Source organism: Erythrobacter sanguineus (assembly GCF_900143235.1).
Classification (GTDB): domain Bacteria; phylum Pseudomonadota; class Alphaproteobacteria; order Sphingomonadales; family Sphingomonadaceae; genus Erythrobacter; species Erythrobacter sanguineus.
This window is the reverse complement of sequence record NZ_FRDF01000001.1, coordinates 169,233-224,044: the sequence shown is the minus strand read 5'-3', so window position 1 is coordinate 224,044 and position 54,812 is coordinate 169,233. Positions and strand designations below refer to the sequence as shown.

The 54,812-nt window shown below is 64.9% G+C and carries 61 protein-coding genes (2 of these 61 cut by a window edge); 31 read left to right on the top strand and 30 right to left on the bottom strand.

The window, feature by feature from the left end; translation table 11 throughout:
- Both BUA05_RS01075 and BUA05_RS01070 read right to left on the bottom strand, forming a co-directional pair.
- On the bottom strand, window positions 1-528 hold the 5' portion of the coding sequence (locus BUA05_RS01075; RefSeq protein WP_072672809.1) for a glycosyltransferase family 4 protein. 615 nt of this gene lie to the left of the window's left edge; only the first 528 of its 1,143 coding nucleotides appear in the window; its start codon is at window positions 526-528; its stop codon lies beyond the left edge, outside the window.
- Window positions 525-1,391 (bottom strand): alpha/beta fold hydrolase, encoded by an 867-nt coding sequence (locus BUA05_RS01070; RefSeq protein ID WP_072672808.1) that lies wholly within the window; start codon window positions 1,389-1,391, stop codon window positions 525-527. The genes BUA05_RS01075 and BUA05_RS01070 overlap by 4 nt, the downstream gene beginning before the upstream one ends.
- Window positions 1,392-1,482: 91 nt before the next feature.
- Here BUA05_RS01070 and BUA05_RS01065 point away from each other — a divergent pair, with 91 nt between their 5' ends.
- Both BUA05_RS01065 and astD read left to right on the top strand, forming a co-directional pair.
- On the top strand, window positions 1,483-2,904 hold the full coding sequence (locus BUA05_RS01065) for a protein adenylyltransferase SelO (RefSeq protein WP_072672807.1): 1,422 nt from the start codon (window positions 1,483-1,485) through the stop codon (window positions 2,902-2,904).
- Between the two features lie 112 nt (window positions 2,905-3,016).
- Window positions 3,017-4,429, top strand: coding sequence for a succinylglutamate-semialdehyde dehydrogenase (gene astD / locus BUA05_RS01060; RefSeq protein ID WP_072672806.1), 1,413 nt, complete (start codon window positions 3,017-3,019; stop codon window positions 4,427-4,429).
- Window positions 4,430-4,438: 9 nt separating this feature from the next.
- On the opposite strand, the gene BUA05_RS01055 is transcribed toward astD, so the two are convergent.
- On the bottom strand, window positions 4,439-5,197 hold the full coding sequence (locus tag BUA05_RS01055) for a hypothetical protein (protein WP_072672805.1): 759 nt from the start codon (window positions 5,195-5,197) through the stop codon (window positions 4,439-4,441).
- A 330-nt stretch (window positions 5,198-5,527) separates the two neighbouring features.
- Between BUA05_RS01055 and rarD the strand changes: the two genes are divergently transcribed.
- The gene (gene rarD, locus BUA05_RS01050; protein WP_072672804.1) at window positions 5,528-6,448 is read left to right on the top strand and encodes an EamA family transporter RarD; all 921 of its coding nucleotides are present in this window, start codon (window positions 5,528-5,530) and stop codon (window positions 6,446-6,448) included.
- Here the strand turns inward: rarD and pyrC are convergent.
- Window positions 6,445-7,482 carry a dihydroorotase gene (gene pyrC / locus BUA05_RS01045; protein ID WP_072672803.1) on the bottom strand — a complete coding sequence of 346 codons (1,038 nt, stop codon included), beginning with the start codon at window positions 7,480-7,482 and terminating at the stop codon, window positions 6,445-6,447. The two genes, rarD and pyrC, sit on opposite strands and share 4 nt — an antisense overlap.
- Before the next feature lie 38 nt (window positions 7,483-7,520).
- Here pyrC and ygfZ point away from each other — a divergent pair, with 38 nt between their 5' ends.
- A complete protein-coding gene (gene ygfZ / locus BUA05_RS01040; protein WP_072672802.1) occupies window positions 7,521-8,258 on the top strand; it encodes a CAF17-like 4Fe-4S cluster assembly/insertion protein YgfZ in 738 nt (245 codons plus the stop codon).
- On the opposite strand, the gene BUA05_RS01035 is transcribed toward ygfZ, so the two are convergent.
- From BUA05_RS01035 to rplU, 4 genes are all read right to left on the bottom strand, one after another.
- Window positions 8,255-8,851: a TetR/AcrR family transcriptional regulator gene (locus BUA05_RS01035; protein ID WP_072672801.1), complete on the bottom strand. Its 597-nt coding sequence runs from the start codon at window positions 8,849-8,851 to the stop codon at window positions 8,255-8,257. The two genes, ygfZ and BUA05_RS01035, sit on opposite strands and share 4 nt — an antisense overlap.
- A 55-nt stretch (window positions 8,852-8,906) precedes the next feature.
- Window positions 8,907-9,446, bottom strand: a complete 540-nt coding sequence (locus tag BUA05_RS01030; RefSeq protein WP_072672800.1) for a GNAT family N-acetyltransferase — start codon at window positions 9,444-9,446, stop codon at window positions 8,907-8,909.
- Window positions 9,447-9,659: 213 nt separating this feature from the next.
- Window positions 9,660-9,929 (bottom strand): 50S ribosomal protein L27, encoded by a 270-nt coding sequence (gene rpmA / locus BUA05_RS01025; protein ID WP_072672799.1) that lies wholly within the window; start codon window positions 9,927-9,929, stop codon window positions 9,660-9,662.
- A 14-nt stretch (window positions 9,930-9,943) separates the two neighbouring features.
- The gene (rplU, locus tag BUA05_RS01020) at window positions 9,944-10,321 is read right to left on the bottom strand and encodes a 50S ribosomal protein L21 (protein WP_072672798.1); all 378 of its coding nucleotides are present in this window, start codon (window positions 10,319-10,321) and stop codon (window positions 9,944-9,946) included.
- Window positions 10,322-10,593: 272 nt separating this feature from the next.
- Between rplU and BUA05_RS01015 the strand changes: the two genes are divergently transcribed.
- On the top strand, window positions 10,594-11,067 hold the full coding sequence (locus tag BUA05_RS01015) for a hypothetical protein (protein WP_084662393.1): 474 nt from the start codon (window positions 10,594-10,596) through the stop codon (window positions 11,065-11,067).
- Window positions 11,068-11,090: 23 nt separating this feature from the next.
- A complete protein-coding gene (locus BUA05_RS01010; protein WP_245790032.1) occupies window positions 11,091-11,753 on the top strand; it encodes a Crp/Fnr family transcriptional regulator in 663 nt (220 codons plus the stop codon).
- Between the two features lie 228 nt (window positions 11,754-11,981).
- Here the strand turns inward: BUA05_RS01010 and BUA05_RS01005 are convergent, their stop codons facing one another.
- The 15 genes from BUA05_RS01005 to coxB form a co-directional block, all read right to left on the bottom strand.
- Window positions 11,982-12,443 (bottom strand): molybdenum cofactor biosynthesis protein MoaE, encoded by a 462-nt coding sequence (locus BUA05_RS01005; protein ID WP_072672795.1) that lies wholly within the window; start codon window positions 12,441-12,443, stop codon window positions 11,982-11,984.
- A complete protein-coding gene (locus BUA05_RS01000) occupies window positions 12,443-12,694 on the bottom strand; it encodes a MoaD/ThiS family protein (RefSeq protein WP_072672794.1) in 252 nt (83 codons plus the stop codon). The genes BUA05_RS01005 and BUA05_RS01000 overlap by 1 nt, the downstream gene beginning before the upstream one ends.
- 1 nt (window position 12,695) lies before the next feature.
- Window positions 12,696-13,763, bottom strand: a complete 1,068-nt coding sequence (gene moaA, locus BUA05_RS00995) for a GTP 3',8-cyclase MoaA (RefSeq protein ID WP_084662392.1) — start codon at window positions 13,761-13,763, stop codon at window positions 12,696-12,698.
- Window positions 13,756-14,073 (bottom strand): Rossmann fold domain-containing protein, encoded by a 318-nt coding sequence (locus tag BUA05_RS00990; RefSeq protein WP_072672793.1) that lies wholly within the window; start codon window positions 14,071-14,073, stop codon window positions 13,756-13,758. Before BUA05_RS00990 ends, moaA begins: the two co-directional genes overlap by 8 nt.
- Window positions 14,073-14,471, bottom strand: coding sequence for a dihydroneopterin aldolase (locus BUA05_RS00985; protein ID WP_072672792.1), 399 nt, complete (start codon window positions 14,469-14,471; stop codon window positions 14,073-14,075). The genes BUA05_RS00990 and BUA05_RS00985 overlap by 1 nt, the downstream gene beginning before the upstream one ends.
- Window positions 14,472-14,482: 11 nt before the next feature.
- Complete coding sequence (locus BUA05_RS00980) at window positions 14,483-15,385, bottom strand: RsmD family RNA methyltransferase (RefSeq protein WP_072672791.1); 903 nt, start codon at window positions 15,383-15,385, stop codon at window positions 14,483-14,485.
- Window positions 15,385-16,803: a threonine synthase gene (thrC, locus tag BUA05_RS00975; protein ID WP_072672790.1), complete on the bottom strand. Its 1,419-nt coding sequence runs from the start codon at window positions 16,801-16,803 to the stop codon at window positions 15,385-15,387. The genes BUA05_RS00980 and thrC overlap by 1 nt, the downstream gene beginning before the upstream one ends.
- Before the next feature lie 12 nt (window positions 16,804-16,815).
- Window positions 16,816-17,385, bottom strand: a complete 570-nt coding sequence (locus BUA05_RS00970; RefSeq protein ID WP_072672789.1) for an SURF1 family protein — start codon at window positions 17,383-17,385, stop codon at window positions 16,816-16,818.
- Window positions 17,382-17,684, bottom strand: coding sequence for a DUF983 domain-containing protein (locus tag BUA05_RS00965; RefSeq protein ID WP_072672788.1), 303 nt, complete (start codon window positions 17,682-17,684; stop codon window positions 17,382-17,384). Before BUA05_RS00965 ends, BUA05_RS00970 begins: the two co-directional genes overlap by 4 nt.
- A gap of 80 nt (window positions 17,685-17,764) precedes the next feature.
- Window positions 17,765-18,637 (bottom strand): cytochrome c oxidase subunit 3, encoded by an 873-nt coding sequence (locus tag BUA05_RS00960; protein ID WP_072672787.1) that lies wholly within the window; start codon window positions 18,635-18,637, stop codon window positions 17,765-17,767.
- A 33-nt stretch (window positions 18,638-18,670) separates the two neighbouring features.
- Complete coding sequence (locus tag BUA05_RS00955) at window positions 18,671-19,276, bottom strand: cytochrome c oxidase assembly protein (RefSeq protein ID WP_072672786.1); 606 nt, start codon at window positions 19,274-19,276, stop codon at window positions 18,671-18,673.
- On the bottom strand, window positions 19,276-19,404 hold the full coding sequence (locus tag BUA05_RS14995; protein WP_281246996.1) for a hypothetical protein: 129 nt from the start codon (window positions 19,402-19,404) through the stop codon (window positions 19,276-19,278). The genes BUA05_RS00955 and BUA05_RS14995 overlap by 1 nt, the downstream gene beginning before the upstream one ends.
- On the bottom strand, window positions 19,401-20,351 hold the full coding sequence (locus BUA05_RS00950; RefSeq protein ID WP_072672785.1) for a heme o synthase: 951 nt from the start codon (window positions 20,349-20,351) through the stop codon (window positions 19,401-19,403). The genes BUA05_RS14995 and BUA05_RS00950 overlap by 4 nt, the downstream gene beginning before the upstream one ends.
- A 122-nt stretch (window positions 20,352-20,473) precedes the next feature.
- Complete coding sequence (ctaD, locus tag BUA05_RS00945) at window positions 20,474-22,186, bottom strand: cytochrome c oxidase subunit I (RefSeq protein ID WP_072672784.1); 1,713 nt, start codon at window positions 22,184-22,186, stop codon at window positions 20,474-20,476.
- A 37-nt stretch (window positions 22,187-22,223) separates the two neighbouring features.
- A complete protein-coding gene (gene coxB / locus BUA05_RS00940) occupies window positions 22,224-23,252 on the bottom strand; it encodes a cytochrome c oxidase subunit II (RefSeq protein ID WP_086616485.1) in 1,029 nt (342 codons plus the stop codon).
- Between the two features lie 248 nt (window positions 23,253-23,500).
- Between coxB and pyrE the strand changes: the two genes are divergently transcribed.
- The 9 genes from pyrE (at window position 23,501) to BUA05_RS00895 (ending at window position 29,164) form a co-directional block, all read left to right on the top strand.
- Complete coding sequence (gene pyrE / locus BUA05_RS00935; protein WP_072672783.1) at window positions 23,501-24,082, top strand: orotate phosphoribosyltransferase; 582 nt, start codon at window positions 23,501-23,503, stop codon at window positions 24,080-24,082.
- Window positions 24,079-24,834 carry a pyridoxine 5'-phosphate synthase gene (locus BUA05_RS00930; protein WP_072672782.1) on the top strand — a complete coding sequence of 252 codons (756 nt, stop codon included), beginning with the start codon at window positions 24,079-24,081 and terminating at the stop codon, window positions 24,832-24,834. The genes pyrE and BUA05_RS00930 overlap by 4 nt, the downstream gene beginning before the upstream one ends.
- 1 nt (window position 24,835) lies before the next feature.
- Window positions 24,836-25,120, top strand: a complete 285-nt coding sequence (locus BUA05_RS00925) for a pyridoxal phosphate biosynthetic protein (RefSeq protein ID WP_072672781.1) — start codon at window positions 24,836-24,838, stop codon at window positions 25,118-25,120.
- 124 nt (window positions 25,121-25,244) lie between these two features.
- The gene (acpS, locus tag BUA05_RS00920; RefSeq protein ID WP_072672780.1) at window positions 25,245-25,646 is read left to right on the top strand and encodes a holo-ACP synthase; all 402 of its coding nucleotides are present in this window, start codon (window positions 25,245-25,247) and stop codon (window positions 25,644-25,646) included.
- Between the two features lie 14 nt (window positions 25,647-25,660).
- Window positions 25,661-26,569, top strand: coding sequence for a signal peptidase I (lepB, locus tag BUA05_RS00915; protein ID WP_072672779.1), 909 nt, complete (start codon window positions 25,661-25,663; stop codon window positions 26,567-26,569).
- A gap of 18 nt (window positions 26,570-26,587) precedes the next feature.
- Window positions 26,588-27,742 carry a DUF3089 domain-containing protein gene (locus tag BUA05_RS00910; protein ID WP_072672778.1) on the top strand — a complete coding sequence of 385 codons (1,155 nt, stop codon included), beginning with the start codon at window positions 26,588-26,590 and terminating at the stop codon, window positions 27,740-27,742.
- The gene (ruvX, locus tag BUA05_RS00905; RefSeq protein WP_072672777.1) at window positions 27,718-28,209 is read left to right on the top strand and encodes a Holliday junction resolvase RuvX; all 492 of its coding nucleotides are present in this window, start codon (window positions 27,718-27,720) and stop codon (window positions 28,207-28,209) included. Before BUA05_RS00910 ends, ruvX begins: the two co-directional genes overlap by 25 nt.
- Before the next feature lie 78 nt (window positions 28,210-28,287).
- On the top strand, window positions 28,288-28,770 hold the full coding sequence (locus tag BUA05_RS00900; RefSeq protein ID WP_072672776.1) for a PaaI family thioesterase: 483 nt from the start codon (window positions 28,288-28,290) through the stop codon (window positions 28,768-28,770).
- Window positions 28,763-29,164 carry a PaaI family thioesterase gene (locus BUA05_RS00895; protein ID WP_072672775.1) on the top strand — a complete coding sequence of 134 codons (402 nt, stop codon included), beginning with the start codon at window positions 28,763-28,765 and terminating at the stop codon, window positions 29,162-29,164. The genes BUA05_RS00900 and BUA05_RS00895 overlap by 8 nt, the downstream gene beginning before the upstream one ends.
- Before the next feature lie 25 nt (window positions 29,165-29,189).
- Here the strand turns inward: BUA05_RS00895 and BUA05_RS00890 are convergent, their stop codons facing one another.
- Window positions 29,190-31,376: a transglycosylase domain-containing protein gene (locus BUA05_RS00890; protein ID WP_084662391.1), complete on the bottom strand. Its 2,187-nt coding sequence runs from the start codon at window positions 31,374-31,376 to the stop codon at window positions 29,190-29,192.
- 51 nt (window positions 31,377-31,427) lie between these two features.
- Window positions 31,428-32,417: a cobaltochelatase subunit CobS gene (cobS, locus tag BUA05_RS00885; protein WP_072672774.1), complete on the bottom strand. Its 990-nt coding sequence runs from the start codon at window positions 32,415-32,417 to the stop codon at window positions 31,428-31,430.
- A gap of 117 nt (window positions 32,418-32,534) precedes the next feature.
- Here cobS and BUA05_RS00880 point away from each other — a divergent pair, with 117 nt between their 5' ends.
- Together BUA05_RS00880 and BUA05_RS00875 are read left to right on the top strand one after the other, a co-directional pair.
- Entirely contained in the window at window positions 32,535-33,392 is an 858-nt protein-coding gene (locus BUA05_RS00880) for an oxygenase MpaB family protein (protein WP_072672773.1), read from the top strand.
- Window positions 33,393-33,411: 19 nt separating this feature from the next.
- Window positions 33,412-34,038, top strand: coding sequence for a glutathione S-transferase family protein (locus BUA05_RS00875; RefSeq protein WP_072672772.1), 627 nt, complete (start codon window positions 33,412-33,414; stop codon window positions 34,036-34,038).
- Window positions 34,039-34,047: 9 nt separating this feature from the next.
- Here BUA05_RS00875 and BUA05_RS00870 read toward each other — a convergent pair whose 3' ends face one another.
- Entirely contained in the window at window positions 34,048-34,641 is a 594-nt protein-coding gene (locus BUA05_RS00870) for a J domain-containing protein (RefSeq protein WP_072672771.1), read from the bottom strand.
- Between the two features lie 79 nt (window positions 34,642-34,720).
- Between BUA05_RS00870 and BUA05_RS00865 the strand changes: the two genes are divergently transcribed.
- From BUA05_RS00865 to BUA05_RS00850, 4 genes are read left to right on the top strand one after another with little or no spacing between them, the layout of a single operon-like run.
- Window positions 34,721-34,993, top strand: a complete 273-nt coding sequence (locus BUA05_RS00865) for a BolA family protein (RefSeq protein WP_072672770.1) — start codon at window positions 34,721-34,723, stop codon at window positions 34,991-34,993.
- The gene (locus BUA05_RS00860) at window positions 34,990-35,442 is read left to right on the top strand and encodes an NUDIX hydrolase (protein WP_072672769.1); all 453 of its coding nucleotides are present in this window, start codon (window positions 34,990-34,992) and stop codon (window positions 35,440-35,442) included. Before BUA05_RS00865 ends, BUA05_RS00860 begins: the two co-directional genes overlap by 4 nt.
- Window positions 35,443-35,495: 53 nt before the next feature.
- On the top strand, window positions 35,496-36,320 hold the full coding sequence (locus BUA05_RS00855; RefSeq protein ID WP_072672768.1) for an SDR family NAD(P)-dependent oxidoreductase: 825 nt from the start codon (window positions 35,496-35,498) through the stop codon (window positions 36,318-36,320).
- Window positions 36,317-37,213, top strand: coding sequence for an alpha/beta fold hydrolase (locus BUA05_RS00850; protein ID WP_072672767.1), 897 nt, complete (start codon window positions 36,317-36,319; stop codon window positions 37,211-37,213). The genes BUA05_RS00855 and BUA05_RS00850 overlap by 4 nt, the downstream gene beginning before the upstream one ends.
- A gap of 147 nt (window positions 37,214-37,360) precedes the next feature.
- Here BUA05_RS00850 and BUA05_RS00845 read toward each other — a convergent pair whose 3' ends face one another.
- Window positions 37,361-38,410, bottom strand: coding sequence for a DUF2332 domain-containing protein (locus BUA05_RS00845; protein WP_245790031.1), 1,050 nt, complete (start codon window positions 38,408-38,410; stop codon window positions 37,361-37,363).
- Window positions 38,411-38,497: 87 nt separating this feature from the next.
- Between BUA05_RS00845 and hisG the strand changes: the two genes are divergently transcribed.
- The 6 genes from hisG (at window position 38,498) to BUA05_RS00815 (ending at window position 45,254) form a co-directional block, all read left to right on the top strand.
- A complete protein-coding gene (gene hisG / locus BUA05_RS00840) occupies window positions 38,498-39,196 on the top strand; it encodes an ATP phosphoribosyltransferase (RefSeq protein WP_072672766.1) in 699 nt (232 codons plus the stop codon).
- Window positions 39,193-40,488: a histidinol dehydrogenase gene (hisD, locus tag BUA05_RS00835; RefSeq protein ID WP_072672765.1), complete on the top strand. Its 1,296-nt coding sequence runs from the start codon at window positions 39,193-39,195 to the stop codon at window positions 40,486-40,488. Before hisG ends, hisD begins: the two co-directional genes overlap by 4 nt.
- The gene (gene nusB, locus BUA05_RS00830; RefSeq protein ID WP_072672764.1) at window positions 40,485-40,967 is read left to right on the top strand and encodes a transcription antitermination factor NusB; all 483 of its coding nucleotides are present in this window, start codon (window positions 40,485-40,487) and stop codon (window positions 40,965-40,967) included. The genes hisD and nusB overlap by 4 nt, the downstream gene beginning before the upstream one ends.
- Window positions 40,968-40,983: 16 nt before the next feature.
- Window positions 40,984-41,841, top strand: a complete 858-nt coding sequence (thiL, locus tag BUA05_RS00825; protein ID WP_072672763.1) for a thiamine-phosphate kinase — start codon at window positions 40,984-40,986, stop codon at window positions 41,839-41,841.
- A gap of 183 nt (window positions 41,842-42,024) precedes the next feature.
- Window positions 42,025-44,169, top strand: a complete 2,145-nt coding sequence (locus BUA05_RS00820) for a sodium-translocating pyrophosphatase (protein WP_072672762.1) — start codon at window positions 42,025-42,027, stop codon at window positions 44,167-44,169.
- 149 nt (window positions 44,170-44,318) lie between these two features.
- On the top strand, window positions 44,319-45,254 hold the full coding sequence (locus BUA05_RS00815; RefSeq protein WP_072672761.1) for an acyl-CoA thioesterase: 936 nt from the start codon (window positions 44,319-44,321) through the stop codon (window positions 45,252-45,254).
- Window positions 45,255-45,395: 141 nt separating this feature from the next.
- Here the strand turns inward: BUA05_RS00815 and BUA05_RS00810 are convergent, their stop codons facing one another.
- On the bottom strand, window positions 45,396-46,211 hold the full coding sequence (locus tag BUA05_RS00810; RefSeq protein ID WP_072672864.1) for a universal stress protein: 816 nt from the start codon (window positions 46,209-46,211) through the stop codon (window positions 45,396-45,398).
- A 132-nt stretch (window positions 46,212-46,343) separates the two neighbouring features.
- Between BUA05_RS00810 and BUA05_RS00805 the strand changes: the two genes are divergently transcribed.
- Window positions 46,344-47,912: a carotenoid oxygenase family protein gene (locus BUA05_RS00805; protein WP_072672760.1), complete on the top strand. Its 1,569-nt coding sequence runs from the start codon at window positions 46,344-46,346 to the stop codon at window positions 47,910-47,912.
- Window positions 47,913-48,326: 414 nt separating this feature from the next.
- Window positions 48,327-49,223 carry an OmpA family protein gene (locus BUA05_RS00800; RefSeq protein ID WP_178139123.1) on the top strand — a complete coding sequence of 299 codons (897 nt, stop codon included), beginning with the start codon at window positions 48,327-48,329 and terminating at the stop codon, window positions 49,221-49,223.
- 39 nt (window positions 49,224-49,262) lie between these two features.
- On the opposite strand, the gene uvrC is transcribed toward BUA05_RS00800, so the two are convergent.
- Window positions 49,263-51,236: an excinuclease ABC subunit UvrC gene (uvrC, locus tag BUA05_RS00795; RefSeq protein ID WP_072672759.1), complete on the bottom strand. Its 1,974-nt coding sequence runs from the start codon at window positions 51,234-51,236 to the stop codon at window positions 49,263-49,265.
- A 95-nt stretch (window positions 51,237-51,331) separates the two neighbouring features.
- On the opposite strand from uvrC, the gene BUA05_RS00790 reads away from it, so the two are divergent.
- Both BUA05_RS00790 and BUA05_RS00785 read left to right on the top strand, forming a co-directional pair.
- Window positions 51,332-52,612: an APC family permease gene (locus tag BUA05_RS00790; protein ID WP_072672758.1), complete on the top strand. Its 1,281-nt coding sequence runs from the start codon at window positions 51,332-51,334 to the stop codon at window positions 52,610-52,612.
- Window positions 52,613-52,634: 22 nt separating this feature from the next.
- Entirely contained in the window at window positions 52,635-53,843 is a 1,209-nt protein-coding gene (locus BUA05_RS00785; RefSeq protein WP_072672757.1) for a BaiN/RdsA family NAD(P)/FAD-dependent oxidoreductase, read from the top strand.
- A gap of 28 nt (window positions 53,844-53,871) precedes the next feature.
- On the opposite strand, the gene BUA05_RS14650 is transcribed toward BUA05_RS00785, so the two are convergent.
- Window positions 53,872-54,812 carry the end of a TonB-dependent receptor gene (locus BUA05_RS14650; protein ID WP_158093673.1) on the bottom strand. Its footprint extends 2,206 nt past the window's final position, so 941 of the gene's 3,147 nt are visible here — the last part of the coding sequence; the start codon falls outside the window, past its right edge; the stop codon is at window positions 53,872-53,874.

Here is a 54,812-nt window from a genome sequence, read left to right as displayed (position 1 = left end):
CCGCAGCACCTTTTCGGGCGGCTGCGCCCATGGGCCGAGGGCGATTTTCTCCAGCCCCGTGCTCGGCACGATCACCCTGCCCGCACCTTTCAGCGCCGCCCGGCGATACAGATTGCGGCGGGTCTTCAACCCGCCCGCCTCGTCTTCGTTGAACCCGTCCTCGTGATGCACCAGCGGCGGCAGGCCAAAGCTTTTGGCAAACACCGTGTGCGCCATCACCACATCCATCGCGCCCCAGTTATAGGTGCAGATCAGGTCGTAGCCTTTGAGCGCCCCGGCCAGCGCCGCCAGCCGCCCCGGCGTGGGCCAGCCCTTGAGCGAGGGGAAATCCTGCGGGAAGGCGACCTTCACCTTGCGGCCGATCAACGCGCGCGCGCCCATTGATTCGGGCTCGGCAGAAATGATGGTGTGTTGAAGGGCGCCCGCAAAGGCGTTCATCAGGCGCACGCTGCGCACTTCCTTTCCGCCGGCAGAAAAGGTCGAATGGCAGTGGAGAACGCCCGGCGCGGCTCCGGCGCTGCCGTTCATGCAATGCCGCCCAGCAGATCATGGATCGCGGCCCGCACTTCCGGCTCGTCAAGCGTCGGGGCATGGCCGACCTGCGGCACGGTGATCGCCTTCATCGCCGGGTTCCTGACCGCCATCTGCCTGACCGTTTCGGCACTGAGCAGTTCAGACAGCCCACCGCGCACCAGCAGCATCGGCACATCGCGCAACGCCTCGAACGCGAGCCACAGGTTGGGCGGTGCGGCGTTGCCCGGCTTTGCAAAAGGCTCGGCAATGGCCATGTCATAATCGAACGTGATCCGCCCGTTCTGGCTCACCACCATGGTCCGCTTGGCCATTTCCAGCCACTGGTCGAGATCGTAATCGGGAAAGGCAGGCGAATGCACCGCCTCCAGCCCGCGCGCGGCATGAACCCATGTGGGATAGGATCGCCCCTGCCCGACATAGCCAGAAATCCGCTCCAGCCCCAACGGTTCGACCACCGGGCCGATATCATTCATCACTGCCGCCGCGATCCGTCCGGGCCGGGCCTGAGCCAGCAACATCGTCATCAGCCCGCCCATCGAGGTGCCGATCGCGATGAAGCGGGTGATGCCTTCATCGGCGAGCAGTTTTTCCACATCCGCGACATAGACCAGCGGCGAATAGGTGTCGGACACGGGCGCATAATCGCTCAGCCCCCGCCCGCGCATTTCGGGCACGATCACGCGGCGGCGCGCGCGCAGGTCTTCGGCCAGCCCTGCAAAATCGCGGGCATTGCGGGTCAGGCCATGCAGGCACAGCACCGGCAAAGCCTCCCCACCCTCGGGGCCGGGATAGTTGCGGTAATGCAGGTTCAATCCGTCGCTGCTGGTCCAGTAGCGATCTTCGTAATGTGCAGCCATGAACGGCGATATTCCCTCGGGTTATGTGGCGCCCAGCAAGCTCCGGCGAAGGCGGCTTGCGTAGCGGCGCGCTTGTCCCCACTATCGCGGGATGAGCGATGCTGTGCAACACCCGGATTTATCCGGCACCTATCGCGGCGATCCCGCGATCCTTGATCTTGCCGACTGGCTCGGCAGCGCGGTCGAGCCAGCCGCCTTTCCCCAAACCCGGATTCGCTTCCGCAATGATCGCGCGGCGGCCAGCGTGGGGCTGGACGGGCTGGGCGATGAGGCATGGGCGGCACATTTCGGACGGTTCGCGCCCCTGCCCGGCAACCTGCCGCAGCCGCTTGCGCTGAAATATCACGGCCACCAGTTCCGGGTCTATAATCCCGAGATCGGTGACGGGCGCGGGTTCCTGTTTGCGCAGCTGCGCGATGCGCGGGGGCGTTTGCTCGATCTCGGCACCAAAGGTTCGGGCGAGACCCCCTATAGCCGGGCCGGTGACGGGCGATTGACGCTGAAGGGCGCGGTGCGCGAAATCCTCGCCACCGAAATGCTGGAGGCGCTGGGGGTCAACACCTCGAAAACCTTCAGCGTGATTGAAACCGGCGAGAAGCTGTGGCGCAATGACGAGCCTTCGCCAACGCGCTCTGCCGTGCTGGTGCGCCTGTCGCATTCGCACATCCGCATCGGCACCTTCCAGCGGCTGCTGGCGCTGGAAGATGCCGACGAGATGGCGCAGCTGGTCGATTATTGCCTTGCCCGCTTCCCCGGCCTGCCCCCGCCTGCCGATGCGCCCGCGCGCGATGAACCCGCTGTCCGCCTGATGCATCAGGTGGTCGAGCGCATGGCCGATCTTGCCGCCAGCTACATGGTCGCAGGCTTCGTCCACGGGGTGCTCAACACCGATAACATGAACGTGACGGGCGAAAGTTTCGATTACGGCCCGTGGCGCTGGCTACCGGAATGGGACCCCGGCTTTACCGCAGCCTATTTCGACCATGCCGGGCTTTATGCCTTTGGCCGCCAGCCCGAGGCGCTGCACTGGAATTGCGGGCAGTTTGCGGTCGCGCTGCGGCTGCTGGCCGACAGCGCCCCGCTGATCGCCGCGCTGGAACGCTTCGGGCCGCTCTACATGCAGGCGGTCGCGCGGCGATGGTGCTGGCGGCTGGGTGTGGAACCACGGGGGGATGAAGAAGACACCCGCCTTGTCAGCCTGTGCGAAGCATTGATGCGCGAAGGCAGCATGCAGCCCGATGCCTTCTTCTTCCGCCACCGCGGCGGTCGCGGCGCGGCGGAGGGCGCACTGGGCGAGGCGCTGGCGGATTACCCGCCCCTGCCCTCCACCCATGAATACTGGTCGGACGCCGCGCCCCAATCGATGCTGACAAACGAGGTCGAAGCGATCTGGGCAGCAATCGACGAACGCGATGACTGGGCACCGCTCCACGCCAAGGTCGCCGCCCTGCGCCGCATGGGCGAGGCGCACGGATCAGCGCCCGTCCCCGCCGGCCATGCTACACCCGCTTAGCGGCCTGCCCGTGGCTTGTCCCCAAGCCGGTCTTCATCCTATCTTTTCTGCTTGAGGCGCATTACGTCTTGGCCATTGTTCCGGGTGGCACTGACAGGGGAATACAGGCGCGGTGACGGACAAGACCCTCGTTTCCTACGAACCGGCAAGCGGCGAGGAGCTGTGGCGCGGTCTGCATGGCGATGTGGATGCCGCGGTCAGCGTCGCCCGGCGTGGTTGGCCGGCCTGGGCAGCGCGCTCGATCGGGGACCGGATCGCGGTTCTGCGCGCCTTTTCCAACGAAGTCCGCCGCGAAAGCGAGCCGCTGGCCGAACTGATCGCGCGCGAGGCGGGAAAGCCCCTGTGGGAAGCTCGCAGCGAAGTTGATGCGGTGGTGAACAAGGTCGATATATCGGTGCAGGCCTATGCCGAGCGCACCGGCAAGAAGAAATTCGATTCCGGGATCAACGGCAGCGCCGCAGTGCGGCACAAGCCGCACGGGGTGATGGTGGTGCTGGGCCCCTATAACTTCCCCGCGCATCTGCCGGGCGGCCACATCATCCCGGCGCTGATTGCGGGCAATGCGGTGCTGTTCAAACCATCGGAAAAGACCCCGGCGGTGGGCGAGGCGCTGGTCGCCTGCTTCCACCGCGCCGGGGTGCCGGAGGATGTCGTGCAACTGGTGATCGGCGGGCCGGATGAAGGCAAGGCGCTGGTCGCGCACCCCGGCGTTGACGGCGTGCTGTTCACCGGATCGGCCAATGCGGGGATCGCGATCAACCGCAAGCTCGCCGCCAATCCCGGCAAGATCGTGGCGCTGGAGATGGGCGGCAACAATCCCATCGTGGTGATCGACACCCCGAAGCTGGCCGATGCCGCAACGCTGATCGTGCAGAGCGCCTTTACCACTGCCGGCCAGCGCTGCACCGCCGCCCGGCGGCTGATCGTGAAGGACAGCGTTTTCGATGATCTGATGGCCGAGCTGCTGCCGCTCACCCGCAAACTGATGGTCGGCGATCCGCTGGGTGAACCACAACCCTTCATGGGCCCGGTGATCGATAATGACACCGCCGACCGCTTGTCGGAAAGCTTCCTTGCGCTGATGACGGGCGGAGGCCGCGCACTGCTGCACATGCGTCGCACCGTACCCGACCTGCCATTCCTCACCCCCGGCATCATCGACGTGACCGACATTCCCGACCGGCCCGATATCGAACTGTTCGGACCCGTGCTGCAAGTCATCCGGGTGCCCGATCTTGATGCCGGCATCACCGAGGCGAACAACACCCGCTTCGGCCTGTCAGCATCATTGATCGGCGGCACGCCCGATGATTACGGGCGGTTCTGGGCCAATATCCGCGCCGGGATTATCAACTGGAACGGCCCCACCAATGGCGCTTCGTCCAAGGCGCCGTTCGGCGGGATCGGGCTGTCGGGCAATCACCGCCCGGCGGCCTATTATGCCGCAGATTACTGCGCCTATCCGGTCGCCAGCACTGAAATGGATCAGCCGCGCGCCACCATCGGCGTGGGTCTCAAACCCTGAAATATCAGCTCAGCGCGCGCGATAGAGCAGATCAACAGCGGTGTGGCCCGTAGCAGCCCGGCGCACGGCAACCACCAGCGCTGCACCATCCTTGCCGCGTGCCGCAATGCCGCTGCCCGGCCCGGCGTGGTGCGTCGGCTGAAGCCCGGCCCGGGCTGCACGGGTAAAGTGATATTCCAGCACATCCTCGGGCGCTGCGGGGGTATGGTAGCGGATGATCCGCAGCTTGCACGGCGCGGTATCCGCTCCGCCCGCCTGCACCACCATGCCGCGCGGCATGATCGCGGCGACCTGCGGCAGGTCGGCCGCCCAGACAAAGCCTTGTTCAAGCGCAGCGGCGCAGGATTCGGGCGCTTCGAGCGCGCCGAGCAGATCGCCCGCTGTCGCTGCGGCGTTCGGGATCGGCCCTGTGCTGGCGACAGGCGCAGGCAATGGCAGAATGTCTCCGTCCGCAAGCAGTTCAAGCCGCCCCGCCTCACGTGCCCCCCTCGCCGCCTCGGCCGTGGCGGGGAACAGCGGCAAGGCAGTCTCGTCAGCAAAGCCTAGCAGCGCATTGGCCGCGTTGCGGGCGGATAGATCGGGATCGCTCATCAAAGGATCGTGGAGCGCGCGGGCCACCACCGGATCGCTCGCCAGCGGATCAGCCTCTCCCCTGCCGTCGCCCCCGCCGTCGCCCCCGCCGTCGCCCCCGCCGTCGGGCGTGCCCGAGCAGGATGCCAGCAAGACGAAAAGGGCAAGGAAGCAGACATTGCGCATGGGCAAACCCATGCCACACGATGGTTAAGATTGGCTGTCCCGGCCACTTAATATCGGCCACATTATGCCGACCACATATCAAAAGCGCCTCCGGGCCGGAATGGCTCCGAAGGCGCTTCCCGCGAACCGGATGGCCCGCGCCGGCGACCGCCTGGTGGGAACGGCCGCAAGCTGTCGAGCCGCGCGCCTCAGGCTGGGGGGCGCTTGGCTCCGTTGATCTTTGTTCATGTATAGCCACCCCAAACTGAACGAATTGGCGTTCCGGATGAAAGCTGGCGTTCATCAAGCGCAGCGGTTTGCCTGCTTGCGCGCCGGAGCGGCGGAGCCTACCGGCACCCCACCATGTCCGCCTCCGCTCCTCCTGCCGAAGTCGGCCAGCACGCCCCGTCGGGCCTTGCCCCAGCGATCGGCGCCTATCTGATCTGGGGTTTCCTGCCGCTCTACCTGCTGCTGGTCACATCGGTCCCGCCGTTCGAATTCGTCGGCTGGCGGATCATCTGGACCCTGCCGCTGTGCCTGTTGATCGTGGCGTTCCGCCGCCAGTTTCCCGAACTTCTAGTCGCACTCAAGAGCCCGCGCGCGCTGCTGGCGCTGGTGGCGAGCGCGGCGCTGATCGCGATCAACTGGTTCATCTATGTCTGGGCGATCATGGAAGGACAGGTCTATGCCGCCAGCATCGGTTACTATCTCAACCCGCTGATCAACGTACTGCTGGGCACACTGTTTCTGGGTGAGAAATTGTCGCGGCGGCAATGGCTGGCGGTCGGCGTGGCTGGTCTCGCCGTGGCGCTGCTAGCGGCAGGGGCGATCACAAGCCTGTGGATCAGCCTCAGTCTTGCTTTCAGCTTTGCTTTCTATGGCCTTGTGCGCAAACAGGTTTCGGTTGGATCATTACCCGGCCTGACGATCGAGAGCGCGATTCTTCTGCTTCCCGCCAGTGCGATTGCGGCATGGTACGCGGGTGGGCCCGGGGGTTCGTCCTTTGGGCAGGACTGGTTCCTCAGCCTCGCGATTGTCTTTTCAGGCGTGGTGACTGCCGTGCCGCTGCTGCTGTTCGCGCTCGCCGCACGGCGGATGGATTATTCGGCGCTGGGCTTCATCCAGTATCTTGCACCGACGATTGTCTTCATACTCGGCCTCACAGTCTTTCGCCAACCGCTTGAACCAGCGAAACTTATGAGCTTTGTGCTGATATGGATCGCGGTCGCCATCTTCGTCTATGACCTGCTGGCAAAGCGGCGCAGCGCACAGCGCGCCAGCTAGCCGACGAAGCGCCAGCCGAGTGTGGTGCCTGCGTGGAAGGGCACGATCTCCTCGCCTGTCACTTGCAGCATCGGCGGCACGGCCAGCGCGGCGCGTTCCAGCGTCACGCTCTCCTGATTGACCGGCAGCTTGTAGAAGGCCGGACCGTGGAGCGAGGCAAAGCCTTCGAACTGCGCAAGCGCGGCTTCTTCGTCGAACACAGTGATATAGCTTTCCAGCGCATAGGGCGCGCCGAAGATGCCGGCGCAGCCACAGGCGCTTTCCTTGTCGCGGCGCAAGTGCGGGGCGCTGTCGGTGCCAAGGAAGAACTTGGGGCTGCCTGACGTTGCCGCCTTCCTCAAGGCCAGCCGGTGGGTTTCGCGCTTGGCGACGGGCAGGCAGTAATTGTGCGGCTGAATTCCGCCCACCAGCATCGCATTGCGGTTGATGTGGAGATGTTGCGGCGTGATCGTGGCGGCGACCTGCGGGCCGGATTCCAGCACGAAGTCGACCGCGTCGGAGGTGGTGATATGTTCAAACACCACGCGCAGCCCGGGGAAAGCCGCAACAATGCCGCGCAAGTGCCTGTCGATGAATTCCTTTTCGCGGTCGAACACGTCGACATGATGATCGGTCACTTCGCCGTGGATGCACAGCACGATATCCTCGGCCTCCATCCGCGCGAGCACCGGATAGAGTTTCTCGACATTGGTCACGCCAGCGGCCGAATTGGTGGTGGCGTTGGCCGGGTACATTTTGGCTGCGGTGAACACGCCTTGCGCTGCCCCGCGCGCCAGATCGTCGGCATCGGTGTTGTCGGTAAGGTAGCAGGTCATCAGCGGGGTGAAGCTGACGCCTTGCGGCACCGCGGCCATGATGCGTTCCCGATAGGCCGCGCCGAGCGCCGTGGTCGTCACCGGCGGGGTAAGATTGGGCATCACGATCGCGCGGGCAAACTGGCGCGCAGTGTAGGGCACCACTTCGCGCATGATCGCGTCATCGCGGAAATGCAGGTGCCAGTCATCGGGGCGGCGGATCGTGAGGCTGTCAGTCATGGCTTCCCCTTAGCGATATGCCATCCTATCTGTCACGCATGACTGCAACCAAGCTGACGACCCGAGCCATCATTCGCTTGTCCGCACTGGACGAGAACGAGGATATCGCCGCCTTCCTGCAAGGCCTTGTCACCAATGACGTGAAGGGGCCGCTGCCCTGCTATGCCGCGCTGCTGAGCGCGCAAGGCAAGCATCTGTTCGATTTTCTGGTGTGGGGTGGCGGCGCGGATACCCTCATCGATTGCGAGGCGGCGCTGGCAGATGATCTGGTCAGGCGGCTCACGCTTTACCGGCTGCGGCGCAAGATCGACATCGTGTGCGACGAATCGCTCAGCGTTCACTGGAGGCCGGAAGCGCAGGAGGGCGCCGTCCCTGATCCCCGCCTGCCTGACCTGGGCTGGCGCTGGCTGGCGCCATCAGGCAGCGGCGAAAGCGCAGATGAGGCATGGCGCGCACACCGCCTGTCGCTGGGCGTGCCCGAAGGGCGCGCGGAACTCGGCGATATCCTGTGGCTGGAAACCAACGCGGTCGAACTGAATGGCGTCAGCTTCACCAAGGGTTGCTATGTCGGGCAGGAAAACACCGCGCGGATGAACTGGCGGCAGAAGGTCAACCGCCGGCTGGTGGTGGTGCCGCTGGCCGAATCGGACGAGGCGCGGCGCGTGATCGCCTATCCCGACCTCGGCGTGGCAGTCGATCACCTGCGGGTGGACAAACTCGATCCTGAACGCCTGCCCGATTGGCAGCGCGCCGGGGTTACCGCCACCGAAGCCTAGCCGGTCTGATAATCGGCGAGGCTGGCTTCGAGCATCGCGGCTGCCCGTTCGCGCGCGGCATCACGCGGCAGGCCGAGCGATTTGGCCAGCGCCCCGCCGATCAGCGCATCGCCCAGCGCCATCAGCACGAGGCTCAGGGTTTCGCGATGGATCCGACGTTCGCCCGGATCGTGCGAGGCTTCCTCAGGCGCGATTTCATCGACCAGATCGTGAATCGTCGAGATGATCGGATCGAGCGCGTCCTCATTGCCGGTCAGCAGCATCCAGCTGGTGAGCGCGCCCGCGCCTTCACGGTCAAAAGCATCGAAAGCGAGATCCACCACCTCGCGCGGGGCGCCAAGACCGGCACGGCTGGCGCGCACGGCATCGATGATCGTCTCGCACACCGAGCGCGCAAGATGTTCGGCAAGTGCTTTCTGCAATCCTGACGCCGAACCGAAATGGTGCAGCAGGTTGGCATGGGTGCGCCCGATGCGGGTCGCCACCGCCTTCAGTGTCACCGATTGCGGCCCCGTCTCGATCAGCAGCCCGCGCGCCGCGGCGAGCGCGCTGCTGCGGGATTCTTCGGGCGTTAACCTTTTACGACTGGCCATGACCCATGCGACTAGAGGCTTTTGCCCCGATCGACAAGCCGCGCGGCCGGACGGATCAGGCGGCACGCTCCATCGGTCGCGGACCGGCGTTGGCATCGCAATCCAGCACATATTCGACCGAATCGACCACCCCGCCACGCGCGCAGCTATGACGCTTCACGATTCGCCCCGTCGGCTCAAACCCTAACTTTCTCAGAACCTTGCCCGAGGCGGGATTGTCGATGAAATGCCCCGCCATAAGCCGCTGGTGGCCAAGCGTGCGCGCGATCCGCAGCACCGCACCGGCCGCCTCGGTCGCATAGCCGTGCCCCCAGAACCTGCGCGCAATCCAGTAGCCAAGTTCGGGCTGCCCATCATTCTCGCCAAGTCCGGCGCTGCCGATCACGCCGGTGCCGGGCAGCGTGACAAGGAAATGCGGCAGGCCCATATCCTGCGGCAGCGCGGCAAATTCGCGTGCCTCTCGCTCGCCATAAGGCCAGGGCGCACGCGCCAGATTGCGCACCACGCCCAGGTCGCTGCCGATGCAGGCCAGCACCGCTTCCCAGTCTTCCGGAAAAGCGGGCCTCAGGAACAGTCTTTCACTGCGATGGAACACGAGTTCTCCCTTCCTCGCCCCACGCCGCTCCTATGGCAGACGCATGACAATTTTAAGGCCGCGAAACTTTGTGATTCCGCAGATCTGATGAGGGAGAACGCAAGAAGGGAGACGGACCCCTCGGTTCGAGGATGGTCCCATCTCCCTCTGCGTGATCGGTCTTTCACCGACCGGGACCATCCTTGCGGACGATCCCTTTATAGAATCGTCCGCTTATTCGGCGGCTTCGGCCATCGCGTCTACCGACACGTATTTGCGGCCCTGCTTCCCACCGTGGAATCGCACCACGCCCGCATCGAGCGCATACAGGGTGTGATCCTTGCCGATGCCGACATTCACGCCCGGATAGACGCGGGTGCCGCGCTGACGGATGATAATGTTGCCGCCGATCACTTCCTGACCGCCGAACTTCTTCACGCCAAGGCGACGACCGGCCGAATCACGACCGTTACGCGACGAACCGCCTGCTTTTTTATGTGCCATGGTTCGCTAGCTCCTTATTCGGCCGATGCCGCGGCTTCGGCCGGGGCTTCGCTCTTGGTCTTCTTGGCGGCGGCCTTCTTGGCAGCCGGCTTGGCTTCGCCCACGGCGGTGATCCGCAGCAAGGTCATCTGCTGGCGGTGGCCGTTCTTGCGGCGATAATTGTGACGGCGACGCTTCTTGAAGACGATCACCTTCTCGCTCTTGGCCTGGGCGATGATTTCCGCCGAGACGGTCACCTTTCCGGCATCGGCAAGGCTTTCACCTTCACCGGCCAGCAGGACATCGCCCAGCGTAATCGTGTCGCCGGCTTCGCCTGCGAGCTTTTCAACGGCAATCTTGTCTCCGGCGGCAACCCGATATTGCTTGCCGCCCGTGCGCACTACAGCGAACATGGCTTTATACTCTCAATCTTGTGCAGTGTCCGGATGGGCGTGGCATGCCAAGCCTACCGAACGGCAGTGCGAGGCGAGCGACAATGCTGCCCCGGAAAGATGCGTGCCGTTAGGGGAAAGGCGCGGTCAAGTCAACGGTTCCGCGCGGCAAAAAAGACCACGGGTCCATGTGACGGATGGCTTTGCCAACCGGAGGGGACATGGTAACGGGTCTTGGGGTCTTTATGCGTGTGCGACGGCAAATCCATGTCCTTTTTCCGCTGACGGCGGCTTTGTGCGCCTGTGCTGGCGATGATGGCCGCTATCCGTCGCTGGCGATGCGATCATTCGAGACGGAAACCCCTCGGCCCGCGCCCCCTCCTGCGCCTGCGCCTGATATCCCGGGCGAGGAGCCGACACAGCCCCTTGCCGATGCCGCGATGCTATCTGCGCTGGTGGCGCGTGCGGCCACCGCCAATACAAGCTTCACCGGTCAGGAACCTGCCGCCGGACGGCTTGCGCGCGCTGCTGCCGGCCAGCCGATCGAAAGCGAACCCCGTGCCGCGGCGCTGGTGGCGATGGCCGATCTTGCCGCCCAGCGCGGTGCAACCTCGGCGGTTCTGGCCGATCTCGACCAGCTCGCGGTCGAGGCATCAATCAGCTTCGCTCCGGGCGAGGGAATCGACGCTGCGCGCGCCGAGGTGCTGGCGCTGATCGCCCGGCAGGATGCGACTATCGCGCGTTTGTGGGAGACGATGGGACAATGAATCTGGCCTGCAGCACCTGCCCAGTGAACGAAACCGCGGCCTGCGCCGTGCTCACAACCGATGAACGCGACGCCATGGCCGCCGCCGGGCGCACGCGGGTGCTCAAGCGCGGCGAGATGCTGTTCGCGGCCGGAGATGAAGACGCCGCCTGCGCGACGCTGCTGACCGGTGCGCTCAAGGTTTCGGCAGTCGATGCCGACGGCAACGAACAGATCCTCGCGCTGGTCCACCCCGCGGGCTTCATCGGTGAATTGTTCGCGCCTTTCGCGCATCACGATGTCGTGGCGCTGACCGAAAGCCGGCTTTGCACCTTCGCCAGGCGTGATATCGAACGCGCGATCGAGGATTATCCCGCGCTCGCCCGCGCTTTGCTGCGCCGCAGCCAGGCCGATCTGCTGGCAACGCGCACGCTGCTCGAACTCACCGGCCATGCCAGCGCCGAGGCGCGGCTGGCAGCGCTGCTGCACGATTTCGCCGCCGCCGCCAGTGACAGTTCGTGCCACCTCGCCCAGCGGTTCGATCTGCCGCTGACCCGCGGCGAGATTGCCAACATGCTCGGCCTCACGATCGAGACCGTCAGCCGCAAGCTGGGCGAATTGGAAGACACCGGCGCGATCCAGCGCGAAGGCAAGCGCGGGATCATCATCCGCAATGCCGAATTGCTGCAGGACATTTCGGGGCGGTAGAGCCTCGCGGCGGCGCCCCGCAGGAGAGGGTGCCTCCGTCCCAAGGGGAGCGTGAAGGCGCGCTGCGGTGTCAGGCGATAGCAGCGCAGCAGCAGGCTTATCGACAATCCGCGCGTCACCGCTGGCAATCAGGTCGTGCAGGATACCTCATATCGAAAATCCCCGCCTGCTCGATCTTGTGCCGGATCGGGGATTATCTCTGGCAGCGTGCCTGTGCCTTGATGCCGATCACATCGCCTCCCAACGCGCAAGATCGTGGTGATCCTGCCCGCGTGGCTCGATCCAGTGCCACGCGCTCCCCTCGGGGCCGGCGCGCTTTTCGCGCTTCCAGAACCACGCGGCGCTTTTCAGGTGATCCATGCAGAAATCGACCGCATCGATCGCGTCGCGGCGGTGGCGTGCGGCGGCCGAGACGCAGACGATCGGTTCGCCCGGCACCATCAGGCCGACACGGTGCACCATCAGCAAGCCCATCAGATCGAAACGGCCAAACACGCGGTCGGCCAGATCATGCATGCCCGGCAAGGTCAGGGGTTCGTAATGGGTCAGTTCAAGCGCTTCGACGCCACTATCCGACCGCACCTCGCCCACGAAAGTGCACACGCCCCCCAGCCCCGGATTGGCCTGCGTGAACGGGTCGATCAGCGCGCTGGGGGTGAACATCGCGTCAAGCAGGCGGATATCGCGCATCAGCCACCTGAAACGGGCGGCAGCAGCGCGATTTCATCGCCGTCGCCTGCCTGCAATGCGATCTTGTCGGCAACCAGCGCGCCGTTGACCGCCACCCGGATGCGCGGGTCTTCGGCCTCGGCGGCAAGGGCTTCAGGCAGCGCAGCCTTCAGCCCCGCCCAGTCGAGCGGGCCGGAGCCGGTCAATTCGACCCAAAGCGTCGGCGCACCGCCGAGATCGGCCAGCTTGCCGAGCAGGACGACGGTGATCACCTTATCCCCCCGTCATCGACATATGCCGCGTGACCGCCGGATCGGCGCCGCGCGCATCCATGCGGAAATGGTGCTTTTCAGGCTTGATCCGCAGCGCCTCGTTCAGCGCAGTTTCGAGGTTTGCCTCGGGATTGTCGGAACGCAGCGCTGCGCGCAGATCGACCCGCTCTCCCCCGCCAAGGCAGGGGTAGAGCTGGCCAGTCGCGGTCACCCGCAAACGGTTGCAGCCGGCGCAGAAATTATTGGTGTGCGGGGTGATCAGACCCAGCCTGCCGCCGGTCTCCACCACCTCGACATAGCGCGCCGGGCCGCCGGTCGAAAAGGCAATGTCCTTGAGCGTCCAGCGGCTTTCCAGAGATTGCCTGACATCATTGAGCGGGAGATACTGGTCGAGCCGTTCCTCCTCGACATCGCCCAGCGGCATGACCTCGATCAGGGTGACATCGTGGCCTTGCCCATGCGCCCAGCCGATCAGATCGGGCAGTTCGCCTTCGTTGACGCCCTTCAGCGCAACCGCGTTCAGTTTCACCTTCAATCCCGCCGCCTTGGCCGCGGCGATCCCTTCAAGTACCTGCGGCAGCGCATCGCGCCGGGTCAGTTCGGCAAATTTCGCAGCGTCGAGCGTGTCGAGCGAGACATTGACCCGCTTCACGCCTGCTTTCGCCAGCGCCTCGGCATGGGTCGCCAGTTGTGTGCCGTTGGTCGTGAGCGTCAGTTCATCAAGATCGTGGCCAATGCGGCGGCCCAGCGCGGTGAACAGGTCGATAATGTCGCGCCGCACCAGCGGCTCGCCCCCGGTGATGCGGATCTTGGTCACCCCGCGCGCGATGAAGCCGGTCGCGAGTTCGTATAATTCCTCCAGCGTCAGGACTTCCTTCTTGGGCAGGAAGGTCATGCGCTCGGGCATGCAATAGGAGCAGCGCAGGTCACAGCGGTCGGTCACCGACAGGCGCAGATAGGTGATCCTGCGCTGGAACGCGTCCACCAGCGGCGGAAGGGCCTCGTCCGGCCCGCGCAGCAGGATCAGGTCGGGCTGTCGGGGAGCGATGGTCGGCACGTTGTCAGTCATGGCACGGGCAATACTGCCCTGTCACCCCCGGCGCATCTGACAAAAAGCGTAAAGTTTCATCGCGCGCGGCCCCGGGCGGGCCAGCGACGATATTGACCCGCTTGGGCGCTGCCTCGCGCGCAAGGTCGCGGGCCAGCGTGCGGCGCCAGTCATCGTGATCATGCGCGGCGGATGGCAGGATGATCGCCAGCGCGCTCACCTCGGACTGGTCAAGCAGGGCGCGGGCGGCTTCGAGATGGAAGGCCATGAAGGCGGTGGCCGCGTCGAGCGGGCTGTCGGGCAGATGCGCCGCTTCAAGCCGCCGCTGCATCAGTCCGCCCCGTGATTGGCCGGACGTTCGCGGTGGAGAGTAATGCCGATCTGCTCATCCGCCTCGGCAATCGCGAGCTTGACTATCTTGACCGTCACCGCCTGAACCCTGGCATCCTGCACGAACAGGGTTTCGCAGATGTGATCGGCCACCGCCTCGATCAGCTTGAAATGCACGCCCGCGGGCAGCCCCCCGCTGGCAGCGAATTTGAGGTCCATGTAGTTCTTGGACGCATCTAGCGGCGTGTCGGGATCATAGCGATCCGCGACTTCGTAACGCGCAGCGATCGAGATGCGCAGCGGCTGCGGCTTGCCCGTCTCCTCGGAATAGATGCCAGTGAGGACATCGACGACGAGATCATTGACTTCGAGGGTGAGCGAATCGGTGCGGGAGGTCATGCCGGCGGCCCTTAGCGCGGATTCGACCAGCGCGCGAAAATCGCGGTGGGCAGCAGGCGTCCACCCTCGCCCTCCTCGCGCACGGCAAGGTCGCCATGCTCGATCTCGCCGGGCAGGTGCGCCAGCGCCTCTTGCAGCAGCCCGGCAATCGCAAGGCTGCTCATCCGCACGGCATAGACGGTGAGGAACAGGAACCGGCTGTCGCTATCGAGCAGTCTGGCGCAATCCGCGACAAGGCCGGGCAGATGTTCTTCCAGCCGCCACACCTCGCCATCCGGCCCGCGCCCGAACTTGGGCGGATCAAGGATGATCCCGTCATAGCGCCGCCCGCGCCGCACTTCGCGCGCGGTGAATTTGCCTGCGTCATCCACCAGCCAGCGGATCGGGCGGTCGGTCATGCCGGAGAGAGCCGCATTCTCGCGCGCCTGCGCAACGGATTTCTTTGACGCATCGACATGGGCGACCTTGCCATGGCGCGACAGCGCGAGGCTGCCGAGGCCGGTATAACCGAACAGGTTGAGCGTCTCAGCCTCGGTCATGTCGCCAAGCTGCCCTCGCATCCAGTCCCACACCGGGGCCATGTCGGGGAAGAATTGCAGGTGGCGGAAGGGTGTGGGGCGGGCGGTGAAGCGCACATCGTCCCACGCCAGTTCCCAACCCTCTCCGGGCAGGTTTTCGATGAAATGCCCCGAAAACTGCCAACGCCCGCCGCCATCTTCGTCCGATCCGGGAATGAATTCACCCGCCGCGGGCCAATCTGCGTGCCGGGGTTGCCACATCGCCTGCGGTTCGGGGCGGATGAAGGCGTGGGGGCCAAACGCCTCCCATTTGCGCCCCGCCCCGCTGTCGAGCAGGCGGTAGCTGTCCCACCCGGTGCATTCCATCACCAGCGGCTGCTGGATAAGGCTCGCCATTACGCTTTCGAGCCTGCTGCGTACTCCAGCACATAATCGCGGGCGGTGGCGTAATCGCCAGCCAGCTCGACATAGCTTTCCTCGCGCCCGAACAGGTCGCCGACCCGTGATGGCAGGGAAGGCCGCACGCCGATGGCGCGTTCAACCGCATCGGGGAACTTGGCCGGGTGCGCGGTGGCGAGGGTAACGATGGGCACGGCCGGATCAATCGCGCCCGCCGCTGCCAGCGCATGGGCCGCGCCCAGCCCGACCGCGGTGTGCGGATCGATGATCTGCTGGGCGCCCTGATAGGCCTGCTGCACTGCGCGGGCGGTTTCGATCTGATCGACCGGACAGCTTGAAAACAGCGCCGCTGCCCCTTGCGCCTGCGCGTTGGTGAGCTGCATCGCCTTGCTCGCTTCAAACCCGCGCATCTGCGCCGCCATCGCCGCCCCGTCGCGCCCGCCCAGATCGAACAGCAGGCGTTCGAAATTGGAGGAGACCTGAATGTCCATCGACGGCGTGATCGTGGGCGTCACCCCGGCTGCCGAATAATCGCCGCTCGACAGCGCACGGTGGAGGATATCGTTGACATTGGTGGCCACGATCAGGCGTTCGATCGGCAGGCCCATGCGGGCAGCGACGTAGCCTGCGAAGACATCGCCGAAATTGCCGGTCGGCACCGAATAGGCGACTGCGCGATCCGGCGCGCCCAGTTGCAGCGCGCTGGTGAAGTAATAGACCACCTGCGCCATCAGCCGCGCCCAGTTGATCGAATTGACCGCGCCAAGGTTCAGCGTGGTGGTAACATCGCCATCATTGAACATCCGCTTCACATGCGCCTGCGCGTCATCAAAGCTGCCATCGATCGCAAGGTTGTGGACATTGGGCGCGCGCACCGTCGTCATCTGGCGGCGCTGCACATCGCTCACCCGGCCTTTGGGGTGGAGCATGAAAATTTCGGAGCGCTTGCGCCCCGCCACCGCATGGATCGCGGCAGAGCCTGTATCACCGCTGGTCGCGCCGACGATTGTCAGGCGCTGATCGCGGCGTTCGAGGAAGGTTTCGAACAGGCGGCCAAGCAGCTGGAGCGCCACATCCTTGAACGCCAGCGTGGGGCCGTGGAACAGTTCCAGCAGCCAGTGCTGCTGATCGAGCTGCACCAAGGGCGCGACCGCCGCATGATGAAACTGCCCGGCATAGACATCCTGGCAGATCACCGTCAGCTCCGCCTCCGTCAGGCTATCGCCAATGAAGGGCCGCATCACGGTGACCGCAACCTGCCAATAGGGCAGACCGCGCATCGCCCGGATCTCGGCCTCGCTGAAGCGCGGCCATTCGGACGGCAGGTAGAGGCCGCCGTCGCTGGCGAGGCCTGCCAGCGTCACCCCTTCGAAATCGAGCGCCGGTGCGCTGCCGCGTGTTGAGACATATTGCATATGCGAAGCGGCCTAGCGTTGACGCCTGCGGATTGCCAGCACGTAGATGACCAGCGCGGTCAGCGCGAAGAAGAACCACTGCCCGGCATAGGCGAGGTGATTGTTGGGCAGGTCGCCGGGATCGGGCGGCGCGAGCGGCGCAAGGCCCGCTTGCGGTGTTTCAGCGATAAGGCGGACGGCATCGCCATAGGTCGCGATGCGACCTGTCACCGGCCCTCCTGCCCATTGTGGGGATTCGGGCGAGCGCGACCAACCAATCGTCACGTCCGCCACGCCGCCGCCAGCATGGCTGCATCTTGCAATATGCACCCATCCCGAACGCCCGTTGGCAGATTTGCCTGAAATCGGGTCAATGCCGCGCACCTGCTCGCAATCGACGCTCGTGCGGCGAAACAGGGCGCGATCATGATCGGCAGGCATAGGCCATGGAACCTCGGCGGTTTCCTGCAAAGCCGCCTGATAGCGCGCAATCAGCGCCTCTTTCTCGGCCTTGCGCCCCAATTGCCACACGCCCAGCGCGATCATCGTCGCCACCGCCGCCAGCACGATGATCGTCGGGATAATCGGCACACGGGCGGTCATTTCTGGCATTCCTCATATTGGTGATAGACCCACATGGTCTTGTAGAACCTGAGGGCGAAGATCACCGCGCCCACCGTCACCGGCCCCCAGAACAGCAACGAGGCCCAGATCGGCGGGCGCAGCCATTCATCCACGCCCAGCGCGGCGAGGATCAGCACCAGTGCCAGCAGCATCGTGATAACACCCACGAACCGCCCACCGCGTTCAAGGCTCAGGACATCAAGCCCGCAGGCGGCACATTCATGCGCCAGTGCGGCAGGCGCGGCGAACAGCGTTTTCGCCCCGCAGCGGGGGCACAAACCGGAAAGGGCAGCCCGGGGGAGAGAGACTCCCAAACCCGGCTGCCCCTTCTGTTCACTCGGACCGTGGTCCGAACTCATCAATGGAATTCAGCGCCCCAGCCGCCCCAGACATAGACAGCGACGAAGAGGAACAGCCACACCACATCGACAAAGTGCCAATACCACGCCGCCGCCTCGAAACCGAAGTGCTGGCGCGGGGTGAAGTGGCCAAGATAGGCCCGGTACAGGCACACGCCGAGGAAGATCGTGCCAACCGCCACGTGGAAGCCGTGAAAGCCGGTCGCCATGTAGAAGGCAGAAGAATAGGTGTTCCCGCCAAAGCCGAACGGCGCGACTGCATATTCATAGGCCTGGATGCAGCTGAACAAGATGCCCAGCGCGATCGTCGCCCACAAGCCCTGCTTCAGGCCCACGCGATCGCCATGGATCAGTGAATGATGCGCCCAGGTCACGGTGGTGCCCGAACACAGCAGGATCAGCGTGTTGAGCAGCGGCAGCGCAAACGGGTCGAGCACTTCCATCCCTTTGGGGATGAAGGCGGCAATCGCGCCCGCTTCACCAAACAGGCTGGTGGTCGAATCCGCCGCTGCATCATAGACCAGCGGGGTCGGGAACAGCGCGAAATCGAAGAAGCTCCAGAACCAGCCGACAAAGAACATCACTTCGGACGCGATGAACAGGATCATGCCGTAACGCATGTGCAGCTGCACCACCGGCGTGTGATCGCCGCGCTGGGCCTCGATCACGATGTTGCGGAACCACATGAAGAAGGTCGCGATCAGGCCCGCAAGGCCTGCCCACAGCACCGTTGCCCCGGCGATAGGGCCGAGGATGTCGGGATGCCAGCTCAACACCATGCCGCTGGTGAAGGTCAACGCCGAAATCGAGCCGACCAGCGGCCAGATATCGGGTTCAAGAATATGGTAATCGTGGTTTGCGGTGCCAGCCATGTGGTCGTTCCCGTCCCTGGGTTGCTTGGATGGTCAGTTGATGCCCGCCGGTGCGGCCATGTCCGGCCCCGACGTGCGGTGGAAAGTGTAGCTCAGCGTGATCTGCTCAACGCCCTTCATGTTATCATCTTCCAGCATCGCCGGATCGACATAATAGAGCACCGGCATGACGACCTCCTGCCCGGGGGCAAGCGTCTGTTCGGTGAAGCAGAAGCACTGGATCTTGTTGAAATACTTGCCCGCCTGTGCCGGCTCGACATTGAAGGTCGCCGTTCCGGTGATCGCACGCGAGCTTTCGTTGCGCGCGACATAGGTGGCGATATCGCGCTGGCCGATGGTGATGGTGTCGGTCGGCGCGCTCGGACGGAAGGTCCACGGCATGTCGCTTGCGGTCGAAGCGTCAAACCGGATCGAGATCTGCTGGCCCGACGCCAATGCCGCCGCACGCGCCGCATCGCCCTCGCTGGCGACCTGCGTTGTCCCGCCAAAACCGGTGACGCGGCAGAACATTTCGTAAAGCGGCACGGCGGCGTAACCCAGACCAAGCATGAAGACCGCGCCCGCAAACGCCATCAACCCGACGCGCAGATTGCGGCGGGCTATATCGGCATCGTGGATGACGGGCGGAGCCGTGGCCATCAGGCGTCCCCGATCCGCACGATGGTGATGGCATAGAACAAGATCACGAAGAACAGCAGCGCCCCGGCCACAACCCAGTTGCGGCTCTTGCGGCGGCGGCGATATTCGGTTTCCTCTTCAGGGGTCATGCAATCCACCCCTGATAGGCGGCGACCCGGTCTGCCACCAGCGCGGCGAACAGCGCGAACAGGTAGTAGATGCTGAACTTGAACAGCTTTTTCTCAGGCAGCATCTTGTCGTCATCAGTCCGTGACCTGCGTCCGACCGGCCAGGCCAGCAGCAGGAACAGCGCCGACAGGGTCGCCGCAGTCATGCCGTAGATCCAGCTTGTCCCGCCAATCACCCAGGGCGCAATCGCGATCGGGGCCAGCGCCACGGTGTACCACCAGATCTGGCGGCGGGTGACTTTCTCGCCCGCGACCACCGGCAGCATCGGGATGCCGACCTTGGCGTAATCGGATTGCACGAACAGCGCCAGCGCCCAGAAATGCGGCGGGGTCCAGAAGAAGATGATCGCGAACAGCAGCACCGGCATGGCGGTAATCTCGCCCGTCACCGCGACCCAGCCGATCAGCGGCGGGAACGCGCCGGCGCCGCCGCCGATGACAATGTTCTGCGGGGTGCGCGGCTTCAGCCACATGGTGTAGATCACGGCGTAGTAAATCACCGCCACCAGCAGCAACGCGGCCGCCAGCCAGTCGATGGCAACGCCCATCAGCACGATCGACACGCCCGACAGGAAAATACCGAAATCGCGCGCATCCTCGCGCCGCATCCGCCCGCCGGGCAGCGGGCGGTTCATGGTGCGCTTCATGCCGGCGTCCAGATCGGCTTCCCACCAGTGATTGAGCGCCGCCGAACCGCCTGCGCCCATCGAAATGGCGAGAATCGCGGTGAAGCCCAGCACCGGGTGGATGCTGCCCGGCGCAGCCAGCACGCCGCAAATCGCGGTGAAGATCACCAGCGTCATCACGCGCGGCTTGGTCAGCGTGAAAAAGTCACGCCATTCCGTCGGGAGCATCGCCGCGCTGGCGGCCGTGCCCGTCTGGCTGGTGGGAGAAGCGGCTGTTTCCATAATCTCGTTCGTTCTATCGGCGAAGAGCGCAGCCGATAAGCCGCGCCCCTCCCCTTTGCCTTGTTCCGGTCAGTGCGGCGCGCGGCCTATGCCAGCACCGCCTGCCCGCAATCACGCCCCGGTTACGCTGTTGCCGGGCGGTGATCGTGATAATCCATGCTGTCGGTAATCACCGGCAGGGTTTCGAACTGGTGGTAGGGCGGCGGGCTCGGCAGAGTCCATTCGAGCGTCGTCGCACCTTCGCCCCACGGATTGGCTGCGGCCTTCTTGCCCGCGAACAGTGCGTAAGCAATGTTGACGAAGAAGAAGATCATCGAACCGGCCATGATGTAATAGCCGTAAGTGCTGATCTCGTGCCAGAAGGTGTAGGCCTCCGGATAGTCGGGATAGCGGCGCGGCATCCCCTGCATCCCGAGGAAGTGCTGCGGGAAGAAGATCACGTTCACGCCGACGAAGAAGGTCCAGAAGTGGATGTGGCTGAGCAGTTCGGAATGCATCCGCCCGCTCATCTTCGGGAACCAGTAATAGAAGCCCGCGAACAGCGAGAACACCGCACCCATCGACAGCACGTAGTGGAAATGCGCCACCACATAATAGGTGTCGTGCAGGTTATCGTCGATCCCGCCATTGGCCAGCACCACGCCGGTCACGCCGCCGACGGTGAACAGGAAGATGAAGCCCAGTGCCCAGACCATCGGCGACTTGAATTCGAGGCTCCCGCCCCACATCGTCGCCACCCAGCTGAAGATCTTCACGCCGGTCGGCACCGCGATCACCATGGTCGCCGCGGTGAAATACATCTTCGTGTTCACATCAAGGCCCACGGTGTACATGTGGTGCGCCCAGACGATGAAGCCGACCACGCCGATCGCGACCATGGCATAGGCCATGCCGAGATAGCCGAACACCGGCTTGCGGCTGAAGGTCGCCACGATCTGGCTGATCATGCCGAAGCCCGGCAGGATCATGATGTAGACTTCGGGGTGACCGAAGAACCAGAACAGGTGCTGATACAGCACCGGATCGCCGCCGCCGGCCGGATCAAAGAAGGTCGTGCCGAAGTTGCGATCGGTCAGCAGCATGGTGATGGCGGCCGCCAGAACGGGCAGCGCCAGCAGCAGCAGGAAGGCGGTAACCAGCACCGACCACACGAACAGCGGCATCTTGTGCAGGGTCATGCCCGGCGCGCGCATGTTGAAGATGGTGGTGATGAAGTTGGTCGCCCCCAGGATCGAACCCGCGCCCGCAAGGTGCAGCGAGAAGATCGCGAAATCGACCGCCGGGCCCACCGAACCGCTGGTCGACAGCGGGGCATAGACCGTCCAGCCGGTGCCCGCGCCGGGGCCGGAACCGCCCGGAACGAACAGCGAGAAAAGCAGGCTGAAGAAGCCCGCCACCGTCAGCCAGAACGACACATTGTTCATCCGCGGGAAGGCCATGTCAGGCGCACCGATCATCAGTGGCACGAACCAGTTGCCGAACCCGCCGATCATCGCGGGCATCACCATGAAGAACACCATGATCAGACCGTGCGCCGTGATGAACACGTTCCACATGTGCAGCGCTGTGTTGAGATCATTGGCGCCGCCCATGAACTGCGCCCACCATTGCAGGTATTGAATACCCGGCTCGGCCAGTTCCAGCCGCATGATGCCCGAAATCGCACCCCCGATGATCCCCGCGATGATCGCGAAGATCAGGTACATCGTGCCGATGTCCTTGTGGTTGGTCGACATGAACCAACGGACGAAGAAGCCCGGCTTGTGGTCCGCGTGATCATGGGCGTCATGCGCGTGATCGTCGTGGATGTCGAAACCTTCAGCGGTGGTTGCCATCTTCAGATACTCTTTCGCGATTATTCGTTCATTATTCTCAGCGGGTGGTCAGCAGCGCGACCTGTTCGGCGGCTGGCGCTTCTTCTGCGGCAGGGGCAGCCGGAGCCGCCTCTTCGCCGGGCATCGTGCCGCCCTGCGCCTTGACCCACGCCGCAAACTGCTCGGGCGGGAGCGCCTCGACCGCGATCGGCATATAGGCATGGCGCGAACCGCACAATTCGGAGCACTGGCCGTAATAGACGCCCGGCTCCTTGATGGTGAGCAGCTTTTCATTCAGCCGCCCCGGCACCGCGTCCATCTTGAACCACAGCGACGGCACAGCGAAAGCGTGGATCACATCCGACGCAGTGGTCTGGATGCGCAGCGGCACGCCAGCGGGCACGACCATGCGGTTATCCACCGCCAGCTGGCCCGGTTCGCCGCGGCGCACGGCCTCATCCTCGGGCAGCATGTTGGACACGATCTCGATCTCGCCATGGTCGGGATAGGTGTACCCCCAATACCACTGATAACCGGTCGCCTTGATGGTGACGGCTTCGGCGGGCGGGGTTTCATACTGGCGGGCCAGCAGCGTGATCGAAGGCACCGCGATCACCACCAGGATGATCACCGGAACAATCGTCCACACCACTTCGATCATGGTGTTGTGCGTGGTGCGCGAGGCCTCCGGATTGGCACCCCGGTTGAAACGCACGATCACGTAAAGCAGCAGGCCGAGCACGAACAGGCTGATGATGGTGATGACCGGTAGCAGGATGTAATCATGCATGCCCAGCGCATAATTGCCATTATCGGTGTACTGATCCTGAAAAGTCAGCGACTTCATCATCGCATTCGGTTCATCCGAAAGCGGATCGGTCGGCATGCCCTTGCCCCTGGTCGGGGCCATCGGGGTATAGGCGCTGGCGGCGTCGGCCGCGCTTTCGACCACACCAGCATTAGGCGCGACAACCTGTTCGGCGCCCATCTGTTCGACAATGGGCGCGGCTGCATCCTGCGCAAGCACGCTGACCGGCGCGAACAGCGCGGCGACAGCAGCAAGCGCTGCAAGGGTAGCCAATTTCATACGGGTATGCATCTGACCCATCTCGATGTGTCCAAGTTGCTTCGAAATTTCGTTTTCGAACTCTGATCCCATACTGCCCACCAACGGATCGGAAGGGCAGCGTTCTGCTGACACCTCAGCCAGCTTCACCGATGCCCTTAGCCCCGCTTGCCGAGGGCCTCAAGCGCTTCTAGGGAGAAATTTATGCAAGCCTCCATGATTGCCGCGCAAGTCGCCGCGGCGCAGACGTTTTTTCCCGGAGTTCTCCCATGACCGAAGATGAAGTTCTGGCAGAGTTTCGTGGCTGCGGTGCCTTACTCGAAGGGCACTTCAAACTGTCTTCGGGCAAGCATAGCGGACACTACCTGCAATGCGCCCGCGTGCTGATGAACCCCGCGCGCGCTGCCCGACTTGCCGAAGCGGTTGTGGCGGGCATCCCCGCCGATCTGCGCGAAAGCGTGGACGTGGTGGTATCCCCCGCGATGGGCGGGATCATCATCGGCCACGAAGTCGGCCGTGCGCTGGGCAAGGACGCGATCTTCCTCGAACGGCCTGAAGGCATATTCCACCTGCGCCGCGGTTTTGCGCTCGAACCAGGGGCGAAGGTGTTGATGGTTGAGGATGTCGTGACCACCGGCCTCTCCAGCCGCGAAGCCATCGCCGCCGTCGCGCGCGAAGGGGCTGAGGTGATTGCCGAATGCGCCATCATCGACCGGTCTTGCGGGTCGGCCCAACTCGGCGTGCCGCTCTACCCGCTGCTCGCCATTGATTTTCCCACCTATGCACCCGATTCCATTCCCGCGGCGTTGGCACGCGTAGAAGTGACCAAGCCCGGAAGCCGGAAAGAATGACTCAGACCCTCCATCCCCGCCCCTTGCGCCTCGGCGTCAACATCGATCACGTGGCCACCCTCCGCAATGCGCGCGGCGGGGATCATCCCGATCCGGTGCGCGCGGCGGAGATTGTCGCGGCTGTGGGCGGCGACGGGATCACCGCGCACCTGCGCGAAGACCGCCGCCATATCCGCGACGAGGATCTGGCGCGCATCCAGCAGGCGACCAACCTGCCGCTCAACCTCGAAATGGCCGCGACCCGCGAGATGCTCGCCATCGCGCTGCGCCACAAGCCGCATGCCGCCTGCATCGTCCCGGAAAAGCGCGAGGAACGCACCACGGAGGGAGGATTGGATGCGGCGGGGCTCGACAACACACTCGCCCCGATTGTCGAGGAATTGCGCGGAGCCGGCATCCGCGTCTCGCTGTTCATCGAGGCGAACGAACGCCAGCTTGACGCTGCGCTACGGCTGGGCGCGCCGGTGGTCGAATTCCATACCGGCGAATATGCCCACGCCTTCCTCGATGGCGACCGCGACAAGGTGGAGCGCGAAGTGCGGCGCATTTCGGACATGGCCGCGCTCGCCGCCAAGAACGGGATCGAGCCGCATGCGGGCCACGGCCTCACCTTCGAGAACGTCCAGCCGATCGCCGCCATTCCGCAGATCGCGGAACTCAATATCGGCCACTACCTGATCGGCGAGGCGGTGTTTGTTGGGCTGGAGAACGCGATCCGCCGAATGCGCGATCTGATGGATGAAGTAAGGTAATATGGCAGGAGGCGACCTCCCCCCGTTGGCGCGTGAGCAGAAACTGTGGGCCGCCGTCGCCGCCGCGCTGTTCCTGATCGCCATCGGATTTCTCGGCTTTGCGCTCAGCACGCGGGTGATGGTGGTGTTCGCGGTCGGCTGGGTGGCCTTGCAGATCTTCGGCTTCGGCGGCGCATTGAAAGTCGCGAAGGGCGATTTCGCCCACCCGCTGTTCAAGGCGCAGGTTATGCTCCACGTGGTGGCGCTGGGGTTGCTGGCGGCGGTTATCATCAGGGCGTTTTCTTGATTACGCTCGCCCTCCGGCGAGCGATATCCTCGCTCACGCAGCCTGAAGGCCCCGTCGCTGCGGACGCCCGGTCGGGCTTGCGAGCGCTGCGCGCTCGTTCCAGCTTGCATATCGGAGGTTTGTCTTGATCATCGGCCTCGGCTCCGACCTCTGCAATATCGAGCGGATCGGCAATTCGCTGGCGCGCTTTGGCGAGCGGTTTGAAAACCGCGTCTTCACCGAGATAGAAATCGCCAAGGCCCGCCGCCGCCCCTTCACCATCGCCGGCACCTATGCCAAACGCTTCGCCGCCAAGGAGGCGTTTTCCAAGGCGGTCGGCACCGGGTTCAAACGCGGCGTGTTCATGAAGGATATCGGCGTGGTCAACACAAACTCGGGCGCGCCGACGCTGGCGCTGACGGGCGGTGCGGCTTTGCGGCTTGAAGAAATGATCCCGGCAGGCCATGAGGCGCGCATTCATCTTACCCTCACCGATGATCATCCATGGGCGCAAGCCTTCGTGATCATCGAAGCCATCCCCCTCTGACCGGCACCCCACACATGGCAACCACCGAAAGCCCAGAAGTGACCGACACCAGCGCCCCCGAACAGCCGCACAAGGTCGATTGGCTTGCCGAAATCCGGGGCCTTGCGCTGATGCTGCTGGCGGTGCTCGCCTTCCACAGCCTTGTCGCCAAGCCGTTCTACATCCCCTCAACATCCATGATGCCGAGCCTGTGGGTGGGTGACCGGCTGGTGGTGAGCAAATATCCCTATGGCTGGTCGTGGGCCTCGGCCAGCTTCCACCTGCTGCCGCGCGGCGACTGGCGCATTCTGCCCTCGACCCCGGAATATGGCGATATCGTCATCCCCGTCCACCCGACCCGCAACGAGGATTATATCAAGCGCGTGGTCGCCCTGCCCGGTGATATGATCGAGGTGCGGGCTGGGCAGATCATCCTCAACGGCACCCCGATCAAGCGCGAGGTGGTGCCGCCGGTGCGCCTGCCGTTCGAACCTTACCTGCTGTGCCGGAGCATGCCGTGCCTCGACGCTTTCGAGCAATATCGGGTCAAGGGCGCAGACGGGCGCGATTTCTTCGAGCCGCCGACATGGCGCGAAACTCTGCCCAATGGTGCGACCTATCTTGCCATCGATTACCGCGACCAGCGGCTTGATAATTACGGGCCCTATACCGTGCCTGCGGACAGCGTGTTCGTGATGGGCGACAACCGCGATGAAAGCGCCGACAGCCGCGCCGAGGCGATCGAAAGCGGACTGGGCGGCGCGGTGCCGCTGGCCAATATCGGCGGGCGGGCAGAATTCATCACCTTCAGCCTCGACGGGACAACCACCTGGAACCCGGCGTCGTGGTTTTCGAGCCTGCGTCCCGACCGGGCGTGGACCACGCTGCGCCCGCCGCTGGCTGAAGGCCCGGCCACTGCGTCTGTTGCGCCTGCCGCCGAATAATCAGAAACCCTTTCAGCCATGGCTCGCAAGTTTCTCTATTTCATCGCCTTCTGCATCACCTTGGTGATCGGTGGGCGGATCGCCTACGAGCTGTTTCAGGAAGATCTGGCGGCCATTGCGCTGGTGCCATCGGCGGAATTTTCGCCGGCCAAACCGCTGGAAGCCAATGCCTATGAAGACCCTGCCCTGTGGTATTCGCGCCCCGGTATCGGGGTGACAGACCCGGCCCGCTGGCAGCCGGCCTATGCCAGTGATCGCGGGCTTCTTCCCACCCCGGCCGAACCATCCGCGCCAAGCTTTGCGGTGTTCTTCGTCCACCCCACCAGCTATCTCAACCGCGCCAGCTGGAACGCCCCGCTCGACAATGGCGGCGATCCGGAGGCCGAGCGGATCGCCCGCGTCTATCTGCGCGGCATGGCCAGCCCGTTCAACGCCGCATCCGAAATCTGGGCGCCGCGTTACCGGCAAGCGACGATGGGCGCCTTCCTGACCGATGCCGAGGAAGGCCGCAAGGCGATCGACGCCGCCTATGCCGATGTGCGTCAGGCCTATCGTTATTTCCTGTCCAGTATCGATCCCGATACGCCGATCGTACTGGCGGGCCATTCACAAGGTGCGCTGCATCTGAAACGCCTGATTGCAGAGGACGTGCGCGGATCGCCCGTGGCTGACCGGCTGGCGGCGGCCTATGTGATCGGCTGGCCGGTTTCGCTCCGGCACGATTTGCCCGGTCTCGGCTTTCCGCCCTGCGCCGCCGCTGATCAGGCGGGCTGCATCCTGTCATGGTCAAGCTTTGCCGAGCCTGCCGATCCGGCAATGGTGCTCAAGGCCTATGGCACCACCCCTGCGCTCGATGGCGAGGCACCCGGCACCAGCCCGATGCTGTGCACCAATCCGCTGACCGGCAGCTATGGCGGCAGCGCGGCCGCAAGCGCCAATCTGGGCACGCTGGTGCCCGAAGACAGCATGGCAAAAGGTGCGCTGTTTCCCGGTCTCGTTCCGGCGCGCTGCGACAGCCGCGGCTTGCTGCTGATCGGCCCGCCGCCCGAGATGGGAAGCTACGTGCTGCCCGGGAACAATTACCACGTCTATGACCTGCCGCTGTTCTGGGCGAACACCAGGGCCGACGTGATCCGCAGGGTCGAGGCATGGACGCGGCAGGCCGCCAATTGATCTTCGAGGACGCACGGGCCTTTGCCGAGGCGCTGCCGACAGGCGGCGTGCTGCTGGGCCTTGATCTGGGCACCAGGACGCTGGGCACGGCGACCTGCGATGCGGGCTGGCGCTTTGCCACCAACGGATCGACCATCCAGCGCGGCAAGTGGGGCCGCGACCGCGAGACCCTTGCCGCCCTCATAAAATCGCGCAGCGTGCACGGGCTGGTGCTTGGCCTGCCGCGCAACATGGACGGTTCCGAAGGCCCGCGCGCGCAGGCCAGCCGCGCCTATGCCCGCAACATGGCCGAAGCCTTTGCCCTCCCCATCCTGCTGTGGGACGAACGCTGGTCAACCCAGGCCGCCGAAGCTGCAATGATCGGGCAGGACATGAGCCGCGCCAAACGAGCCGCTGCGATTGACGCCCATGCCGCGGCGATCATTCTGCAAGGCGCGATCGATCGGCTGGCGGGCGGCGTGCTGTAGGCGGGCCGGGCGATCTGCCGATAATCCTGACAATAAGGTGATTGCCACCCCCGCGCCCACACCCCTATGCACCCCCGCATGAACACGCCCCCTGCCCGGTTCGATGCGCGCGAAGCATCGAAATGGTTCTTCCGTCACGGCCATACCGGCTGGCTTGGCCTGCGATTCGCCGATCAGGGCGACAACTGGGTGGAACTGGAATTGCCCTGGCGCGAGGATCTGCTGGGCGATTCCAACCGACCGGTGCTCGCTTCCGGCCCGATCATCAGCCTGATGGACATGGCCAGCGGGATGGCGATCTGGCAGACGAGCGGCTCCTTCAATCCCGTGGCCACGCTTGATCTCAGGGTCGATTACCAGCGTCCGGCGCGCGACCGGGCGAGCGTGCGCGGACGGGTGGAATGCTATCGCCGCACGCGCTCTGCCGCCTTTGTGCGCGGGATTGCCCATGATGGCGATCACGATGATCCGGTCGCCCATGTGGCGGGCGTGTTCATGACCATCGGCGCCGATCTGAGGGCCGAAAACCCGGCCTTCAATCGGAACAACGGCAATGACTGACCCGGCAAGCCCGCATGAATTGACCGCCTATGCCCTCTCGTTGGGGATTGCGGTCTGCGGCGAGGACAATGGCATGCCGCTGCTGACGGTGGAGTTCGGCCCGACGGTCGAAGGCCGCCCGGGGCATTTCCACGGCGGCGCCACTGCTGGCCTGCTGGAAACGGCGGGCTATGCCGCCTTGCGCACCGCGCTGCTGGCGGCGGGGCGCGATCCGCAATTGAAGCCGATCAACATCACCGTGCAATATCTCGCCGCGGGCAAATCCAGACCGACTTTCGCGCTGGGACGGATTACCCGCCTTGGGCGGCGCAACGCCAATATCGCGGTCGAAGCGTGGCAGGATGACCGCGAGCGGCCCATCGCCACCGCGGTGATGAATATATTGATGGTCTAAGGATCAAACCACCCGCGACAAAACGCTAGGGCGGCGTCGCGCTTGGCGATGGCGCGGGCTGCACCACCAGCCCTTCCTCGCCAAGCCTGACTTCGACCGGAACGCCTTCCTGCGACAGCGTGACCCCGCCGCCGTCGATCCTCAGCCTTGCGCCGTTCTCGCCGACCGGGATTTCGGCCCCTTGCGCGATATCAAGCGGCTGCACCGGGCCTTGCGGATCGGGTGATGCGGTGACCTTGGGCCGGGGCGCAGCTTCAAGCTTGAGCGCACCGGCCATGAAATCCCGCCAGATCCGCGCAGGCGTGCTGCCGCCGGTCACGCGCTGCATCGGCGCATTGTCATCATTGCCGATCCACACGCCCACCACCAGATCTCCGGCATAGCCCACGAACAGCGCGTCGCGGTAATCCTGCGTGGTGCCGGTCTTGCCGTAATTGGCAATCGGCAGGACCGCACCGCGCCCCGTCCCGCGGTTGATTGCGGCGCGCAGCATGGTCTCGATATCCTCATGCTCACCGCGCGAAAAACTGTCCTTGCGGGTGGTGAGCCATTCCCACCATCCCTGCTCGCCGCGCGCAAAGGCGTGGGGTTCGACCGGGAACTGGTTGGCGGCAATCCCGGCATAGGCGGCGGTCAGTTCGATCAGCGTCATCGCCGAGGTGCCGAGCGCGAGACTGGGATCGCCTTCCGCCATTTCGGCGGTGATGCCGAGCGCGCGCGCCTTGGCAATCACCTTGTCGCTGCCCACCGCCTGAAACAGGCGCACGGCGGCGACATTGCTTGAGCTCGCAAAGGCATCCTCCAGCGTGATCTGGTCGGAATAGCGCCCGGCGGCGTTTTTCGGGCGGTAACTGCCTTGCGTGATTTCGGTGTTGGGAATGGTGTCATCCGGCTCCCACCCGGCTTCCAGCGCGGCGAGGTAGACGAAGGTCTTGAAGGTCGATCCAGGCTGGCGGCGTGCCTGCGTCGCCCGGTTGAACGAGGATGTCGCATAATCCCTGCCCCCCACCATCGCCACCACTTCGCCATTGCGGCGCATCGCGACAAGCGCAACCTGTGCACCCCTGAGCGGCGCACGCGCGACCACCCGGCTGGCGAGCGCCTGAAGCCGCGAATCGAGCGTCGTGGTCAGGACGGCACGCGAATAGCTCGCATCCATCCCCTCACGCGCCAACGGCAGCGCCCAGTCGGCGAAATAGGTGCCGGTCGGCAGATTGTCGTCACGCCGGCGCACGTCGAGACGCGGATCAGGCAAAGCGCGCGCGGCGGCTTCGGTGAGATAGCCCTCCTCCACCATCGCGCCGATCACGAGGTCCATGCGCTTCTTCGCCCGGTCATAATGCCGGGTCGGCGCATAGCGCGAGGGCGCCTGCAACAATCCGGCCAGCATCGCCGCCTGTTCGGGCTTCAGGTTTTCCGGCTGGCGGTAGAAATAATGCAAGGACGCGGCGCGCAGCCCATATTGGTTATCGCCGAAATAAGCGTTCGACAGATAGCGTTCGAGGATCTCATCCTTGGTCAGCCACGCCTCCAGCCAGAAGGCAATCAGCGCCTCGCGCGCCTTGCGCGACAGGCTTTGTTCGGGGGTAAGGAAGGTGAACTTGGCGAGTTGCTGGGTGATCGTCGATCCGCCGCCATATCCGGTCCACACCGCGCGGGCGATGCCGCGCGGATCGATCCCCCAATGGGTGTAGAACCGCCGATCCTCGATCGCGATGAAGGCTTGGCTGACGTGCGGCGGCAGGTCGGCAAGCTTGACCGGCGCCTCGACCACCGCGCCTTGCCGGGCAATCGGCGTGCCATCACGGCTGAGCAGCGTGACCTGCGGCGGGGCAATGGGTTCGAGGCTTTTGGAAAGCGGCGCGGTGACGGTGAGCCAGCCGATCAGCACCACGAATAAGGCGAGGCCCGCGATGATGCCGCGCCCCGCCCACCACAGCTTGCTGCGATCACGCCAGTAACCCTGCTGCCACCAGCGCAGGCGGCGGCGTTCCTCGACTTCGAGCGCTTCGTCGATGCCAGCGAGTTTGGCATCCCATGCGTCAAAATCGGGCGTGGCCGACGCGCGCGGGCGCGGCGCGTCGTCCTCATCATCGGGATCGATGGGGCGCATTGATTCATAAAGCGGATAGTATCCGGCAGGCGCATCGCCCCCGTCATCGCTATCGGCGCTGCCCTTTGAGCCTTTCCAGAATCGGTCGAACAGCGCCATGGCAGGGGCTGTGTTATCAGCCTATGACACCAGGGAGCAAGCGGCTTCCCGTCAGCGCTTTGTCGTCGCGCCTTCGGGCAGGTCCTCACCGAACACGCGCTGGTAATATTCGGCCACCAGCGTCCGCTCTGCCTCGTCACATTTGTTGAGGAACGAAAGCCGGAAGGAAAAGCCAACCGATCCGAAGATCGCGGTGTTCTGCGCCCAGGTGATGACGGTGCGCGGGCTCATCACGGTGGAAATATCACCATTGATGAAGCCCTGCCGGGTCAATTCGGCCACCTTGACCATGTCGGCGATCAGCTTGTCATCGGCGTCAGGCGTCTTGGACTTGACGATCTGCTGCTCCACCTCGGGCTTGAGGTAGTTCAGCGCCACGACAATGTTCCAGCGGTCCATCTGCGCCTGATTGATCGCCTGCGTGCCGTGATAGAGGCCCGAGGTATCGCCAAGGCCCACGGTGTTGGTGGTGGCGAACAGCCGGAACCACGGGTTGGGCGTGATCACGCGGTTCTGATCGAGCAGGGTCAACCGGCCATCAAATTCCAGAATGCGCTGGATCACGAACATCACGTCCGGGCGGCCAGCGTCATATTCGTCAAAGGTCAGCGCGACCGGGTGCTGCAGCGCCCAGGGCAGGATGCCTTCCTTGAACTCGGTGACCTGCAAGCCGTCCTTGAGCACGATCGCATCGCGCCCGACCAGATCGATGCGGCTGATATGCGCATCAAGGTTCACCCGGATGCTCGGCCAGTTAAGGCGCGCGGCGACCTGTTCGATATGGGTGGATTTGCCGGTGCCGTGATAGCCCTGCACCATCACCCGGCGGTTGTGCGCAAAGCCCGCGAGGATCGCCAGCGTCGTGTCCGGATCGAAGACATAGGCCGGGTCGATTTCCGGCACATGTTCGTCCTTGTGGGTAAAGGCCGGCACCTGCCAATCGACATCGATGCCGAACATATCACGCACATCGACAGTCGTGTCGGGCTGGGTGGGCATGGCGTTTTCGCCGGCGACATTGGTTCGAGAGGATGAAGTCATTGCCCGGCCCGGTTAGAACGCATGGGCGCAGCCTGCAAGCGGTGGTTTGGCCCGAAAGGCTGGCATTTTTGGCGAGTTCGTTTCCTTGTGCGCTGATCCGCGCCTATATTGCCGGGCATGGCCGACCCCGTCGAATCGCTGCGTCTGAAGCTGGTGGGCCAGGTGCGAGGGGTGTTTCACGATGCCGCGCAGGGTCAGCAGCCCACCACGCCCTCTGATGATGCGCTGTTTGCGCGCGACACGCCGATCCGGCTGGTCCACGCCGATATCGTCGGAATGATGACCGGCGGAATCCGCGCGCTACTGCTCCAGATGCTCCACCCCCACGCGCTGCAAGGCGTGCTCGACCATTCCAATTTCCGCGAGGACATGCACGGGCGGCTGCGGCGCACCGCGCGCTTTATCGCGGTCACCAGCTTTGGCCACCGCGACGAGGCGTTGAACGCGATTGCCCGCGTGAATCGCATCCATGCGCGGGTCGGCGGAACGCTGCCCGATGGCACCGCCTATACCGCCACCAATCCGCGCACGCTGGCCTGGGTGCACGTGACCGAGGCGCAAAGCTTCCTTGCGGGTTATCTGCGCCATGTCCGGCCCAATATGCCGGGAGCCGAGCAGGACGAATATTACCGCCAGTTCGCCGTCATCGCTCGCGCATTGGGGGCCGATCCGGTGCCCGAAACCCGCGCCGAGGCGGAGCGGATCTTCCGCGAACTGCGCCATGATCTTGCCACTTCGCCCGCCGCGCGCGAAGTCGCGCAGCTGGTGCTGAGCCAGCGCCCGCAAGGCACCCCGCGCGGCGTGCAGACCATGATCACCGCCGATGCCGTGGCGATGCTGCCCGACTGGGCGCGCACCATGCTGCGGTTGCAGCGCCCGATGCTGACCGCGCTGCCCGCGCGCGCCGCCACATGGGGCATGGGCCGCACCTTGCGCTGGGCGTTCCGGCAAAGCCCGACCCAGCCCCGCCCGTAAACGTCCGAGGAAAAGACCAATGGCCGCATTCACCTTCTACACCGTCGCCATGAGCCGCGGACAGATTGCGCGCTGGGCGCTGCACGAGGCTGGCGCGGATTACGACCATGTCATGATGGAATGGGACAGCCGGCCCGAAAGCTTCACGGCGATCAACCCGATGAACAAGGTGCCCGCGCTGGTGCATCACCATCAGGGTCACGATCACGTCATCACTGAATGTGCGGCGATCAACCACTACCTTGCCGAAACTCACCCTGCCGCAGGCCTGCTGCCCGATGCCCACGAAAAGGCCGCCTATTTCCGCTGGCTGTTCTTTGCCGCCGGGCCGCTGGAGCAGGCGATCATGGCAAAGATGATGGGCTGGCAGCTGGCCGAGGGCAAGGACAGCACGGCAGGCTTCGGCACGCTCGAACGCACATTGGATGCGCTGGATGGCTGGCTTTCGGCCCATGATTTTGCCGCGGGCCCGCGCTTCACCATGGCCGATACCTATATCGGCAGCCAGTTCGTGTGGGGCCTGCGCTTCGGTTCGATCCCTGAACGGCCCGCGTTCAAGGCCTATGTCGAGCGGATCACCCAGCGGCCCGCCTATGCCCAAGCAAACGCCGTCGATGCGGCAATTATCAAGGCGGCGCAGGCTTAGGCCCCGCGCTCACGCCAGCGCGGCGCTTTTCCTGAGCAATTGATAGGCTTCGACCACCGCGTTCAGGCGCGCTTCGTGCCTCCGGTCACCGCCATTGCGATCAGGGTGGTAGCGCCGCACCAGTTCGGAATAACGCCGCCTGAGCCGCGTCTTGTCGGTGTCGGACCCCAGGCCCATCGTCTCCAGCGCCTGCGCTTCCTCGCGCGAAAAGCGCCCGCTTGCCGCCATGCGCGCTTCGCGTTCGGCGCGGCTGCGAATGCCGTTGGCGCGGGCAGAAATGGCATCGAGCGGATCGGCATAATCGGCCCAGCGCGGCATCCCGTCCACATGGGTTTCCGGGCGGAAGGCGCGGCTTGTCGTCCGCCATCCGGCAATCGGCGATTGCGCATCGAGAATTTCCTCGGCGCTCATGCCTTCGAACCAGTCATACCCGGCGTTGAATTCACGCACATGCTGCAGGCAGAACCAGCGCCAGTCGCCCGGCCCGTCAAACCCGCCCGGACGCGGGCCGGGCGCGCGGAATTCGCCCGCCTCGCGGCAGCCCGGCGCATCGCATTCGCGCCCGGGGCACTCGACGCGGCCATGAAATCGTGGTGAAGGCATAGGTCTTGAGAATGGCGACAAGCCTCCCAAGTTCCAAGCCTCAATTGCCCTCACCCCGTTGCAAAGAAGGAAAGTCCCGATGAGCGGAACCGTCACCGACGAAATGCATGATCTTCTGACCGGGGCCTTTGCGCCCACCCGGCTGGCGATCATCAATGACAGCGCCAAGCACCATGGCCACATGGGCGACGATGGATCGGGCGAATCGCACTTTACCATCGAGATCGAGGCCGCAGCTTTTGCCAGCATGAACCGCCTTGCCCGGCAGCGCGCGGTGATTGCGGCGCTGGGTGATATTGTCGGCCAGCGGGTGCACGCGGTGGCGATCAAGGCGGGCGTGCCAGCCGAATGAACCGCAAGCCTGCGCTGCGCCTGCGCCGCGCGGCGCGGCTGATCGTGCTCGATCCGCAAGGCCGCGCCTTGATGTTCCGCTATGATGTGACAGGGCGCCCTCCGTTCTGGGTGACGACCGGCGGCGAGTGCGATCCGGACGAAAGTTTTGAAGATGCAGCGCGGCGCGAATTGCTGGAGGAAACCGGGATTATCGCCGATCCGGGGCCGCAGATCGCGCAGATGACGCCCGAATTCATCACCGTCGAAGGCGAGCCGGTGCAGGCGGATGAACGCTTTTACCTCGTTCAGGTATCCGAAGCGGCAATCGACACCAGCGGCCATACCGCGCTGGAACAGGCATTGATGACGCAGCACCGCTGGTTCACGCTCGATGAACTCGCCGACTGGCCCGAAGCGGTGTTTCCGGCCGATCTGGCCGCCATGATCCGGTCTCGAACAGCAACCTGATTGCCCTTGGCGGATGCGCTCGCTAGTCCTCTCGCAAAAGGGGAGAGAGAGCGATGGATTACTCCGCCAATTTTGCGGGCAAGGTGGCATGGATCACCGGGGCATCATCAGGCATCGGCGCAGCGCTGGCACGCGAACTGGCGGCGCGCGGTGCGCTTGTGGTGCTGTCAGGGCGTGACGAGGCGCGGCTGGCCAAGGTCGCAGGCGACTGCGGCGAAGCGCTGATCCTGCCCTTCGATGTGCGCGATGAAGCCGCGCTGGCTGAGGCGACCGCCAAGGCCATCGGGTGGAAGGGCGGCGTTGACATCGCCTTCGCCAATGCCGGGATTTCGCAGCGCAGCCGCGCGCTCAACACCGCGATGCAGGTCTATCGCGACATCATCGACATTGATCTCACCGCTCAGATCGCCTTTTCCCAAGGGCTGATCGGTCACATGGCGGAGCGCGGTTCCGGCGCGCTCGGGTTCATTTCCTCTGTCGCAGGCAAGGTCGGCGTGCCGATGCGCACGGCCTATTCCGCCGCGAAATTCGGGCTGGCGGGCTATGCCGACGCGTTGCGCGGCGAATTGTCGCAGACCGGGGTGAGCGTTCACACGATCTACCCCGGATCGGTCGCCACCGGCGTTGCGCGCAATGCGCTGACGGCCGACGGCACAAAGCGCGGGCGCAGCGACAAGGCGATCGAGGAAGGCATCCCCGCCGATGTAGCAGCGCGCGAAATGCTTGATGCCATCGCTGCCGGCACCCGCGAAATCATCGTTGCGCAAGGCGGCGAAAAGGCGATGGGGGAACTGCGCCGCACCCCCGATGCGCTGTTCGATCAGGTGGCGAACATGGTCGCCAAAGGCTACATGGAAAAGCTGGAGGCGGCCGAATGACCGGGTTTGAACTGAAGCGCGTGGCGCTGCCAAACGGTATCCACCTCAACGTGGTGGACGAAGGCCCGGTGGATGCGCCGGTGCTGATCTTCCTCCACGGCTTTCCCGAAAGCCACCGCACATGGCGCCACCAGATCGCGCATTTCAAGGATCGTTACCGCTGCATCGCGCCCGACCAGCGCGGCTATCGCGGATCGTCCAAGCCGCAGGATGTGGCCGCCTACACGCCGGACCAGCTGATCGGCGACATCTTCCTGCTGGCCGATGCACTGGGGATCGGCAGCTTCACCATTGTCGGCCATGACTGGGGCGGCGCGATTGCCTGGGGCGTGGCATTGGCCGGGCAGCACGCGCGGGTGAACCGCGCGATCATCGCCAACGCGCCGCATCCCGCGATCTTCCAGCGCCTGCTCTACACCCACCCCGGCCAGCGCGAGGCGAGCCAGTATATCCGCGGTTTCCGCGACCCCGCCAATGATGCGCTGGTCAAGGAACACGGCCTCACCGGCCTCTTGCTGAAGGAGGTGAAGTGGGACCGCCCATCCGCAATGGAACCGGAAGAACGTGACCAATTGCTGCGCGACTGGCAGAACCGCGATGCCGCCTTCGGGATGCTCAATTACTACCGCGCCAGCCCGATCGACGTGCCGACGATGGATGCGCCGTTCGAAGTCCCCGCAGACTATACCCCGCCCGCCCTGCCGAAGCTGACCATCCCGACGCTGGTGATCTGGGCCTTGGACGATCTCGCCCTGCCGCCCGAAAACCTCGAAGGGCTGGAGGATATTGTCGATCCGCTCACCATCGTGCGCGTGCCGGATTGCGGGCATTTCGTGCCGTGGGAAGCGCCGGACGCGGTCAACGCGGCGATGGAGGCGTTTCTGGCGGACTAGATGGGTTCGCGCCAAGCCGCCAAGCGCCGCCAAGAGGGCGATCCTGTGCCGCAGGCCTTGGTCTTTGTGGCGCAGGGATCACCGAGATGCGCGGCTTTGCCGCAAGTGCTTCATTTTGGCGGCCCTTGGCGGCTTGGCGCGAAAAAACTAGAGCCACTCCACATCCGCCCCATGCGGGTGCGACCAGGCGAGTTGCACCTCCTCGCCGCTCCCCGGCCAGTATCGCACGGTCAGCTTGTGCCGATGGATGGTGCGATCAGCCTCGACCATCACCCATGCCAGCGGCGCATCGGGTGACGCCTTCGCGCCTGCCGCTTCCATCGCGGCGGTGACGCGGGCTTGCTGGTCGGCGGGGACATATTGCCAGACAATCGAATGCATAAGGATGCGGGTGGTGCCGGGTGCTTGCGACCGTGCCAGTTCGGCCTCGACGAAATCGGCAGCGCTCGCCTGCACCAGATCGGGCTTGCGCTCGCTTGCGGCGCGGATTGCGGCGTCCATCCGTTCGAAGCGCACTGTGTGTTCGGGCCAGATATAGGCCTTCAATCGGAGCGCCTGCGCGGGATCGGTCAGGTCGACCGGGGCGATATCGCAACCTTTGGTCGAAAGGATGGCAATGTCGTGCCCGGGCGGCGGCGTGCCCTGCCATGCAGGCGCGAAATGCATCACCGCGTCGGCTGGCCCCACCCTCACCCCGCCCAGATCATAGGCATAGCGATCCAGCATCAGATTGATCCCAGCGCTCGATCCGATTTCAAGGCAGTCGAACCGCGCGGGCACACCTTGATCCGCCAGCCACAGCATTGCGGCAATGAAATTGGCCGAGCGACCCGCCTCGTTGGTCTGCGGTGGGCCATCGAGCCAAGGTAGCAATGCCGCCTCATGCACCGCCATGACCTCGGCGATGATCGCTTCATCCTGAGCGGACTCATCGTGATAGATCGGCGCGAGCGCGGGCGCGGTGCCCGACAGGTGCAGCGCGTGCAGCCCACCCGCCACGCGCAAGGGCAGCGCATCGGCCAGCGGCGCGCCCGGCCAGTCGCGGACGCGCGCCAGCAGCTTGCCTTGCGCCCCGGACCCCAGCACCGCCGCAATCCCCGCCACCACCCGCGCTGTGATGTGCGCGCCTGCATGGGCACAATAGGCGACCTGATTGGCAAAGGCCGTCGCCACCGCGCCCGCGCCGGTCTTATTCATGTCGACCAATTCATACGCCGGACGATCACCCGTCATGCCCATTCCCATTGCCCTTTTCCTGCACCGCCCTTAAGTGCGCGCTCGATCATGACCACCAATGCTATCCACGACAACAGCCTTTTCCGGCCCGGACAGCTGACCTTCGCTGTCCCCAAGGGGCGCATTCTTGATGAGGCGCTGCCGGTGATGGCGCGCGCCGGGGTCGAGCCGGAGGCGGCGTTTCACGATCCCAAAAACCGCGCATTGGCGTTCGGCACCAACCGCGATGACATGCGCCTCATCCGCGTGCGCGCCTTCGATGTCGCGACCTTCGTTGCCCACGGCGCGGCGCAGGTGGGCATCGTCGGCTCCGACGTGATCGAGGAATTCGACTACGCCGATCTTTATGCTCCGGTTGATCTCGGCATCGGGCTGTGCCGCCTGTCGGTCGCGCGCCTCGCCGCCGACACGGACGAAGCTGCTGGCGCAAGCCATCTGCGCGTGGCGACCAAATATCCCAGCCTCACCCGCCGCCATTTCGAGGCTGCAGGCGTGCAGGCCGAATGCGTCAAGCTGAACGGCGCGATGGAGCTGGCCCCCTCGCTCGGGCTGGCGCGGCAGATCGTCGATCTGGTGTCGACCGGCAAGACGCTGAAGGAAAACGGGTTGGTCGAAACCAGCACCATCCTCGAAATATCGGCGCGACTGATCGTCAACCGCACGGCATTGAAGACCGACGCCCGCGTCGCGGCGCTGGTCGATGCCTTCCGCCGCGATGCCGAAAGCGACGGGGCGCGAGCGGCATGATCAACATCCTTTCCACCCTCCAGCCCGACTTCGCCCAGAAGTTCGAACGGATCGTGGAAGCCCGCCGCGAAACCGACAATGATGTTGCCGGGCAGGTGACCGACATTCTTCAGACGGTGAAGCTGCGCGGCGATGCGGCGCTGGCGGAGTTTACCCACCGCTTCGACGGTTACACGCTGGCAGAAGACGCCGACTGGTCGATCCCGCCTGAGGCGTGCGAGCAGGCCTACAAGGACCTGCCCGGCGATCTGCGCGACGCGCTCGACCTCGCGGCGGCGCGGATCCGTTCCTATCACGAGGCGCAGCTGCCCGAGAACCGCGATTATGTCGACGCGGCAGGCGTGCGGCTGGGCGCGATCTGGCGTGCCGTGGATGCGGCGGGCCTGTATGTTCCGGGCGGGCGCGCGGCCTATCCTTCATCGCTTCTGATGAACGCCATCCCGGCGCGGGTCGCCGGGGTGGAACGGATTGCCATCGTCACGCCGACACCCAAGGGGGTATCCAATCCGCTGGTGCTGGCCGCCGCGCATATCGCAGGCGTGGACGAGATCTGGCGCGTCGGCGGGGCGCAGGCGGTGGGCGCGCTGGCCTATGGCACCCAACGCATTCGCCCGGTCGATGTCATCACCGGCCCCGGCAATGCCTGGGTGGCCGAGGCCAAGCGCCAGCTTTACGGCGTGGTCGGGATCGACATGGTCGCCGGGCCTTCCGAAATCCTCGTCATCGCCGATGGCAGCAATGATCCTGACTGGATCGCCGCCGATCTGTTGTCCCAGGCCGAACATGACCCGACCTCGCAATCGATCCTGATCACCGATGATGCCGTGTTCGCGCGACAGGTCGAAGATTGTATCGACATCCAGATCAGCCAGCTTTCCACCGGCCGCACGGCACGTGCAAGCTGGGATGCGCATGGGGTGATGATCGTCGTCAATGACCTCGATGCCGAAGCCCCGGCGCTCGCCAATCGTCTGGCTGCCGAGCATGTGGAACTTGCGGTCGATAATCCGGAAAGCCTGATGCACAAGATCCGCCATGCGGGCAGCATCTTCCTTGGCCGGATGACGCCCGAGGCCGTGGGCGATTATGTCGCCGGGCCGAACCACGTGCTGCCGACAGGCCGCAGGGCGCGGTTTTCGAGCGGGCTTTCGGTGCTCGACTTCATGAAGCGCACCAGTTTTCTGGGGCTCGACCAGACATCCTTCAACGCCATCGGCCCCGCCGCCGCCACCCTCGCCCATGCCGAAGGGCTGCCCGCGCATGCCAAATCCGTGGAACTCAGGATCAAATGAACACGCCCACCCCTTCCGGCCAGCCTTCGCAGGCCCGCTCGGCCGCGCGCCTTGCCGCCGTGCAGGCGCTTTACCAGCAGCACATGGAAAGCACCGCGCTGGCCAAGCTGCTCGATGAATTCCACCAGCACCGGCTGGGCCGCGACATCGACAATGATGATTTCGGCGATGCCGCCTATGCCGAGGCCGAGGTGCCGTTTTTCGATGACGTGGTGCGCGGCGTTGATGCGCGGCGCGAGGAAATCGATGCGCTGCTGGGCGCAAGGCTGGCCGCCGGGTGGAGCATTGCGCGGCTCGACAAGGCGATGTTGCAGGTGCTGCGCGCCGGCACCTATGAATTGATCGCCCGCCCCGATGTGCCCGCCGCCGTGGCAATCAACGAATATGTCGAGGTCGCCAAGGCGTTCTTCGATGACGGGCAGGCGAAATTCGTGAACGGCGTTCTTGATGCCGTGGCCAAGGGCGCGCGCGCAGGCTAAACCCCGGCTCTGCATCATGAACGAGTCCGAATTCATCGCTGCCCTGCGCAAATTGCCGCTCCACCCGGGCGCGCGCGGGCTTGAGGATGATTGCGCGGTCCTGACCATCGGCGGCGAAACGCTGGTCATCACCCACGACATGATGGCCGAGGACACCCATTTCCTGAGCCACGCCGATATGGCCGACGTGGCGTGGAAACTGCTTGCCGCCAACCTTTCCGATCTGGCCGCCAAGGGGGCTGGGCCGATTGGCGTGCTGCTTGGCCATTCGCTGGGGAGCGATGATGCCCGCTTTCTGGCAGGTCTGGACGAGGGCTTGCGCACCTATGGCGTGCCGATCATGGGCGGAGACACGGTCGCGACCACCGGCACCAGCACCTATGGCATGACCGCGATCGGCCGCGCGGCGCATCTGCCCGTGCCTTCGCGCAAGGGCGCACAGCCGGGCGATGGTATCCATGTCACCGGCCCCGTCGGCCGCGCGATGCTGGGCTTCGAGGGTGACGAAGATCATCTGCAAGCCTTCAACCGCCCGGTTCCGCGCTTGGCCGAAGGCATTGCGCTTGCCCCCCATGTCAGCGCGATGATGGACATTTCCGACGGGCTACTGCTGGATTGCTGGCGCATGGCGTGGGTAAGCGGGGTGACCCTTGCGATTGACAGCGCTGTCGTGCCGGTCGCCTCGCGCCCGCGGATGCAGGAATGCATGCGCTGGGGCGACGATTACGAATTGCTGTTCACCGCGCCCGAAGGGGCGGCGCTTCCGGTTCCTGCATTTCGCATCGGCACGGTGCGCCCGCGCGGATCGGCCCCGCTGCTGCTGGACGAGGCCCCGCTCGCCGATCCGGCGAACCTCGGCTATCGCCACGGTTGACCTGCGCGCCCGCTTTTCCCTGGCAAAACTGGTGAAACCCCCGGCAAAGCGGGCATTCACGCACGCCAAAGGCTTGCCAGCCCTTTCCGAGCCCCTATGACTGTGCGCCCTTGCGCCCTGGGGATTTCAAAGGCGCGCGAGGCTTCCCGCGGGGAAGAATAACAAGACGAGAGGGGATAACTCGTGAACCTATTGCTCATTTCTATCGGGCTGGGGCTGCTCGCCATTGTCTATGGCGTCATCACCAGCAGTCAGGTGCTGGGGGCCAGCCCCGGCAATGCGCGGATGCAGGAGATCGCCGCCGCGATCCAGGAAGGCGCGCAGGCCTACCTCAACCGCCAGTATACCACCATCGCCATCGTCGGCGTGGTGGTTGCCGCCGTGGTCGCCTTTGCGCTCGGCAGTGTTCCTGCCATCGGCTTTATCGCCGGGGCGGTGCTTTCGGGCGTGGCGGGCTATATCGGCATGAATATCTCGGTGCGCGCCAATGTCCGCACCGCAGAAGCTGCCAGCACCAGCCTGCAGGCGGGCCTGACGCTCGCCTTCCGCGCCGGGGCGATCACCGGGATGCTGGTGGCCGGCCTTGCGCTGCTCGCCATTGCGGTGTTCTTTTACGTGCTGGTTGGCCCGATGGGCATGAGCCCTTCCGATCGCGTGGTGATTGATGGCCTTGTCGGCCTTGCCTTCGGCGCTTCGCTGATCTCGATCTTCGCGCGTCTGGGCGGCGGGATCTTCACCAAGGCGGCCGATGTCGGCGCCGATCTTGTTGGCAAGGTCGAAGCCGGCATTCCTGAAGATGACCCGCGCAACCCTGCGGTGATCGCCGATAACGTCGGCGACAACGTGGGCGATTGCGCGGGCATGGCGGCTGACCTGTTCGAAACCTATGTCGTCACCGTCGGCGCCACCATGGTGCTGACCGCGCTGCTGCTGACCCAACTGGGCGATCTGCTGCTGCCGCTGATGGCGCTGCCGTTGCTGATCGGCGGGGCGTGTATCGTCACATCGATCCTTGGCACCTATTTCGTGCGGCTTGGCGGCGGAACCAATGTGATGGGGGCCATGTACAAGGGCTTCATCGTCACCGCCGTCACCTCGATCCCGCTGATCTGGATCGTGACCCAGTTCGCGCTGGGCAGCGTGGGCATGGATATGAACACGGTGATCAACCCGGATCAGGGCATGGTCGAATTCACCGGCCGGTCGCTGTTCTACTGCGCCCTGCTTGGCCTTGTCATCACCGGGCTGATCATCTGGATCACCGAATATTACACCGGGACCAAGTTCCGTCCGGTGCGATCCATCGCCAAGGCTTCGGAAACAGGCCATGGCACCAACGTGATCCAGGGCCTTGCCATCAGCCTTGAATCGACCGCGCTGCCGACGCTGGTGATCGCCGCTGGTATCGTCATCGCCTATCAGCTCGCCGGCCTCATGGGCATTGCCTATGCCGCCACCGCGATGCTGGCGCTTGCCGGAATGGTCGTTGCGCTGGATGCCTATGGCCCGGTCACCGACAACGCAGGCGGCATCGCCGAAATGGCGGGGCTGGACGATAGCGTGCGCGAGAAGACCGATCTGCTCGATGCGGTCGGCAACACCACCAAGGCGGTGACAAAGGGCTATGCAATCGGTTCGGCGGGCCTCGGCGCGCTGGTGCTGTTTGCGGCCTACACCACCGATCTCACGGTGTTCTTCCCGGCGTTCCGCGACGGCGACCTTGCCAATGGCGAAGTCTCCTTCAGCCTCGAAAACCCCTATGTCATCGTCGGCTTGTTCCTCGGCGCGCTGCTGCCCTATCTGTTCGGGGCGATGGGCATGACCGCTGTGGGCCGCGCGGCGGGCGATGTGGTGATCGACGTGCGCGATCAGTTCCGCGAAAATCCGGGGATCATGGCGGGCACGTCCAAGCCCGATTATGCCCGCACCGTGGACCTTGTGACCAAGGCGGCGATCAAGGAGATGATCATCCCCTCGCTGCTGCCGGTGCTGACCCCGATCGTGGTGTACTTCGTGATCACCGCGATTGCCGGGCAGGACAATGGCTTTGCAGCGCTGGGTGCATTGCTGCTGGGCGTGATCGTGGGCGGGCTGTTCGTGGCGCTGTCCATGACCGCTGGCGGCGGCGCGTGGGACAATGCCAAGAAGTACATCGAAGACGGCAATCACGGCGGCAAAGGCTCCGAAGCCCACAAGGCCGCGGTGACAGGCGATACCGTCGGCGATCCCTACAAGGACACGGCTGGCCCGGCGGTGAACCCGATGATCAAGATCACCAACATCGTCGCTCTGCTGCTGCTGGCCACACTGGCGCACGGCGCGGCTTGACGCTTCACTTCGCGTGAAAAACACCAACCCCGCCGGGAGCAATTCCGGCGGGGTTTATCTTTGCGCAGCGTCCTGTCCCCGCATCGGTTTCCGGGCGCTGCGAAAGCGCGGCTTGACGGGCGCGTAAGCCCGCAGCATGGCCTTGCGCCATGAGCGAGACACCCACCAACGAACAACTGGTCGCTGGCCTGATCGGCCTGCTGACGGTCGAAAAACGCGCCGCGGACATCTATGCCGGGCCACCGCAGGCTGACGGGATCGGGCGGGTGTTCGGCGGGCAGGTGCTGGCGCAGGCGCTTCAGGCGGCACAGGCCAGCGTCACCGACGGCAAGCGCGCGCATTCGCTCCACGCCTATTTCCTGCGCGGCGGGCGCGAGGGGGCGGGAATCGAATACCGCATCGAACGCGATTTCGACGGGCGCAGCTTTGCCAACCGCCGGGTGGTCGCCAGTCAGGAAGACGAACATGGCATGCCGGTGCCGATCCTCAACCTCACCGCCAGCTTCCAGACCCCGGAAGAAGGGCTGGAGCACGTCGATTCGCCGATGCCCGAACTCGCCCGGCCCGAAGACCTGCGCCCGGACATCGAAGTCCGCCGCGAAATCGCCGACCAGTGGAGCGACCGGCTGAGCGAGGACCAGCGCCGGCTGATGCTGCGCCCGCGCCCGATCGAGATGCGCACGATTGATCGTCTGCATTGGATGAGCCGCGAGCCGCGTGAACCGCGCGCGCATACATGGTTCCGGGTGGTTGCACCGATCACCGGGGCGGACGACACCCCCGAACTGCACCGCGCGATCATCACCTATGCCAGCGATTACACGCTGCTCGGCACCAGCGCCCTGCCGCACGGCCTTAGCTGGATGCGCGACGAACTGGTCGGCGCAAGCCTTGACCATGCGATCTGGTTCCACTCGCCCAAGGACAAACCACCGCGCGCGGACGAATGGCTGCTTTACGCCACCGACGCGCCGTGGTCGGGCGGGGGGCGCGGGTTCAATCGCGGGCGGATCTTCAATCAGGCAGGCGAACTGGTGGCCAGCGTCGCGCAGGAAGGGATGATGAGGAAAAGGGTTTCCCGCTAGGGTGAGCCAACGGCGCCGCCGCTGCCGCAGGGGCGACCGTCCGCCCGCAGCGGAAGCGAAGCTGAACCGCCGACGGTCAGTCACCCGACCTTCAGGTCGCATGAGCGAGGAAATCGCAGCCCGGAGGGGCTGCGAAAATCGTCAATGCGCCAGCAGGATCGGCATCTGCGGATCGCGCAACATCCGCCGCGTGACCCCGCCCAGCAGCATTTCCGCCAGCCGCGAATGGCCATAGGCGCCCATCACCATCAGCCCGCAATCGCGCAGCTGGGCGGCGGAAAACAGCGTGTCGGAAATCTTCGCCTCCCCGCGCGGGATTTCCACCACCTCGCATTCGATCCCGTGGCGGCTGAGATATTGCGCCCCCTCCAGCACGGGAAAATCAAAGCGCTGCCTGTCCGATGGTTCGGCCACGCTGACCAGATAGACCTTGCTCGCCGCCGCCAGCAGCGGCACCGCCGCACGCAGGGCAACGCAGGCTTCCGAAGACCCGTTCCATGCCACCATGACCGGCGCATTGGCATCGAAGCTTTTGGTATCCTCCGGCACCACCAGCACCGGCACCGGCGCCTTGAGCACGAGATCACCGACCAGCGCCGAAGGCCCGCGCCCGTCCTCGCCCGGGTCCGACGGGCCGACGATCACGACATCGGCCAGCGCGGAATGTTCCAGCAGCCGGTGCTGGGCGATGCCATACAGGAACCGCCAATTCCAGCTCACCCCTTCATTGCTGATTTCAGCCTCGATATCGGCGCGCAGCTTTTCCGCGTTTTCCTTGATCACCGGCATCGCCGCCGCGATTGCCGAACCGTAGAAATCGCCGGGCGCAAAGACCTCATAACTGACCGCCTGAACGCAGGTGATGTGGCCATTGGTGGCCCGCGCAATGTCGAGCGCGACCTGCAAACGGGCGTCCATCGCGCGGTCGTGATCAATATGAAGCAGAATCGATTTCATGGCTGTTCTCCCGATAATGACCCTGAAATGCGCCTTCATGATGCACGCCGCCTTGATCGGGATCAAATTTGCAACGCACAGCTTGCAGACTGCGCGTGCCCGGTTCATCCTGTTCCCGAGAGAGAGGAACCCATGCAGATCACGCGCCATCCGCCGGTGAAAACCACGCTGGAACCGTCCAACCACCCCTATCTTACAGGTGCGTGGACACCGCTGCACGAGGAGGTCGACGTTGCCGAGCTGGAGGTGATCGAAGGGGCGATCCCGGTCGATATCGACGGCATCTACCTGCGCAACACCGAAAATCAGGTGCATCAGCCGCTGGGCCGGCACCATCCTTTTGATGGCGATGCGATGATCCATCAGGTCAACATCTCCGGCGGCAAGGCGAGCTATCGCAACCGCTTTGTGCGCACGCATTGCTTCGAGGCGGAACAGATTGCGGGTCAGTCGCTGTGGGGCGGGCTGATGGACCCGGCAGGGACGAGCAAACGCCCCGGCTTTGGCGCGCATGGCGGGCTGAAGGACACCGGCAGCACCGACATCATCGTCCATGCCGGCACGGCCTATGCCACGCTGTACCAGTGCGGCGAGGCGTGGATGCTCGACCCGGTGACGCTTGCCAGCCGGGGCAAGGCGCCGTGGGTGCCGCTGGATGGTATCTCCGCCCACCCCAAGGTGGACGAGGCGACCGGAGAGATGATGTTCTTCAACTACTCCAAATACGCCCCGTTCATGCATTATGGCGTGGTCGATCGCACCGGGCGGCTGGTGCATTACGTCCCCGTCCCGCTGCCCGGCCCGCGCCTGCCGCATGACATGGCGATCACCAAAAACTGGTCGATCCTCAACGACATGCCATTGTACTGGGACAAGGATCTGCTGGACAGCAACATCCACGCCGCGCGGCTGCATCAGGGCGTGCCGACCCGTTTTGCGCTGATTCCGCGCCATGGCCAGCCCGAAGATATCCGCTGGTTCGAGGCTTCGCCCACCTATGTGCTGCACTGGACCAATGCGTATGAGGACGGCGACGAGGTGGTGCTCGAAGGATACCATCAGGCCAAGCCCATGCCCGATCCGCTGGAGGAAATGGGCCGGTACAGCCACATGATGGCCTATGTCGATGAACACAGCTTCCAGTCGCGCCTGCACCGCTGGCGCTTCAACCTGAAGACGGGCGAGACCCGTGAGGAGCGCCTGTCGGACTGCATCGTCGAATTCGGGATGATCAACCCGCGTTATGCGATGACCAAAAGCCGCTATGTCTGGTCGACCACCACCCGGCCCGGCTGGTTCCTGTTCAACGGCTATGTCCGCCACGATACCGAAACCGGCGAGGAACAGGTCTACCGCCTGCCCGAAGGCGTCTACGCCAGCGAAAGCCCGATGATCCCGCGCAAGCCCTCAAGTAGCGAAGCGATAGGGCAACAAAAGACTCCCTCAAGTAGCGAAGCGACAGGGCGACAAGGACCCTCGGAAGACTCCGGCTACCTCGTCACCTTCCTGATCGACGAGAACACCGGCACGTCGCAATGCGCGATCCTTGATGCCAGTGACGTGACCAAAGGCCCGATCTGCCGCCTCGCCCTGCCGCACAAGATCTGTTCGGGCACGCATTCGGTGTGGGTCGAACATGATCAATTGCGCAGCGATGCAGCCTTCCATGCGCAAGGATTGCAGGCTGTCGCCAGCCGCTGAACGGCGCGGCGGGCATGGCGGGACAGCGCCATCCTGCCGTGCGAGCGATCATTCCCGGAATCAAACGCGGGGCCGCTTTCCTACTGCGGCGCGCGGCGGTAGGTCTGGCTCCATGCCCGTGATGCCATCGCCTGCCCTGATCTTCGCGCGAATCGCCGCGGCGCTATCGCCGGGCCTGAAGGCGATGGCGATGATCGGCGGTTTTTCTGTCCCTGGACAGTGTCTCATGTGTCTCCAACACGCGGCGGCTGCGACTCGGCTCGTCGTATCCCCTGCCCCGGTTGCCCGCTCCTGTGGTAACCTGGCAGGCCATGTTCATCTGCGAGCAAGGTTGGCATGAACACCGGTCTGGTTGCACAATGCCAAGCAAGGGCCACCCCCGGGATCGCCGGCCCGAACGACAGGAGTATCAACATGGTGAACACCCCCATCCGCGCCCCACTTACCCTTGCGCTGCTTGCCGCGCTTGCGTTGCCGGCAGCGACCGGCCTTGCCGCCCAGAACACCCGTGAAGGAGAGGTTCTGACCACGGTCTATGGCAACCTGCCGACCATGACCGACATGGCCGAAGGTCCGCGGATCGATGGCATCATCTCCGCCCGGCAGGGCCAGCGGCTGCAGGTGACATCGGAAGACGGCACCAGCACGATCCTGACGCTGCATCCCGACACCGAAATCCGCACCCGCGGGGGCTTTTTGGGGATCGGCAACAAGACCTTCGACCAGAGCGCCCTGATCAACGGCCTGCCGGTGCGGGTGCGCACGCGCCAGTACGGCGATGGGCTGGTGGCGAGCGAAGTGCGCTTTGCCAGCGATGATCGCCAGATCGCGGCGATGATCCGCGGCGGCACGGCCCAGCAATTCGCCGAGCAGGGCGCTTCGATCCAGAAGAACACCGCCGCGACCGAGGCGCTGCGCGGGCGGCTGGGCGATATCGACAAGTACAACCTGAAAAGCACCACCAATGTCTATTTCGACACTGGCAAGGCGGTGATTGCACCCGGCGCGAAGTCTGAACTGTGCGCCGCGGCGCAGCAGGCCAATGCCAACGAGAATTCGCTGATGCTGGTGCTGGGCTACACCGATTCGACCGGGTCGCCCGAACTCAATCAGGCGCTTTCCGAAAAGCGTGCGGCAGCGGTGGTCAATCACCTGCAGCAGGTGTGCAAGTGGAAGCCTTACCGGATGCTGACGCCGACCGGCATGGCGACCGCCGATCCGGCAGCCGACAACACCACCGCCAGCGGCCGCGCGCAGAACCGCCGCGTCTCGGTCAATGTGCTGGTGAGCAAGGCGCTTGACGGGCAGTAAGGTGATGTGCGGAGGGGCGGGCTGACCGTCCCTCCGCTCTCACCCACCCGCGTGGTAGAAGTCGTACACCTTGCGGGCCACGGCGGCACTGACCCCCGGAGCGCGTTGCAGGTCTTCCAGCGCGGCGGCGCGGACCTTGCTGGCGGTGCCGAAGTGGAGCAGCAGCGCGCGCTTCCTCGCCGGGCCGATGCCGGGGATCTCGTCAAGCGGCGAGGCGGTGATCGCTCTGGACCGCTTGGCCCGGTGCGCGCCGATGACATAGCGGTGCACCTCGTCGCGCAGGTTCTGGAGGTGGAACAAGAGCGGCGACCCTTGCGGGAGCAGCTTCTCGCGCCCGTCGGGGAAGTGGAACACCTCGCGCCCCTCGCGCCCGTGGTGGGGGCCCTTGGCGATGCCGATGACTGCGACCTCATCGGCAAGGCCAAGCTGTTCGAGCACGCTCGTCACGCTGGAGAGCTGGCCCTTGCCACCGTCGATCAGGATGAGATCGGGCAAGACGCCCTCGTGCCCGCCGGGCTTGGCGTCGGGCCCCGGCTCGCCCTCGGCAAAACCGCGGAACCGGCGCGCCATCACCTCGCGCATCATCGCGAAGTCATCATTGGACTGCGCCTCGCGGATGTTGAACTTGCGATACTGCCCCTTCTCGAACCCCTCCGGGCCAGAGACGATCATCGCGCCCACCGCCTTGGCGCCCTGGATGTGGCTGTTGTCGTAGACCTCGATCCGCTGCGGCGGGGCGTCGAGCTCCAGAAACTCGGCGAGCTCGCGGCCCATCTTGGCCTTGGTGCCGGTCTCGGCCAGTCGCCGTTCGAGCGCCTCGATGGCATTGCGCTGCGCCTGCGCCATCAGCTTGCGCCGGTCGCCGCGTTCGGGGATGGTGATCCGCACCTTGCGACCGGCAACCTCGGACAAAGCGGCCTCGATCAGCTCGCGCTCTGGCAGATCGCGATCGACGAGGATCGTCGGCGGCGGCGGCACCTCCTCGTAGAACTGCAGCATCACGCTGGCGAGCACCTGCGCTTCGTCCACATCATTGGTGTGGCGCGGGAAGAAGGCGCGGTGGCCCCAGTTCTGCCCGCCGCGAATGAAGAAGGCCTGCACGCCCATCACCCCGCCCTTGGCCGCCAGCGCGAAGACATCGGCATCGCCCAGCCCCGCCGCGTTGATGGCCTGCGACCCTTGGATGAAAGTCGCGGCGCGCAGCCGATCACGCAAGATCGCCGCGGTTTCGAAATCGAGATTCGCGGCGGCTTGCGCCATCTGGCGCTCCAGATCAGCCTGCACAGCGCCCGACTTGCCCGCGAGAAAGTCCTTCGCCTGGCCCACCAGCGCATCATAATCAGGCTCATCAATGCGCCCGACGCAGGGGGCCGAACAACGCTTGATCTGGTAGAGCAGACAAGGCCGGTCGCGGTTGTTAAAGAAGCTGTCGGTGCAGGATCGCAGCAGGAACAGCTTTTGCAGCGCGTTCAGCGTCGTGTTGACGCTGCCTGCACTGGCGAACGGCCCGTAGTAGTTGCCCTTCGCCCGCCGCGCCCCGCGATGTTTCTGGATGCGCGGGAAGGCATGATCGGCGCGCAGGAGGATGAAGGGGAAGCTCTTGTCATCGCGCAACAGCACGTTGAAGGGCGGGCGGAAGCGTTTGATCAGCTGCGCTTCCAGCAGCAGCGCCTCGGCCTCGGAATTGGTGGTGATGATCTCCATCGAGCGGGTTTGGCTGACCATACGCTGCAAGCGGCCCGAAAGCCCGGCGATCTGAGTGTAATTGGCGACCCGCGCCTTGAGGCTGCGCGCCTTGCCGACATACAGCACCTCGCCGCGCGCATCACACATCCGGTAGACGCCGGGGACAGGCTTCAGCACCTTCACCATGTCGCGGATCGCCTGCACCCCGCCTTCCAGATCGGGCTGGGCGCTGGCGACGGTATAGGCGGCGCGCTCCTCGTTGAAACGCTCCGCACCCCCGGGGCCATGGGGCGGATCGTTGGGGGTGCCTGCAGGGGTTCGGGCCATGCTCGACCAGATAGGAAAGGCGGCGGGGTTTGGCAAAGCTTGTGCTGCGTCCTTGCACAGTCCACGATGGCCCATTGCAGCGGGGGACAAGCAAGATGACACAGCCGGACATCCTGCCGCGCACCGTGGGCTTCTGGGGCGCTGCGCTGTTCCCGGTCAACGGCATGATCGGCGCAGGGATATTCGCACTGCCTGCGATCATGGTTGCAGCGGTGGGCAGTTTTGCGCCGTGGATGATGCTGTTCGGCGCGCTGCTGGTGCTGCCGCTGGTGTTCGTCTTCTCCGCCCTTGCCGCGCGGTTCGACAGTCACGGCGGGCCGGTGCTCTATGCGACTGCCGCGTTCGGTCCGTTTCTGGGGTTTCAGGCGGGCTGGTCGCGCTATGCCTCGGGCGTGGTGGCGGTGGCGGCGAACACGCAGGTCGCCATCGCCTATCTCGCGGTGCTGGTGCCCGCGCTGGAAGACCCTGTGATCAAGGCCAGCGCGGTGATCGGTTTCATCATCCTCACCACCATCATCAATCTGGTGGGGATGCGGACATCGGTCGGGGCGCTGGGCGTGATGACGGTGATGAAGCTCGTCCCGCTGATCGCCCTCATCATTTTCGGTCTCGCCACCCGCGATCCGGCGGTCGGTTTTGCGCTGCCGCGCTTCAGCGAGTTCGAAGGCGTCGTGCTGCTGACCTTCTATGCCTATATGGCGTTCGAGAACGCGACCTTCGCTGCCGGCGAAATGCGCAATCCGCAGCGCACCCTGCCGCTGGCGCTGATGACCGCGCTGGGCGCGGTGGCGGTGTTTTACATGCTGGTGATCTGGGCCTATCTGGCGATCGCGCCAGTGGTGGGGGGGAATGCAAGCGCCCTGTCGGCAGCGGCAGAGACGCTGGCAGGCCCCGCAGGCGCGATGGTGATCGCGATTGCAGCTGCGGTTTCGATCTGCGCTAACACGCTGGGCGGCGGCATTGTGACCCCGCGCATGACGTTCGGCATGGCGGAACAAGGCCTGCTCCCGGCGATCTTCGCCCATGTCTCCCGGCGGTTTCAGACGCCCGATGTCTCGATCCTGTTCTTTGGCGGGATTGCTGTCCTGTTCAGCCTGTGGGCCGGTTTTGCCACCTTGGCGGTGGCCAGCACGCTGTCCCGGCTGTTGATGTACCTGCTCGCCGCGCTGGCGCTGCCGGTGCTGCAACGCCGCGACGCCGTGCCCCCGCCGTGGTGGCACCTGCCCGCCTCGCTGCTGGCCGCGGCATCGACTGTGTGGGTTGCCAGCCACGCCAAGCCCGAGGCTTGGGAGGTGTTCGGCTTTCTGCTGGTGGTTGGCACGCTGCTCTATTTCGTTGCGCGGCGGCGGCCGGTTCAGGCTGCACAGATCGCTTAGAAGCCGCTAGGGGCAGGCGCTCATGACCGAAACCGATGTCATCATCCTTGGCGCAGGCGCGGCCGGGCTGTTCGCTGCCGGACAGGCGGGGCAGCGGGGCTTGCGCGTCGCGCTGCTGGAGAAGACCGATGCGCCGGGCAAGAAAATCCTGATTTCGGGCGGCGGGCGCTGCAATTTCACCAACCTCGGCGCGGGGCCGGGCAATTACCTCTCGGCCAACCCGCATTTCGCCAAGAGCGCGCTGGCCCGGTACTCGCCTGCCGATTTCATCGCGCTGGTCGATAAGCACGGCATCGCTTGGCACGAAAAGACGCTGGGGCAGTTATTCTGCGACGGTTCGGCGAAACAGATCGTGGCGATGTTGCGGGACGAATGCCCGGCGGACCGTGTGAGCCTGACCTGCGATGTGGAGATTTCGCAAGTCGAGCGCGGCGATGACGGCAGCTTCACCGTCACCGCCGCCGATGGCCGCATCTGGCGCGCACCCGCGCTGGTGATCGCCACCGGCGGCCCTTCGATTCCCAAAATGGGGGCGAGCGATTTTGCCTATCGGTTGGCGCGCCAGTTCGGGCTGAAGGTGGTCGAGCCGCGTCCGGCGCTCGTCCCGCTGACACTGGGAGACGAGGACGCGCTGTTCCGCGAATTGTCCGGCGTCGCCGCGCCGGTGCTGGCGCGCGCTGGAGCAGGCAAACGCAAGACCGAATTCGCCGAGGCCGCGCTGTTCACGCACAAGGGGCTGTCCGGTCCGGCGATCCTGCAAATCTCAAGCTACTGGCGGCATGGCGAGGAGGTAGGCATCACCTTCCTGCCCGATGCCGCAAGCGACTGGCTGATCGCCACCAAGCGCGACCGACCACGCACACACCTGCGCACGCTCCTGCGTGAACGCCTGCCAGATCGCGTTGCCGATGCACTGGCCGACCGGCTGGGTCTGGAACGCGAGATTGGCAATGCCTCGGACAAGGAACTGCGCGCCGCACAGGTGCAACTGGCCGACTGGCGCTTTGCCCCCAACGGCACCGAAGGCCTTGCCAAGGCCGAAGTCACCGCCGGCGGCATCGCCACGGCAGAGCTTTCCAGCCGCACGATGGAGGCCGCCAAAGTCCCCGGCCTTTATGCCATCGGCGAGGCGGTGGATGTCACCGGCTGGCTCGGCGGTTATAATTTCCAGTGGGCCTGGGCGAGCGGCTTTGCCTGCGCCGAGGCCTTGGCCGCGGCGTCTTTTAGGTGATTGCCGAGGCCTTGGCCGCGGCAGGGCGCTAGAACAATTTTCTCAGATCAATCCCCAGATACAGCCCCAGCGGATCAATCACGAAGGGCTGGTAATTGACCGGGGTGTCGCCGTTCGAATCCCGCACCCGGCGCTGCGCATCGAACAGATTGTCGGCGCGCAGGCTCACCCGCGTATCCTTGAGGAAACCATCGCTCTTGCCGGTCAATTCGGCGAGATTGGCGAAGATCCGCAGGTTGAAGGTGAGGATATCGTCGAAGAACAGATCGGTGCTGCCCGGCAGGCCGGAACCGTCAAGCCGCGTCTCGCCGGTGTAGATGCCCGACAGGCGGAAGCCCACGCCCTTGCCGAACAGCCCCGCTTCGAGGCGGCTGGAATGGCGCGGCAGGCCGAAGGCCCCCGTTGCCTGCCCATCGAGCTGGTCAAGCGGGGCAAGCCCCGGGGCGATCAGGATCTGGTTGTCGAGCTCGATCGTGTGGTTGAGATTGGCGAAATAGCGCCAGCCCTGGAAATTGCGCCCGGCCAGCGGGTTGAAGGCCGGAGCCCCTCCTCCAGCAGGTGCGCCGCCTGCCTGCCCGCCGGGCTGTCCGCCCGCTTGGGCCTGCTGCGGTGCCGCGGCGCAGAACCGTTCCTTGAACTGCGCCAGAGCCTCGGGCGGGATATTGCCATCGGCATCGCGCGAACGATCGATCGCCATCTTGATGAAGGCCGGATCGACGCCGGGCAATTCGGCCGAGACATCCTCGCCGCGCTCGATCTTCGCAATCAGCTCGGCGATGGCGGCATTGCCATCAGGGCCGCAGGCGCGTTCCCGGAAGGCGGACATGGCACTTGGCGCAGCCGCCTGCGCCGGAGCGCCGCCGAATATCGCCGGATCGACGCTGCATATGCGGGTGCGGAACTGCGCCAGCCGCTCGGGGTCGATTGTCCCGTCCGCACCGCGCAACCGTGCCAGCATCGGCGCAAGCC

Bases quoted from the DNA above. Each gene is read 5' to 3' on its own strand.
- hisD (WP_072672765.1), top strand. From the start codon at position 39,193: ATGATCAACATCCTTTCCACCCTCCAGCCCGACTTCGCCCAGAAGTTC.
- BUA05_RS01055 (WP_072672805.1), bottom strand. From the start codon at position 5,197: ATGGGTTTGCCCATGCGCAATGTCTGCTTCCTTGCCCTTTTCGTCTTG.
- ctaD (WP_072672784.1), bottom strand. From the start codon at position 22,186: ATGGCAACCACCGCTGAAGGTTTCGACATCCACGACGATCACGCGCAT.
- rpmA (WP_072672799.1), bottom strand. From the start codon at position 9,929: ATGGCACATAAAAAAGCAGGCGGTTCGTCGCGTAACGGTCGTGATTCG.
- BUA05_RS00960 (WP_072672787.1), bottom strand. From the start codon at position 18,637: ATGGCTGGCACCGCAAACCACGATTACCATATTCTTGAACCCGATATC.
- ygfZ (WP_072672802.1), top strand. From the start codon at position 7,521: ATGACTGCAACCAAGCTGACGACCCGAGCCATCATTCGCTTGTCCGCA.
- BUA05_RS14995 (WP_281246996.1), bottom strand. From the start codon at position 19,404: ATGACCCCTGAAGAGGAAACCGAATATCGCCGCCGCCGCAAGAGCCGC.
- BUA05_RS00880 (WP_072672773.1), top strand. From the start codon at position 32,535: ATGGCCGACCCCGTCGAATCGCTGCGTCTGAAGCTGGTGGGCCAGGTG.
- rplU (WP_072672798.1), bottom strand. From the start codon at position 10,321: ATGTTCGCTGTAGTGCGCACGGGCGGCAAGCAATATCGGGTTGCCGCC.
- rarD (WP_072672804.1), top strand. From the start codon at position 5,528: ATGTCCGCCTCCGCTCCTCCTGCCGAAGTCGGCCAGCACGCCCCGTCG.
- BUA05_RS00930 (WP_072672782.1), top strand. From the start codon at position 24,079: ATGACTCAGACCCTCCATCCCCGCCCCTTGCGCCTCGGCGTCAACATC.
- pyrE (WP_072672783.1), top strand. From the start codon at position 23,501: ATGACCGAAGATGAAGTTCTGGCAGAGTTTCGTGGCTGCGGTGCCTTA.
- BUA05_RS01065 (WP_072672807.1), top strand. From the start codon at position 1,483: ATGAGCGATGCTGTGCAACACCCGGATTTATCCGGCACCTATCGCGGC.
- BUA05_RS00955 (WP_072672786.1), bottom strand. From the start codon at position 19,276: ATGGCCACGGCTCCGCCCGTCATCCACGATGCCGATATAGCCCGCCGC.
- BUA05_RS00990 (WP_072672793.1), bottom strand. From the start codon at position 14,073: ATGCAGCGGCGGCTTGAAGCGGCGCATCTGCCCGACAGCCCGCTCGAC.
- BUA05_RS00855 (WP_072672768.1), top strand. From the start codon at position 35,496: ATGGATTACTCCGCCAATTTTGCGGGCAAGGTGGCATGGATCACCGGG.
- BUA05_RS00815 (WP_072672761.1), top strand. From the start codon at position 44,319: ATGAGCGAGACACCCACCAACGAACAACTGGTCGCTGGCCTGATCGGC.
- coxB (WP_086616485.1), bottom strand. From the start codon at position 23,252: ATGAAATTGGCTACCCTTGCAGCGCTTGCTGCTGTCGCCGCGCTGTTC.
- BUA05_RS00810 (WP_072672864.1), bottom strand. From the start codon at position 46,211: ATGAAATCGATTCTGCTTCATATTGATCACGACCGCGCGATGGACGCC.
- BUA05_RS00805 (WP_072672760.1), top strand. From the start codon at position 46,344: ATGCAGATCACGCGCCATCCGCCGGTGAAAACCACGCTGGAACCGTCC.
- hisG (WP_072672766.1), top strand. From the start codon at position 38,498: ATGACCACCAATGCTATCCACGACAACAGCCTTTTCCGGCCCGGACAG.
- BUA05_RS00850 (WP_072672767.1), top strand. From the start codon at position 36,317: ATGACCGGGTTTGAACTGAAGCGCGTGGCGCTGCCAAACGGTATCCAC.
- BUA05_RS00895 (WP_072672775.1), top strand. From the start codon at position 28,763: ATGACTGACCCGGCAAGCCCGCATGAATTGACCGCCTATGCCCTCTCG.
- nusB (WP_072672764.1), top strand. From the start codon at position 40,485: ATGAACACGCCCACCCCTTCCGGCCAGCCTTCGCAGGCCCGCTCGGCC.
- ruvX (WP_072672777.1), top strand. From the start codon at position 27,718: ATGGACGCGGCAGGCCGCCAATTGATCTTCGAGGACGCACGGGCCTTT.
- BUA05_RS00970 (WP_072672789.1), bottom strand. From the start codon at position 17,385: ATGACCGCCCGTGTGCCGATTATCCCGACGATCATCGTGCTGGCGGCG.
- pyrC (WP_072672803.1), bottom strand. From the start codon at position 7,482: ATGACTGACAGCCTCACGATCCGCCGCCCCGATGACTGGCACCTGCAT.
- BUA05_RS00875 (WP_072672772.1), top strand. From the start codon at position 33,412: ATGGCCGCATTCACCTTCTACACCGTCGCCATGAGCCGCGGACAGATT.
- BUA05_RS00925 (WP_072672781.1), top strand. From the start codon at position 24,836: ATGGCAGGAGGCGACCTCCCCCCGTTGGCGCGTGAGCAGAAACTGTGG.
- BUA05_RS00785 (WP_072672757.1), top strand. From the start codon at position 52,635: ATGACCGAAACCGATGTCATCATCCTTGGCGCAGGCGCGGCCGGGCTG.
- BUA05_RS00870 (WP_072672771.1), bottom strand. From the start codon at position 34,641: ATGCCTTCACCACGATTTCATGGCCGCGTCGAGTGCCCCGGGCGCGAA.
- thrC (WP_072672790.1), bottom strand. From the start codon at position 16,803: ATGCAATATGTCTCAACACGCGGCAGCGCACCGGCGCTCGATTTCGAA.
- BUA05_RS00985 (WP_072672792.1), bottom strand. From the start codon at position 14,471: ATGACCTCCCGCACCGATTCGCTCACCCTCGAAGTCAATGATCTCGTC.
- BUA05_RS00790 (WP_072672758.1), top strand. From the start codon at position 51,332: ATGACACAGCCGGACATCCTGCCGCGCACCGTGGGCTTCTGGGGCGCT.
- BUA05_RS01035 (WP_072672801.1), bottom strand. From the start codon at position 8,851: ATGGCCAGTCGTAAAAGGTTAACGCCCGAAGAATCCCGCAGCAGCGCG.
- BUA05_RS00910 (WP_072672778.1), top strand. From the start codon at position 26,588: ATGGCTCGCAAGTTTCTCTATTTCATCGCCTTCTGCATCACCTTGGTG.
- moaA (WP_084662392.1), bottom strand. From the start codon at position 13,763: ATGACTGACAACGTGCCGACCATCGCTCCCCGACAGCCCGACCTGATC.
- BUA05_RS00980 (WP_072672791.1), bottom strand. From the start codon at position 15,385: ATGGCGAGCCTTATCCAGCAGCCGCTGGTGATGGAATGCACCGGGTGG.
- BUA05_RS00900 (WP_072672776.1), top strand. From the start codon at position 28,288: ATGAACACGCCCCCTGCCCGGTTCGATGCGCGCGAAGCATCGAAATGG.
- BUA05_RS01005 (WP_072672795.1), bottom strand. From the start codon at position 12,443: ATGCGCGATATCCGCCTGCTTGACGCGATGTTCACCCCCAGCGCGCTG.
- BUA05_RS00860 (WP_072672769.1), top strand. From the start codon at position 34,990: ATGAACCGCAAGCCTGCGCTGCGCCTGCGCCGCGCGGCGCGGCTGATC.
- uvrC (WP_072672759.1), bottom strand. From the start codon at position 51,236: ATGGCCCGAACCCCTGCAGGCACCCCCAACGATCCGCCCCATGGCCCC.
- lepB (WP_072672779.1), top strand. From the start codon at position 25,661: ATGGCAACCACCGAAAGCCCAGAAGTGACCGACACCAGCGCCCCCGAA.
- BUA05_RS00845 (WP_245790031.1), bottom strand. From the start codon at position 38,410: ATGAATAAGACCGGCGCGGGCGCGGTGGCGACGGCCTTTGCCAATCAG.
- BUA05_RS00890 (WP_084662391.1), bottom strand. From the start codon at position 31,376: ATGGCGCTGTTCGACCGATTCTGGAAAGGCTCAAAGGGCAGCGCCGAT.
- BUA05_RS00950 (WP_072672785.1), bottom strand. From the start codon at position 20,351: ATGGAAACAGCCGCTTCTCCCACCAGCCAGACGGGCACGGCCGCCAGC.
- thiL (WP_072672763.1), top strand. From the start codon at position 40,984: ATGAACGAGTCCGAATTCATCGCTGCCCTGCGCAAATTGCCGCTCCAC.
- cobS (WP_072672774.1), bottom strand. From the start codon at position 32,417: ATGACTTCATCCTCTCGAACCAATGTCGCCGGCGAAAACGCCATGCCC.
- BUA05_RS00865 (WP_072672770.1), top strand. From the start codon at position 34,721: ATGAGCGGAACCGTCACCGACGAAATGCATGATCTTCTGACCGGGGCC.
- BUA05_RS01070 (WP_072672808.1), bottom strand. From the start codon at position 1,391: ATGGCTGCACATTACGAAGATCGCTACTGGACCAGCAGCGACGGATTG.
- BUA05_RS00800 (WP_178139123.1), top strand. From the start codon at position 48,327: ATGGTGAACACCCCCATCCGCGCCCCACTTACCCTTGCGCTGCTTGCC.